Source organism: Burkholderia stabilis, from assembly GCF_001742165.1.
GTDB lineage: Bacteria > Pseudomonadota > Gammaproteobacteria > Burkholderiales > Burkholderiaceae > Burkholderia > Burkholderia stabilis.
Genome location: NZ_CP016442.1, coordinates 1,188,459 through 1,243,608, shown reverse-complemented (window position 1 = coordinate 1,243,608; position 55,150 = coordinate 1,188,459). Strand labels below are relative to the sequence as shown.

The 55,150-nt window shown below is 66.8% G+C and carries 56 protein-coding genes and 1 tRNA gene (1 of these 57 running past the window's edge); 39 read left to right on the top strand and 18 right to left on the bottom strand.

Features of this window, described 5'->3' with window-relative positions; translation table 11 throughout:
* Window positions 1-219: 219 nt before the first annotated feature.
* Window positions 220-1,665 carry a DUF2242 domain-containing protein gene (locus BBJ41_RS38570; RefSeq protein WP_083281807.1) on the bottom strand — a complete coding sequence of 482 codons (1,446 nt, stop codon included), beginning with the start codon at window positions 1,663-1,665 and terminating at the stop codon, window positions 220-222.
* 249 nt (window positions 1,666-1,914) lie between these two features.
* The gene (locus tag BBJ41_RS05805; RefSeq protein WP_069745707.1) at window positions 1,915-2,808 is read right to left on the bottom strand and encodes a LysR family transcriptional regulator; all 894 of its coding nucleotides are present in this window, start codon (window positions 2,806-2,808) and stop codon (window positions 1,915-1,917) included.
* 108 nt (window positions 2,809-2,916) lie between these two features.
* On the opposite strand from BBJ41_RS05805, the gene BBJ41_RS05800 reads away from it, so the two are divergent.
* Both BBJ41_RS05800 and BBJ41_RS05795 read left to right on the top strand, forming a co-directional pair.
* Window positions 2,917-3,672, top strand: coding sequence for a TerC family protein (locus BBJ41_RS05800; RefSeq protein ID WP_069745706.1), 756 nt, complete (start codon window positions 2,917-2,919; stop codon window positions 3,670-3,672).
* 78 nt (window positions 3,673-3,750) lie between these two features.
* The gene (locus tag BBJ41_RS05795; protein WP_069745705.1) at window positions 3,751-4,056 is read left to right on the top strand and encodes a TFIIB-type zinc ribbon-containing protein; all 306 of its coding nucleotides are present in this window, start codon (window positions 3,751-3,753) and stop codon (window positions 4,054-4,056) included.
* 127 nt (window positions 4,057-4,183) lie between these two features.
* Here BBJ41_RS05795 and BBJ41_RS05790 read toward each other — a convergent pair whose 3' ends face one another.
* Entirely contained in the window at window positions 4,184-4,594 is a 411-nt protein-coding gene (locus BBJ41_RS05790) for an Hsp20/alpha crystallin family protein (protein ID WP_069745704.1), read from the bottom strand.
* A gap of 16 nt (window positions 4,595-4,610) precedes the next feature.
* Window positions 4,611-5,051 (bottom strand): Hsp20/alpha crystallin family protein, encoded by a 441-nt coding sequence (locus BBJ41_RS05785; protein ID WP_069745703.1) that lies wholly within the window; start codon window positions 5,049-5,051, stop codon window positions 4,611-4,613.
* A gap of 245 nt (window positions 5,052-5,296) precedes the next feature.
* Here BBJ41_RS05785 and BBJ41_RS05780 point away from each other — a divergent pair, with 245 nt between their 5' ends.
* Complete coding sequence (locus BBJ41_RS05780; RefSeq protein ID WP_069745702.1) at window positions 5,297-6,214, top strand: 3-hydroxyacyl-CoA dehydrogenase NAD-binding domain-containing protein; 918 nt, start codon at window positions 5,297-5,299, stop codon at window positions 6,212-6,214.
* A 37-nt stretch (window positions 6,215-6,251) separates the two neighbouring features.
* On the opposite strand, the gene BBJ41_RS05775 is transcribed toward BBJ41_RS05780, so the two are convergent.
* On the bottom strand, window positions 6,252-6,530 hold the full coding sequence (locus BBJ41_RS05775) for a DUF4148 domain-containing protein (RefSeq protein WP_069745701.1): 279 nt from the start codon (window positions 6,528-6,530) through the stop codon (window positions 6,252-6,254).
* 159 nt (window positions 6,531-6,689) lie between these two features.
* Window positions 6,690-7,538: a LysR substrate-binding domain-containing protein gene (locus BBJ41_RS05770; protein ID WP_069745700.1), complete on the bottom strand. Its 849-nt coding sequence runs from the start codon at window positions 7,536-7,538 to the stop codon at window positions 6,690-6,692.
* Between the two features lie 327 nt (window positions 7,539-7,865).
* On the opposite strand from BBJ41_RS05770, the gene madL reads away from it, so the two are divergent.
* The 11 genes from madL (at window position 7,866) to BBJ41_RS05715 (ending at window position 16,617) form a co-directional block, all read left to right on the top strand.
* Window positions 7,866-8,261, top strand: coding sequence for a malonate transporter subunit MadL (gene madL, locus BBJ41_RS05765; RefSeq protein WP_034186756.1), 396 nt, complete (start codon window positions 7,866-7,868; stop codon window positions 8,259-8,261).
* An 11-nt stretch (window positions 8,262-8,272) separates the two neighbouring features.
* Window positions 8,273-9,040 (top strand): malonate transporter subunit MadM, encoded by a 768-nt coding sequence (madM, locus tag BBJ41_RS05760; protein WP_069745699.1) that lies wholly within the window; start codon window positions 8,273-8,275, stop codon window positions 9,038-9,040.
* A 132-nt stretch (window positions 9,041-9,172) separates the two neighbouring features.
* Window positions 9,173-10,819, top strand: a complete 1,647-nt coding sequence (mdcA, locus tag BBJ41_RS05755; RefSeq protein WP_069745698.1) for a malonate decarboxylase subunit alpha — start codon at window positions 9,173-9,175, stop codon at window positions 10,817-10,819.
* Window positions 10,820-10,829: 10 nt separating this feature from the next.
* Window positions 10,830-11,144, top strand: coding sequence for a malonate decarboxylase acyl carrier protein (gene mdcC / locus BBJ41_RS05750; RefSeq protein ID WP_006485317.1), 315 nt, complete (start codon window positions 10,830-10,832; stop codon window positions 11,142-11,144).
* On the top strand, window positions 11,141-12,076 hold the full coding sequence (locus BBJ41_RS05745) for a biotin-independent malonate decarboxylase subunit beta (RefSeq protein WP_069745697.1): 936 nt from the start codon (window positions 11,141-11,143) through the stop codon (window positions 12,074-12,076). The genes mdcC and BBJ41_RS05745 overlap by 4 nt, the downstream gene beginning before the upstream one ends.
* Window positions 12,063-12,770 carry a biotin-independent malonate decarboxylase subunit gamma gene (gene mdcE / locus BBJ41_RS05740; RefSeq protein ID WP_069745696.1) on the top strand — a complete coding sequence of 236 codons (708 nt, stop codon included), beginning with the start codon at window positions 12,063-12,065 and terminating at the stop codon, window positions 12,768-12,770. The genes BBJ41_RS05745 and mdcE overlap by 14 nt, the downstream gene beginning before the upstream one ends.
* Window positions 12,757-13,428 carry a malonate decarboxylase holo-[acyl-carrier-protein] synthase gene (mdcG, locus tag BBJ41_RS05735; protein WP_069747602.1) on the top strand — a complete coding sequence of 224 codons (672 nt, stop codon included), beginning with the start codon at window positions 12,757-12,759 and terminating at the stop codon, window positions 13,426-13,428. The genes mdcE and mdcG overlap by 14 nt, the downstream gene beginning before the upstream one ends.
* Entirely contained in the window at window positions 13,425-14,291 is an 867-nt protein-coding gene (gene mdcB, locus BBJ41_RS05730; RefSeq protein WP_069745695.1) for a triphosphoribosyl-dephospho-CoA synthase MdcB, read from the top strand. The genes mdcG and mdcB overlap by 4 nt, the downstream gene beginning before the upstream one ends.
* Entirely contained in the window at window positions 14,288-15,220 is a 933-nt protein-coding gene (locus BBJ41_RS05725) for an acyltransferase domain-containing protein (RefSeq protein ID WP_069745694.1), read from the top strand. The genes mdcB and BBJ41_RS05725 overlap by 4 nt, the downstream gene beginning before the upstream one ends.
* 105 nt (window positions 15,221-15,325) lie before the next feature.
* Window positions 15,326-15,847, top strand: a complete 522-nt coding sequence (locus BBJ41_RS05720) for a phospholipase D-like domain-containing protein (RefSeq protein WP_069745693.1) — start codon at window positions 15,326-15,328, stop codon at window positions 15,845-15,847.
* A 125-nt stretch (window positions 15,848-15,972) separates the two neighbouring features.
* Complete coding sequence (locus tag BBJ41_RS05715; protein ID WP_069745692.1) at window positions 15,973-16,617, top strand: phosphoribosyltransferase; 645 nt, start codon at window positions 15,973-15,975, stop codon at window positions 16,615-16,617.
* A gap of 7 nt (window positions 16,618-16,624) precedes the next feature.
* Here the strand turns inward: BBJ41_RS05715 and BBJ41_RS05710 are convergent, their stop codons facing one another.
* Window positions 16,625-17,836 carry a polyhydroxyalkanoate depolymerase gene (locus BBJ41_RS05710; RefSeq protein ID WP_069745691.1) on the bottom strand — a complete coding sequence of 404 codons (1,212 nt, stop codon included), beginning with the start codon at window positions 17,834-17,836 and terminating at the stop codon, window positions 16,625-16,627.
* A gap of 263 nt (window positions 17,837-18,099) precedes the next feature.
* Between BBJ41_RS05710 and BBJ41_RS05705 the strand changes: the two genes are divergently transcribed.
* Entirely contained in the window at window positions 18,100-18,306 is a 207-nt protein-coding gene (locus BBJ41_RS05705) for a hypothetical protein (RefSeq protein ID WP_083281806.1), read from the top strand.
* Between the two features lie 109 nt (window positions 18,307-18,415).
* On the opposite strand, the gene proP is transcribed toward BBJ41_RS05705, so the two are convergent.
* On the bottom strand, window positions 18,416-19,903 hold the full coding sequence (proP, locus tag BBJ41_RS05700) for a glycine betaine/L-proline transporter ProP (protein ID WP_069745690.1): 1,488 nt from the start codon (window positions 19,901-19,903) through the stop codon (window positions 18,416-18,418).
* A 538-nt stretch (window positions 19,904-20,441) separates the two neighbouring features.
* On the opposite strand from proP, the gene BBJ41_RS05695 reads away from it, so the two are divergent.
* Window positions 20,442-20,774: a YnfA family protein gene (locus BBJ41_RS05695; protein WP_069745689.1), complete on the top strand. Its 333-nt coding sequence runs from the start codon at window positions 20,442-20,444 to the stop codon at window positions 20,772-20,774.
* Between the two features lie 27 nt (window positions 20,775-20,801).
* Here BBJ41_RS05695 and dnaQ read toward each other — a convergent pair whose 3' ends face one another.
* From dnaQ to BBJ41_RS05680, 3 genes are read right to left on the bottom strand one after another with little or no spacing between them, the layout of a single operon-like run.
* Window positions 20,802-21,536, bottom strand: a complete 735-nt coding sequence (dnaQ, locus tag BBJ41_RS05690; RefSeq protein WP_069745688.1) for a DNA polymerase III subunit epsilon — start codon at window positions 21,534-21,536, stop codon at window positions 20,802-20,804.
* Between the two features lie 38 nt (window positions 21,537-21,574).
* Window positions 21,575-22,018: a ribonuclease HI gene (gene rnhA, locus BBJ41_RS05685; protein ID WP_069745687.1), complete on the bottom strand. Its 444-nt coding sequence runs from the start codon at window positions 22,016-22,018 to the stop codon at window positions 21,575-21,577.
* Window positions 22,015-22,827: a class I SAM-dependent methyltransferase gene (locus tag BBJ41_RS05680; RefSeq protein WP_069745686.1), complete on the bottom strand. Its 813-nt coding sequence runs from the start codon at window positions 22,825-22,827 to the stop codon at window positions 22,015-22,017. Before BBJ41_RS05680 ends, rnhA begins: the two co-directional genes overlap by 4 nt.
* 18 nt (window positions 22,828-22,845) lie before the next feature.
* Between BBJ41_RS05680 and gloB the strand changes: the two genes are divergently transcribed.
* The 8 genes from gloB (at window position 22,846) to BBJ41_RS05640 (ending at window position 33,341) form a co-directional block, all read left to right on the top strand.
* Entirely contained in the window at window positions 22,846-23,652 is an 807-nt protein-coding gene (gene gloB, locus BBJ41_RS05675; RefSeq protein ID WP_069745685.1) for a hydroxyacylglutathione hydrolase, read from the top strand.
* Window positions 23,653-23,803: 151 nt separating this feature from the next.
* A complete protein-coding gene (locus BBJ41_RS05670; RefSeq protein WP_069745684.1) occupies window positions 23,804-25,384 on the top strand; it encodes a transglycosylase SLT domain-containing protein in 1,581 nt (526 codons plus the stop codon).
* 155 nt (window positions 25,385-25,539) lie between these two features.
* Window positions 25,540-26,760 carry an MFS transporter gene (locus tag BBJ41_RS05665; RefSeq protein ID WP_069745683.1) on the top strand — a complete coding sequence of 407 codons (1,221 nt, stop codon included), beginning with the start codon at window positions 25,540-25,542 and terminating at the stop codon, window positions 26,758-26,760.
* Between the two features lie 375 nt (window positions 26,761-27,135).
* On the top strand, window positions 27,136-28,281 hold the full coding sequence (gene carA / locus BBJ41_RS05660) for a glutamine-hydrolyzing carbamoyl-phosphate synthase small subunit (RefSeq protein WP_069745682.1): 1,146 nt from the start codon (window positions 27,136-27,138) through the stop codon (window positions 28,279-28,281).
* 28 nt (window positions 28,282-28,309) lie between these two features.
* Window positions 28,310-28,969, top strand: coding sequence for a leucine efflux protein LeuE (gene leuE / locus BBJ41_RS05655; RefSeq protein WP_069745681.1), 660 nt, complete (start codon window positions 28,310-28,312; stop codon window positions 28,967-28,969).
* Between the two features lie 49 nt (window positions 28,970-29,018).
* The gene (gene carB, locus BBJ41_RS05650; RefSeq protein ID WP_069745680.1) at window positions 29,019-32,273 is read left to right on the top strand and encodes a carbamoyl-phosphate synthase large subunit; all 3,255 of its coding nucleotides are present in this window, start codon (window positions 29,019-29,021) and stop codon (window positions 32,271-32,273) included.
* A 118-nt stretch (window positions 32,274-32,391) separates the two neighbouring features.
* The gene (gene greA, locus BBJ41_RS05645; protein WP_069745679.1) at window positions 32,392-32,868 is read left to right on the top strand and encodes a transcription elongation factor GreA; all 477 of its coding nucleotides are present in this window, start codon (window positions 32,392-32,394) and stop codon (window positions 32,866-32,868) included.
* Window positions 32,869-32,882: 14 nt separating this feature from the next.
* Window positions 32,883-33,341 carry a DUF4149 domain-containing protein gene (locus BBJ41_RS05640; protein WP_069745678.1) on the top strand — a complete coding sequence of 153 codons (459 nt, stop codon included), beginning with the start codon at window positions 32,883-32,885 and terminating at the stop codon, window positions 33,339-33,341.
* 48 nt (window positions 33,342-33,389) lie between these two features.
* On the opposite strand, the gene BBJ41_RS05635 is transcribed toward BBJ41_RS05640, so the two are convergent.
* Complete coding sequence (locus tag BBJ41_RS05635; protein ID WP_069745677.1) at window positions 33,390-33,917, bottom strand: YhbY family RNA-binding protein; 528 nt, start codon at window positions 33,915-33,917, stop codon at window positions 33,390-33,392.
* Between the two features lie 193 nt (window positions 33,918-34,110).
* Between BBJ41_RS05635 and BBJ41_RS05630 the strand changes: the two genes are divergently transcribed.
* From BBJ41_RS05630 to phoR, 11 genes are all read left to right on the top strand, one after another.
* Window positions 34,111-34,773 (top strand): RlmE family RNA methyltransferase, encoded by a 663-nt coding sequence (locus BBJ41_RS05630; RefSeq protein ID WP_069745676.1) that lies wholly within the window; start codon window positions 34,111-34,113, stop codon window positions 34,771-34,773.
* 166 nt (window positions 34,774-34,939) lie between these two features.
* Window positions 34,940-36,838: an ATP-dependent zinc metalloprotease FtsH gene (gene ftsH, locus BBJ41_RS05625; RefSeq protein ID WP_069745675.1), complete on the top strand. Its 1,899-nt coding sequence runs from the start codon at window positions 34,940-34,942 to the stop codon at window positions 36,836-36,838.
* A 75-nt stretch (window positions 36,839-36,913) separates the two neighbouring features.
* Window positions 36,914-37,807, top strand: coding sequence for a dihydropteroate synthase (gene folP, locus BBJ41_RS05620; protein ID WP_156814747.1), 894 nt, complete (start codon window positions 36,914-36,916; stop codon window positions 37,805-37,807).
* Between the two features lie 27 nt (window positions 37,808-37,834).
* Window positions 37,835-39,190 (top strand): phosphoglucosamine mutase, encoded by a 1,356-nt coding sequence (glmM, locus tag BBJ41_RS05615; protein WP_069745673.1) that lies wholly within the window; start codon window positions 37,835-37,837, stop codon window positions 39,188-39,190.
* Between the two features lie 441 nt (window positions 39,191-39,631).
* The gene (gene pstS / locus BBJ41_RS05610; protein WP_069745672.1) at window positions 39,632-40,666 is read left to right on the top strand and encodes a phosphate ABC transporter substrate-binding protein PstS; all 1,035 of its coding nucleotides are present in this window, start codon (window positions 39,632-39,634) and stop codon (window positions 40,664-40,666) included.
* Window positions 40,667-40,760: 94 nt separating this feature from the next.
* A complete protein-coding gene (pstC, locus tag BBJ41_RS05605; protein ID WP_069745671.1) occupies window positions 40,761-41,747 on the top strand; it encodes a phosphate ABC transporter permease PstC in 987 nt (328 codons plus the stop codon).
* Window positions 41,744-42,637: a phosphate ABC transporter permease PstA gene (gene pstA, locus BBJ41_RS05600; RefSeq protein ID WP_069745670.1), complete on the top strand. Its 894-nt coding sequence runs from the start codon at window positions 41,744-41,746 to the stop codon at window positions 42,635-42,637. The genes pstC and pstA overlap by 4 nt, the downstream gene beginning before the upstream one ends.
* 15 nt (window positions 42,638-42,652) lie before the next feature.
* A complete protein-coding gene (pstB, locus tag BBJ41_RS05595) occupies window positions 42,653-43,501 on the top strand; it encodes a phosphate ABC transporter ATP-binding protein PstB (protein WP_069745669.1) in 849 nt (282 codons plus the stop codon).
* An 18-nt stretch (window positions 43,502-43,519) separates the two neighbouring features.
* Window positions 43,520-44,224: a phosphate signaling complex protein PhoU gene (gene phoU, locus BBJ41_RS05590; protein WP_069745668.1), complete on the top strand. Its 705-nt coding sequence runs from the start codon at window positions 43,520-43,522 to the stop codon at window positions 44,222-44,224.
* Window positions 44,225-44,255: 31 nt separating this feature from the next.
* On the top strand, window positions 44,256-44,957 hold the full coding sequence (gene phoB, locus BBJ41_RS05585; RefSeq protein ID WP_027787869.1) for a phosphate regulon transcriptional regulator PhoB: 702 nt from the start codon (window positions 44,256-44,258) through the stop codon (window positions 44,955-44,957).
* A gap of 57 nt (window positions 44,958-45,014) precedes the next feature.
* Window positions 45,015-46,334: a phosphate regulon sensor histidine kinase PhoR gene (gene phoR / locus BBJ41_RS05580; RefSeq protein WP_069745667.1), complete on the top strand. Its 1,320-nt coding sequence runs from the start codon at window positions 45,015-45,017 to the stop codon at window positions 46,332-46,334.
* 83 nt (window positions 46,335-46,417) lie between these two features.
* Here phoR and BBJ41_RS40225 read toward each other — a convergent pair.
* Together BBJ41_RS40225 and ppk1 are read right to left on the bottom strand one after the other, a co-directional pair.
* A protein-coding gene (locus tag BBJ41_RS40225; protein WP_156814746.1) for an IS3 family transposase occupies window positions 46,418-47,799 on the bottom strand; the annotation gives its coding sequence in 2 pieces (ribosomal slippage) (window positions 46,418-47,319 and window positions 47,319-47,799; 1,383 coding nt in all).
* Between the two features lie 115 nt (window positions 47,800-47,914).
* Window positions 47,915-49,978: a polyphosphate kinase 1 gene (gene ppk1 / locus BBJ41_RS05565; protein WP_069745665.1), complete on the bottom strand. Its 2,064-nt coding sequence runs from the start codon at window positions 49,976-49,978 to the stop codon at window positions 47,915-47,917.
* A gap of 279 nt (window positions 49,979-50,257) precedes the next feature.
* Between ppk1 and ppx the strand changes: the two genes are divergently transcribed.
* A complete protein-coding gene (gene ppx / locus BBJ41_RS05560; RefSeq protein ID WP_069745664.1) occupies window positions 50,258-51,772 on the top strand; it encodes an exopolyphosphatase in 1,515 nt (504 codons plus the stop codon).
* A 66-nt stretch (window positions 51,773-51,838) separates the two neighbouring features.
* Here the strand turns inward: ppx and BBJ41_RS05555 are convergent, their stop codons facing one another.
* Window positions 51,839-52,273 carry a hypothetical protein gene (locus BBJ41_RS05555; protein WP_069747599.1) on the bottom strand — a complete coding sequence of 145 codons (435 nt, stop codon included), beginning with the start codon at window positions 52,271-52,273 and terminating at the stop codon, window positions 51,839-51,841.
* 253 nt (window positions 52,274-52,526) lie between these two features.
* Window positions 52,527-52,603, bottom strand: a tRNA-Pro gene (locus BBJ41_RS05550).
* A 160-nt stretch (window positions 52,604-52,763) separates the two neighbouring features.
* Here BBJ41_RS05550 and sixA point away from each other — a divergent pair.
* Together sixA and BBJ41_RS05540 are read left to right on the top strand one after the other, a co-directional pair.
* Window positions 52,764-53,225 carry a phosphohistidine phosphatase SixA gene (gene sixA / locus BBJ41_RS05545; protein ID WP_069747598.1) on the top strand — a complete coding sequence of 154 codons (462 nt, stop codon included), beginning with the start codon at window positions 52,764-52,766 and terminating at the stop codon, window positions 53,223-53,225.
* A gap of 170 nt (window positions 53,226-53,395) precedes the next feature.
* Entirely contained in the window at window positions 53,396-54,202 is an 807-nt protein-coding gene (locus BBJ41_RS05540) for a GNAT family N-acetyltransferase (RefSeq protein WP_011351620.1), read from the top strand.
* Window positions 54,203-54,417: 215 nt separating this feature from the next.
* On the opposite strand, the gene BBJ41_RS40220 is transcribed toward BBJ41_RS05540, so the two are convergent.
* Window positions 54,418-54,588 carry a hypothetical protein gene (locus BBJ41_RS40220; RefSeq protein ID WP_006476323.1) on the bottom strand — a complete coding sequence of 57 codons (171 nt, stop codon included), beginning with the start codon at window positions 54,586-54,588 and terminating at the stop codon, window positions 54,418-54,420.
* 136 nt (window positions 54,589-54,724) lie between these two features.
* Between BBJ41_RS40220 and BBJ41_RS41090 the strand changes: the two genes are divergently transcribed.
* Window positions 54,725-54,901, top strand: a complete 177-nt coding sequence (locus BBJ41_RS41090) for a hypothetical protein (protein ID WP_163012818.1) — start codon at window positions 54,725-54,727, stop codon at window positions 54,899-54,901.
* A gap of 19 nt (window positions 54,902-54,920) precedes the next feature.
* Here the strand turns inward: BBJ41_RS41090 and BBJ41_RS05535 are convergent, their stop codons facing one another.
* Window positions 54,921-55,150 carry the final stretch of an MATE family efflux transporter gene (locus BBJ41_RS05535; RefSeq protein WP_069745663.1) on the bottom strand. Its footprint extends 1,135 nt past the window's final position, so the window shows 230 of its 1,365 coding nt (coding positions 1,136-1,365); its start codon lies beyond the right edge, outside the window; its stop codon occupies window positions 54,921-54,923.

Below are 55,150 nucleotides of genomic sequence, written 5' to 3'. Positions count from 1 at the left end.
GCGGGCATTGGCTGTGCGCAATTCTTCGCGATGCGTCGACGCCGCATTTCGGTCAGCGCAATGATGGTTACGCAAGCGGCAAGCGGCAAGCGGCAAGCGGCAAGCGGCAAGCGACAGGCGACAGGCGACAGGCCGCGAGGAAATGCTTGCAGAGAATGACGGGGAAGGGTGCGTATCGTCGCGCCGGATATGGGCAGGCGCGACGACGCGACGGGCCGATCAGTTTGCGGCCGGTGCGCTCGCGCCGGACGGCGCGGACGATGCGATGGAGTTGGGGGCGGCAGGTGCGGCTGATGTGTCAGCCTGCGCTGGCGATGGGTTCGTCGGAACGGATGCAGATGCCGGTGCGGACATTGCGGGTGCCAGCGATGCCGGTGTGGCCGCGACCGGTACTGAAACGGCGGGCGTCGATGCTGCAGCGGCAGGCAACGCCGCGACGCTGGAAGCCGGTGCGGATGCAGAGACCAGCATCGGGGTTGCAGCCGGTGCGGACGCAGAGACCGGCACCGGGGTTGCAGCCGGTGCGGATGCAGAAACCGGCACCGGGGTTGCAGCCAGTGCGGACGCAGAGACCGGCATCGGGGTTGCAGCCGGTGCGGATGCAGAGACCAGCATCGGGGCCGAAGCTGGTGCGGATGCAGAAACCGGCATCGGGGCCGAAGCTGGTGCGGATGCAGGGGCCGGCGTCGGGGCCGAAGCTGGTGCGGATGCGGAAGCCGGCATTGGAGCCGAAGCAGGGGCGGGGGCGGCAGTCGGTGCGGGAGCCGAAGTCGGCGCATGTGTGGAGGCAGGCGCCGGAGCCGGAGCCGAAGGTGTCGCAGGCGTGGACGCCGGCGAGGGAGCCGAAGTTGCCGCAGGCGCTGAAGCCGGCGCAGGCGCCGACACCGAACCACCCGCCGAACCCGAAGCCGCTCCCGGCGCAGCGGCACGCATCGCAGCCGGCACCGCGTTCGCCCCCGACCCGGGCGCGACGCCCGGCACCGACAGCGGCACCGGTGCCGCGGGGGGCGTCGGCACGACCGGCGTCGTCATCTTCATCGGTTCGCCTTGCGGCGTTGGCGCGGGTTCGGGCAGCGGCGTGACGGCTTCCTTCTCGGCTGCCTTCACGCTCGCGCGGTCGCGGCGGGCCGGGTCGATCTTCAGGAAATGGTCGACGAGATTGAAGAATCGCTCGTAGAACACACCGGCGGGAATCGTCTCGCTCGCGGTCTTGACGAGCGCGTCGTCGCTCGACCCGATCGGCAGCGACAGCGAGCCGAACACGCTGAGGCCGACGCTCGCCGACGTATTCGACTTCTTCAGCGTGTAGCGATCCTGCACCGCGTTCACGTACGCGATGCTCGACGAGCCGTCCGCGTTCGCGTCCGCACACACGACGTGAAACTCGATCACGACGTGCATGTCGTTGTTCGGCTGGAAATTCTTGCTGCCGTCGACCGCGTCGTTGCGCGACGACGACACCACATACCCCTGGCTCAGCAGCGCGCGCCGCGCGGCTTCGCAGGTCGCGTCGGATTTCGAATGGAACGTATGCGCATACGGGCTGCTCGTCGCGTCGAACTGTTCCTGCTGGTAGATCGGCTTGGGCGGCGACGAGCACGCCGCCAGCACGGTCGCGGCCGCGAGCGCGCACGAAACGGAAAACAGGCGAAATCGGTTGTGCATGGCGTCTTTCAGAAGGCTCGGCGAGATGCCGCGCCGGGTTGCGCGCGTCGCGCGGCAACCGGGTGGCGGCCGTCGCGAAAGGGCGGGGCCGGTAGCGGGTGCGTGGCAATCTCGGATGGCCGGGGCGTCATTATAGTTTCGTTTGATGTCGCGCTCGCTTCGGCGGCTGTTTCCACCTGTGACGGCTTTTGCCGGCCGGCGCACGACCGCTGCCGGCGAGAACGGGGCGCGAACGGGTGTGAGCGGGCGCTAGCCGGCCGGCGACGGCCGCGCGGAAGCCAGCAATTGCGCGGTCAGCGGATGATGTTCGCCGCGCCGCGAGCGGATCGCGTGGATCTCTTCGGTTACGCCTTCCGCGCGCCCGAGCCGCCTGAGGCCGCGCAGCAGCGACGCATCGTTCGCGCCGAGTTCGCTGAGCGGAAACACGCCGAGGCCGCGCGCCGCGAACACGGCCATCAGCGCGCTGTCCTCGAATTCCCCGGCCACGCGCGGCACGATCCGTTCTTCTTCCAGCCACAGGTCGAGGCGCGCGCGCAGCGCCGAGTGGGCGGTCGGCAGCAGCACCGGCAACTCGGCCAGGCATTGCGGAAAGCGTTGCCGCGCGGCCGGCGTGACGAGCGCGGCGGGCCCGTACCAGTCGACCGGCGACGCGACGAGCCGCTCGCTCGTCACGCGCAGGTTCGACCCCGATGGCGCGCCCTGGCCGGCCAGCACGAGATCGAGATGATGCAGCGCGAGTTCCGCGAGCAGCGCATCGTGCTCGCCCTCGTGGCACAGCAGGCGCAGCGTGGGCGTGTCGAGCACCGGCGCGAGGATCGCGTGCGCAGCGAGCTTCGAGATGCCGTCGGCGAGGCCGACCGCGAGCCGCACGGTCGGCTGGCTGGCTGCCGCGCGCACTTCGTCGGGAATCAGCCGCCCCATCTCGAAGATGGCCTCCGCGCGCGCGAACGCGGCCTGGCCTGCGTCGGTCATCGTGACGCCGCGCCCGGCCGGGCGCAGCAACTGGTGCCCGAGCGATTTCTCGAGCTCGCGCACCTGCGCGCTGATCGTCTGCACGGCCATGTCGAGCCGTTCGGCCGCGCGTGCGAAGCCGCCTTCCTTCACGACGACCCAGAAATAGTACAGATGGCGGAAATTCAGCATCGGATCGTTACTTCGTAAAAACCGAACTTAAAATCAGATTCTCTCTGATTTTTCCGAAGTCCGGGGCGGAATATCATCTGGCTTTCCACTTTCGTATCGGCCCATTTCATGGACTACCTGATGACGCTTGCCGCCGACCCCGCCGTCTGGGCCGCGCTCCTGACGCTCGTCGTGATGGAAGTCGTGCTCGGCATCGACAACCTGATCTTCATCTCGATCCTCAGCAACAAGCTGCCCGAAGCGCAGCGCGCCCGCACGCAGCGCCTGGGCATCGCGCTCGCGCTCGTGATGCGCCTCGCGCTGCTCGGCAGCGTCGCGTGGATCGCGAGTCTCACCGAGCCGGTGTTCACGCTCTTCGATCATGCGTTCTCGTGGCGCGACGTGATCCTGCTGTCGGGCGGCCTGTTCCTCGTGTGGAAGGCGACCACCGAGATCCATCACCACGTGTCGCACGACGGCGAAGGCGCGGGCGGCTCGGGCGGCGCGGCCGGCCTGACGGTGTGGGCCGCGATCGGCCAGATCGTGATGCTCGACATCGTGTTCTCGATCGACAGCATCGTGACCGCGATCGGCATGACCGAGCACGTTCCGATCATGTTCGTCGCGGTGATCGTCGCGGTGGCCGTGATGCTGTTCGCCGCGCAGCCGCTCGCGCGCTTCATCGACCGCAACCCGACCATCGTGATGCTCGCGCTGTCGTTCCTCGTCGTGATCGGCATGACGCTGATCGCCGAAGGTTTCGGGTCGCACGTGCCGAAGGGTTACATCTACGCGGCGATGGCGTTCTCCGCGTTCGTCGAAGGCATGAACATGCTGGCGCGGCGCGCGAAGGCGAAGCGCGCGGCACGAGTGGAAGAGCACTGAGCCACCGCGTGCGGGCCGCTGCTGCGGCAGCCGGCTCGCACGCCTTCAAGCGGAATTCGCACGGAAAGGAGAAGCACGATGAAATGCCCAGTCTGCAAGACGCCCGACCTGCTGATGGCCGAGCGCCAGTCGATCGAGATCGACTACTGCCCGACGTGCCGCGGCGTGTGGCTCGATCGCGGCGAACTCGACAAGCTGATCGCCCGCGAGAGCAGCGACGCGCCGGCACGCCGCGACGACGCGCCTGCCACGCGCGATACCCAGGCCAACGCGCCGCGCGAACGCGACAACTGGGGGCGCGACGGCCGTTCGCACGACGACCGCCACCGGCACGACGGCCAGCGTCGCAAGAAGTCGGTGTTCGACCTGTTCGACTTCGATTGAATCCGGATACGGCGTGCGCGCATGCGCGTCGTTCGTTGTTCGTCGTAAAAAAAGCCCCGCCCGGCATCGCGCCCGGCGGGGCTTTTTCATGCGCGTTGCAACACGTCGCGCGTCGGCGTTGCTGCGCTTACGCGTTGCCGGCCGTCACGTCGATGCGGCGCGGACGCGTTTCTTCGCGGCGCGGAATCGTCAGCGTCAGCACGCCGTCGCGCAGGTTCGCGTCGATCTTCGACGTATCGAGATCGGGACTCAGCACGAACGTGCGCGCATAGCGCGGCGCGCGGGCTTCGGCGTGCCGCACGCGCAGGTCGGCCGGCGTGTCGATGCGCGTGTCGGCTTCGATCGTCAGCGTGTTGTCGTGCACCTTCACGTCGAGATTCTCGCGCGGCACGCCGGGCAGGTCGGCCTGCAGCGTGACGCCGCGAGCGTCTTCGACGATGTCGACGGCCGGCGTGGCGACGGGCCGGCGCGCGGCTTCTGCGGCAGCAGGGTGAACGGCGCTCGTGTGGCGCTCGGCAAGGGTCGGGTTCGTGTACATGTCGGTATCCTGAAGATTACTGAACGGTGATGGCGCGCGGCTTCGATGCTTCGCGACGGCCGACCCGAATCAGCAGGCAGCCGTTTTCGTAGCGGGCGCTGACCTGGTCGGCATCCGCATCCCTCGGCAATTCGACGACGCGGCGGAATGGGCCGTGAAAGCGCTCCTGCGCATAGGTGCGCACGTCGTCGCCTTCGCCGCGCGGCGCGGGCTTGCGCTCGCCGCTGATCGTCAGCAGATCCTTGTCGATCGACACGTCGAAATCGGCCGCGGCCATGCCGGGCGCGAACGCGACGATCTCGATCGCGTCGTCGGTCGCGCCGACGTCGAGCGCGGGAAAGGTACCCGGCCGCACCGCGCGGATGCCGGACGGGCGTTCGCCGAACAGGTTCGCCACGTGCCGCTGCACGCGGGCGAAATCGTCGAACAGATCGTTGCCGAAATGAATACCGCTCATGATGGTCCTCCGGGACGGGAAACGCGGGAGACGTGACGGCGCGACGCCTGCGGCGGGCGCGACGGGTGGCTCCACTGGGTTCGAAACGGGGGCAGTGCGTTGCATGGAGCACTGCCCGGCAACGCGTAATTAGTGGCCGCCGCAGCGCATTTCAAGAGGGAGCCTGCAACTTGCGTCAACGCGTGTCCGTGCGATTCGATGCGACAATCGTTGCGAATTCAACAGACCAACGAGACGGGACAACCATGGACATTCGACGTATCGCGATCGTCGGCGCCGGCGTGATCGGCGCGAGCTGGGCGGCTTTCTATCTGGCGCAGGGCTTCGACGTCGTCGCGACCGATCCGGCGCCGCAAGCCGAGGCGCGGCTGCGCGACACGCTTGTCGCGTTTCTCGGCGAACGGGCGGCCGAACTTTCCGCGCGGCTGTCGTTCGACGCTGATCTTTCCCGCGCGCTCGACGGTGTCGATTTCGTGCAGGAAAACGGCCCCGAACGGCTCGACCTGAAGCGCGCGCTGTACCAGCAAATGGACGACGTGCTGCCCGCGCATGTGCCGATCGCGTCGAGTTCGTCGGGACTGAAGATGTCGGACATCCAGACCGCGTGCGCGAAACATCCGGAGCGCTGCCTGATCGCGCATCCGTTCAACCCGCCGCACCTGATTCCGCTCGTCGAGCTGGTCGGCGGCGATGCGACCGGCAAGGACGTGATCGCGCGCGTGAAGGCTTTCTACGATGCACTCGGCAAGCAGACGATCGTCCTGAACAAGGAGATGACCGGCCACGTCGCGAACCGGCTCGCGGCCGCGCTGTTCCGCGAGGTGTATCACCTCGTCGGCGAAGGCGTCGTGAGCGTGGCCGATGCGGACAAGGCCGTTGCATGGGGCCCGGGCCTGCGCTGGGGGCTGATGGGGCAGTGCCTGACCTATCACCTCGGCGGTGGCGCGGGCGGGATCGCGCACTTCCTCGAACACCTGTCGGGGCCGATCACGAGCTGGTGGGACGACCTCGGCACGCCGTCGTTCGATCCGGAAGTCGATCGCAAGCTGAACGAAGCATTACGCGAGATCCAGGGCGAGCGTTCGATGCAGGAGCTGGCGGCCGAGCGCGACCGGCTGCTCGTCGAGTTGATCGACGCGCGGCGCCGCAGCTTCCTGCCCTGATTGCGCGTCGGCGCAGCGTATCGGCCGGGCCGCGCGGTTACTGCTGCGCCGCCGTTTGCGGTGCCTGCGGCGTCTGGGCAAGCCATGCGGGGTTCGCGGCCTGCACGAGTTCGCGGTTGCGTGCGCGCGTTTCGGCGCTCGGCGGATAGTTGCCGTCGTTCGTCGGCAGTTGGCCGTCGAGATAGGCCTGCTTGAGCTGGGCGATGACTTCCGCGCGGGTCAGCCCCCGCTCGGGCGCCGTGGCGTCGGCCTGCGCAAAGGCGGGGGACAGCAGCGCGGCTGCAGCGGTGGCGACAGCGAATCGCAAGAAATTCATGGTGTGCTCCGATCAAGGGGACGGGACACCGGATGCGCGCGGCGGCATGCCGTGCGTTCCGATGGGCCCCATTGTCGCGAGCGGGTGCTGCGCGGACGATGACGCGTTCCGGGCAAAGCTGTCAGTTGGCAGGTGCGGCGGCGCGTGCGCGCCGCGGTGTTACAACTCGGCCGCCGCCGCGATCAGCGTGGCTTCGAGCGCGAGCGTCGAGCGCGACGCGGCCGCCGGCCGGTCGATCACGTATTCGAGTTCGCCGAGCTCGGGCAACCCGGCGTCGAGCCGCGCGAGCCCGGCCGGAATCACGTAGCCGGCGAACGCGCTGACGCCGAGCCCCGCGCTCGCGGCCGCGCGCAGTACCGCGACGCTGCTGCTCACGACCGCGATCCGGTACGGCCGCCCGACGGCCTCGAGCGATTCGAGCACGCGGCGGCGCGACACGCTCGGTTCTGGATGCATCGCGAGCGGCAGCACGGTTTCGTGGCCGGTGATGCGCGAATCGGGGCCGGTGCACCAGTACAGCGGCTCGCTGCGGATCACGCGGCCGCGCCGGCTGCCCGCGATGCGCTTCGCGAACACGAGATCGTGCCGGCCCTCGTCGAGCGCGTCGAACAGGTCGCCCGACAGCCCGGTCGAGATCGCGAGCTCGACTTCCGGATTGCGCTGTACGAAGCTCGCCAGGGCGGACGTCAGGTGCGCCGACGCGAAATCCTCCGACATCGCGAGCCGCACCTTGCCCGACAGCGGCGGCCCGCACACCGACGTGACGGCTTCGTCCATCAGTTCGAGGATGCGCACCGCGTAGCGGAACAGCGCGTCGCCGTGCTGCGACAGGTGCACGTTGCGCGTGTCGCGCTCGAAGAGCGGCCGGTCGAGCAGCTCCTCGAGGCGGCGGATGTGCTGGCTGACGGTCGATTGCGACAGGCTCACGCGCTCGGACGCGGCGGTGAAGCTGCCGGACTGGGCGACGGCGACGAAGCTGCGCAGCAGCTCGGGCGGTAACGGACGCATTGCTAAATCCACTGAATCGGTTTCGACAACTTCATAAATGGCCGGATTTTGCGGGGCTAGTATCGGATCACGCCCCGGTGCGGCCCGTGCAACGGGACGAACCGGACGCGTAGCCCGTGTCGTGCCGGCGGCCGCATCGGTCAGTCTACGGCATCCGGCGTCCGGCCCGAAACCGTATCATCCCATCGACCGCCCGAGAACGCGCCCGCACGACGGGCCGCCGGGTCGCGGCGCACCGCCGCAGGAGACAGCCCGCGCACGGGATCGGCGTGCAGGTTGTCTCCCGCGCGCGTCTGGCGCCCGTCACGAAGAGACTGGAGACGACTCATGATCATCTACGGAACCGCGCTGCTGGCGTTCTGCCACCTGGCCGGACTGTTCCTCGGCGACCTGCTGGGCAGCGCGATCGGCGTGAAGACCAACGTCGGCGGCGTCGGCATCGCGATGCTGCTGCTGATCTGCCTGCGCCTGTGGCTGCACCGCCGCGGCTGGCTGCCGAAGGAGACCGAGGCCGGCGTCGGTTTCTGGGGCGCGATGTACATCCCGGTCGTCGTCGCGATGGCCGCGAACCAGAACGTCGTCGCCGCGCTGAAGGGCGGGCCGGTCGCGCTGCTGGCCGCCGTCGGCGCGGTCGCGATCTGCGCATGCTGCATTGCGGTACTCGTGCGCACCGGGCGCGACGACACGGCCTTCGCGGGCGTGCCGCAATTCGAAGAACAGTAACGGAGGCCGCCATGCTGCAGATGCTCGAAAAAGTCGTCGCCCACAACGGGCTCGTCGCGTCGTTCGCGCTGGTCGGCCTGATCATGTGGCTGTCGTCGATCGCGTCGCGCAAGCTGACGTTCGGCCGCGTGCACGGCTCCGCGATCGCGATCGTGATCGGTCTGGCGCTCGCGTATGTCGGCGGCGCCTTCACCGGCGGCGAGAAGGGGATCGCCGACGTGCCGCTGTTCGCGGGCGTCGGCCTGATGGGCGGCGCGATGCTGCGCGATTTCGCGATCGTCGCGACCGCATTCGAAGTGCAGCCGACCGAGGCGCGCAAGGCCGGCCTCGTCGGCGTCGTGTCGCTGCTGCTCGGCACCGTGCTGCCGTTCATCGTCGGCGCGTGCATCGCGCGCGCGTTCGGCTATACCGACGCGGTCAGCATGACGACGATCGGCGCGGGCGCCGTCACCTATATCGTCGGGCCCGTCACGGGCGCCGCGATCGGTGCGAGTTCCGACGTGATCGCGCTCAGCATCGCGACGGGGCTCGTGAAGGCGATCATCGTGATGGTCGGCACGCCGATTGCCGCGAACTTCATGGGCCTGAAGACGCCGCGTTCCGCGATGATCTTCGGCGGCCTCGCGGGCACCGTCAGCGGTGTCAGCGCAGGGCTCGCCGCGACCGATCGCCGGCTCGTTCCGTACGGCGCGCTGGTCGCGACCTTCCATACGGGCGTCGGCTGCCTGCTCGGCCCGTCGGTGCTGTTCTTCACGACGCGCGCGCTGGTCGGCGCATAAACCGGTGCGACGCGGCCCGTGCGCGGGCCGTATCCATCGCGGCGTCCTCTGAGTTGCATTCGTCAACATCATCAATCGGCGGCGGCGCGAGGCTTAGAATGCCGCTGAACCATCGAAGCGGGAGAACTGTTCATGACGGGATGGAACCACGCGCGGCAGGCGCGCGACGCACGCCTCGCGGCCGGCGCGGTTTACGCGCAGGGCAAGCGGGTCGACGCGCGCGACACCGTGGCGTTGCTCGAAGCGGTGCTGCGGCCGGGTGACCGCGTTTGCCTCGAAGGCGACAACCAGAAGCAGGCCGACCTGCTCGCGACGGCGCTTGCCGACGTCGACAGCGCGAAGGTGCACGACCTGCACATGGTGCAGTCGGGCGTCGTGCTGCCCGAGCATCTCGACGTGTTCGAGCGCGGCATCGCGAAGCGCCTCGATTTCGCGTATTCGGGCCCGCAGTCGCAGCGGATCGCGAAACTGCTGTTCGGCGGCAAGATCGCGCTCGGCGCGGTGCACACCTATCTCGAACTGTTCGCGCGCTACTTCATCGACCTCACGCCGCACGTCGCGCTGATCGCCGCGGTCAGCGCCGATCGCGACGGCAACCTGTACACGGGCCCGAACACCGAGGACACGCCGACCGTCGTCGAAGCCACCGCGTTCAAGGACGGCGTCGTGATCGCGCAGGTCGACCGCATCGTCGACAAGGTGCCGCGCGTCGACATCCCTGGCGACCGCGTGCATTTCGTCGTCGAGGCCGGCCGGCCGTTCTACGTCGAGCCGCTGTTCACGCGCGACCCGGCCGCGATCACCGAAACGCAGATCCTCACCGCGATGCTCGCGATCAAGGGCATCTACGAGCCGTACGGCATCAAGCGCCTGAACCACGGGATCGGCTTCAACACCGCCGCGATCGAGCTGCTGCTGCCGACCTACGGCGAGAAGCTCGGGCTGAAGGGCAAGGTGTGCTCGCACTGGGCGCTCAATCCGCACCCGACGCTGATTCCCGCGATCGAATCGGGCTGGGTCGAGCAGATCCACTGCTTCGGCTCCGAGGTCGGGATGGACGACTACATCCGCGCGCGTTCCGACGTGTGGTTCACGGGCTCCGACGGCTCGCTGCGCTCGAACCGCGCGTTCTGCCAGACGGCCGGCCTCTACGCGTGCGACATGTTCATCGGCTCGACGCTGCAGATCGACCTGTCGGGTCATTCGTCGACGGTCACGGCCGAGCGCATCGCCGGCTTCGGCGGCGCGCCGAACATGGGCAGCGACGCGCGCGGCCGGCGCCATCCGAGCGAGCCGTGGCTGAAGGCCGGCGCGGAAGCCGACCCCGATACGCCGGCGGCGCTCAGGCGCGGCCGCAAGCTCGTCGTGCAGATCGGCGAGACGTTCGGCGACAAGAACGTGCCGATGTTCGTCGAGAAGCTCGACGCGCTGAAGCTCGCCGACAAGCTGCAGCTCGATCTCGCGCCGATCATGGTCTACGGCGACGACGTCACGCACATCGTCACCGAGGAAGGGATCGCGAACCTGCTGATGTGCCGCGACAAGGACGAGCGCGAACACGCGATCCGCGGCGTGGCCGGTTATACGGACATCGGCCGCGGCCGCGACCGGAAGATGGTCGAGCGGCTGCGCGAGCGCGGCGTGATCCGCCGCCCGGAGGATCTCGGCATCGATCCGCTCGACGCCGACCGCCGCTGGCTCGCCGCGCGCTCGATCAAGGATCTCGTGCACTGGTCGGGCGGGCTTTACGCGCCGCCGGCCCGGTTCCGCAACTGGTGAGGAAGAGGGCATGGAACAGTTGAACTATCGCTTCACCGCGCGCGAGCGCGCGAAGGGCGAGCAGGCCGCGGCGCTCGTCGGCGTGGTCGCGTCCGGCAATCTCGAAGTGCTCGTCGAGCGCGTGCTGCCGGGCAACGAATGCGAAATCGACATCCGCACCGCGGCGGTCGGTTTCGGCGCGGTGTGGCAGGCCGTCGTGTCGGATTTCGTCGAGCGGCGCACGCCGGGCGGCCTGAAGCTGTCGATCAACGACGGCGGCGCGCGGCCCGACATGGTGTCGCTGCGGCTCGCGCAGGCCGTGCGCGCGATCGAGGGGGACGCATGATGAACGACGTGATCCATGATGCACCCGCGTTCGTCGCGAACGGTGCGAGCTGGTACGAAGCGTCCGCGCGGCAGCGTATCGACGAGCTGCTCGACGCGGGCAGCTTCAGCGAATTCCTCGGGCCGGCCGAGCGCGTGACGAGCCCGCACCTGCCGCTGTTCGACCTGCCGCAGCAGTTCGACGACGGGATGGTGGTCGGCCATGGCCGGCTCGACGGCAAGCCGGTGTTCGTCGCCGCGCAGGAAGGCCGTTTCATGGGCGGCGCGTTCGGCGAAGTGCACGGCGCGAAGCTCACGGGGCTGCTGCGCGCCGCGCGCGAAGTCGGCAAGCCGGTGCTGATCCTGTTCGATACGGGCGGCGTGCGGCTACAGGAAGCGAACGCGGGCGAGCTCGCGATCGCCGAGATCATGCGCGCGCTCGTCGACGCGCGGGCGGCCGGCGTGCCGGTGATCGGGCTGATCGGCGGGCGTGCGGGCTGCTACGGCGGCGGCGGGTTGCTCGCCGCGTGCTGTTCGGCACTCGCGGTGTCGGAGCAGGGGCGCATCAGCGTGTCGGGCCCCGAAGTGATCGAGACCAATCGCGGCGTCGAGGAATTCGACGCGAAGGACCGCGCGCTGATCTGGCGCACGATGGGCGGCAAGCACCGGCGGCTGATCGGCGGCGCGGATCGGTATGTCGCCGATACGCCGGACGCATTCCGCGCGGCGGCGCTCGAATTGCTCGGCAATGCGCCGACGTTCGATGCGGCGATGCTGCGCGCGGAACAGGTACGCCTCGAAGCGCGGGTCGAGCGGTTCGGTGCGTGCGAGGACGCGCTCGACGTGTGGCGCGCGCTTGGTGCAGAGGCGCCCGAAGCGATTCCCGGAATGCCCGACGATGCGTTCGCCACGCTTGCCGACCAGTTACAGGAGCCGCAGCATGACGCTCGATGAAGTACTGAATTCGCTGTTCCCCGCAGGCCATTCGATCGCACGCACCGGCGGCCTGCTGACCGGCCACGCGGATCTGGCTGGCACGCGCGTCGACGTGATCGGTGTTGCGGACCGTTTGCCGTTCGGCATCGACGAAGCGCTGACGCTCGCGTCGCACGTGCTCGACACGATCGCGCGCGGCGGTGATACGTCGATCCTCGTGCTCGTCGACAGCGACAGCCAGCGGATGAGCAAGCGCGACGAACTGCTCGGCCTGAACGAAGGGCTGTCGCATCTCGCGAAATGCCTGATGCACGCGGATCTCGCCGGGCACCGGACGATCGGCGTGCTGTCCGGCCACACGGCCGCCGGCGCGTTCATCGCGACCGCGCTCGCGACGCGCACGCTGCTCGCGGTGCCGGGCGCCGAGCCGGAGGTGATGGATCTGCCGTCGATGTCGCGCGTGACCAAGCTGCCGATCGACCAACTGAAGGAGATGTCGCGCTCGACGCCGGTGTTCGCGCCGGGGCTCGACAACCTCGTGAAGATGGGCGCCGTCGACGCCGTGCTCGACCCGGCCCGCGCGCTCGACGCGCAGGTCGCGGAGTGGCTCGGCAAGCCGGCCGATCGCGTCGATCGCCGCGCGGCGCGCGGCCGGCCGGTGGCGGCCGATGTCGCGCGGCGCGTCGAGGCACTCGCGCGTGACGCACGCTGAAATGCCGCTGCGCCGCCACACGCTCGTCACGCTGACGGCGGCGGGGTGGGGCGCGGCGTTCGCGCGCGATCCCGCGCTCGCGGCCGATCCGCTCGTACGTGCGTGGGCCGCGCACGCGTGGCCGTTGATCGTGCGCCGCGCGTCGCCCGACGAGGCCGATGCCGGCCGCGTGCCGCTCGGCCTGCCGCTGCCGCCTTCGGCGGGCAAGCGGCGCATCGCGCTGAACGTCGCCGCCGACGCGCTTGCAACGGTCGGCCCGCTGCCCGCGCTGGCCGACGTGCTCGGCGCGGCGCCCGACGCATGGCACGCGCCGTTGCGCGAGCTCGATGCGCTCGGCGCGCGCTGCGGCGTCCAGGGCCGCGTGTTCGGCAGCCTCGCGTGGCAGGCGCTGACGGGCGAGCCATACCTCGGTCCGTCGTCCGATCTCGACATCGTGTTTCCGCTGCCGGACGCCGCGTCGCTCGCGCCGCTGCTCGACGGCCTCGCGGCGATCGACGCACGCGCGCCGATGCGTATCGACGGCGAACTGCTGCGCGACGACGGCGCGGGCGTCAACTGGCGCGAACTGCACGCGCGGTTGCCCGAAGTGGCGGTCAAGACCGCGATCGCCGTCGAATTGATGGCCGCCGACGCATTCACCGGAGGAGGCGCGCGATGAGCGCATGGGCTGTCTGCCGCACACCGGCGCCGTCCGAGGCGGAGCGCATCGCCGCGCTGGCCGAGCGCAGCCTCGTGCTCGAGATCGAGACTTATCCGAAACCGGGGCTCGTCAGCCACGTCGACACCGGCAGCCATTCCGACATGGACGCCGCGACGTTCGCGCGCAGCGCCGCCGTACTGCGGCCGTACTTTGCGGAACTCGCCGACGCGGGCGCGCGCGATGCGGACATGGCCGTGCTGCGCAAGATCGGCCTGCGCGCCGAGCACGCGATGCTCGCGGCGACCGGCGGCGTCAATACGCATCGCGGCGCGATCTTCGGGCTCGGGCTGCTGTGCGCGGCCGCGGGCCGGCGCGGGACGCCCGATCCGGCCGCACACGCGATGACGCTCGGCGCGTTCGTCGCGCATCGCTGGGGCGCCGACATCCTCGGCGGCCCGCGCTTGCCGGACAGCCACGGCGAGCGCGCGAGCCGGCGCTACGGCGTCGGCGGCGCGCGCCGTGAGGCGGCCGACGGCTTCGCAACCGTGTATGCGGTCGGGTTGCCCGCGCTGCGCCGCGCGAAGCGCGCTCTGCCGCACGACCCGGAAGCCGCCCGTGTCGACGCGTGCTTCGCGCTGATCGCCGCGCTCGACGACACGAACCTGCTGCACCGGGGCGGGCAAGCCGGCCTTGATTTCGCGCGGGCGACCGCACGCGCATTCGTCGCGCGCGGCGGCGTGCGCGCGCACGGCTGGCAACTGCGCGCGGCTGCCGCGCACCGGGCGTTCGTCGCGCGCCGGTTGAGCCCGGGCGGCGCAGCCGACCTGCTCGCGATGAGCGTCTTCGTCGACGCGCTCGAAGCCGACGAGGGCGCGCGATGACGCTGGCGATCCTCTGCTCCGGACAAGGCGCGCAGCGCGCCGACATGTTCGACCTGACGGGCGCGGCGCCGCAGGCCGATGCCGTGTTCGCGCACGCCGGCCGGCTCCTCGGCGACGATCCGCGCGCGTGGGTCCGGCAGGCCGGACCGGACGCGCTGCGTGAAAACCGCGCCGCGCAGATCCTTTGCACCGTCCAGGCGCTCGCGGCGACGGCGCTGCTCGACGCGGTGTGGCCGCGGCGGCGCTGCGTCGCGGGCTACAGCGTCGGCGAAGTGGCGTCATGGAGCGTCGCGGGGATGATCGATCCGCACGACGCGCTCGACCTGGCCGATGCGCGCGCACGCGCGATGGATGCGGCGAGCGGCGGCGACGAGCGGATGGTGTTCGTGCGCGGCCTGACGCGCGAGCGGCTCGCGCAGTTGTGCGATGGCCGCGACGCGGCGATCGCGATCGCGAACCCCGGCGACGCGTTCGTGGTTGCGGGGCGGCGCGTCGACGTCGATGCGGTGGCCGACGAAGCGGCACGCGACGGCGCACTGCGCGTCGCGCCCGTGTGCGTGCGGATCGCGTCGCACACGGGCCGGCTCGTGGCGGCCGTGCCGGTGTTTCGCGCGTCGCTCGCCGCAGCGAGCGTGCGACGGCCGCTGTCCGGCACGCGGCTGTTTTCGGGAATCGACGGCGCATCGGTGCTCGACGTCGACGCGGGCCTCGACAAGCTCGCGCGGCAGGTCGCGGAGCCGGTCGAATGGGCGGCGTGCCTCGCCGCCTGCGTGGAGGCCGGCGCGACCGCATTTCTCGAACTCGGCCCCGGGCGCGCACTGGCCGAGATGGCCGGTGGCGCGTATCCGGCGCTGCCGGCGCGCAGCCTCGCGGATTTCCGTTCCGTCGACGGCGTGACGAGCTGGCTCGCGCGCGTCGCGGCGGGCTGACCGGCGGCCTGAAAAACGCTCGCCGGGCGCGCATGGCGCACTGTGTGTTGCGCCGGCGCAGCAGCGTCGCAGCCGGCACTTGCCACGCGAATTGGCATCGCTAAAATGGCGCCCGCCATGAGACCAGCCGCTTTCCTCCTCGTCGCGCTCGGCTGCGCGGCGAGCGCCCACGCCAGCCCGATTCCGTCCGACGCCGCATCGGTCGGCGCGTACTTTTCGTATGACAATGCAGCAGCCGACGCGACCGTCGACCTGATCGAGCAGGCGCAGCGCCGTGTGCTGCTGGCCGGCTATACGCATGTACCGCCGGCCGTCGCGAGCGCGTTGCGCGCGGCCCGCGCGCGAGGCGTCGAGGTACGCGTCGTGCTCGTGCGCTCGCCGCGCGCGGGCAGGTACAGCGGCGCGGGTTATCTGAAATCCGCGGGCATCGACGTCGCGATCGATTCGCGGCATGGCGATCCGGCGCCGCGCTTCGTGATCGTCGACGACAGCGTCGCGCTGACGACGCTGTCCGAAGGCGCGGCCGCCCACGCGGAAACGGTGAACGTGTTCCAGCGCGCGCCCGAGCTCGCGCAATCCTACGCGCAGTCGTTCTGGCGGCTGTACCGGCAGGCCGCCGGCCTCTGACCCCTTCCTTCGGCGTCGTGCACGCCGGTGTGACCCTGCTTGCATCGGCACGACCGATGAACCATGCTCGTTGACAGGCGCCAGCGCGGCTTTCGCGCATCCGGCACAAAAGCAGGGGGCCGATCGTGTTCGAGTGTTTTGCCGATCGCGCCGATGCGGGCCGTCAACTGGCCGTCGCATTGGGTGACTACGCGGGGCGTAGCGACGTCGTCGTGCTCGCGTTGCCGCGCGGTGGCGTGCCCGTCGCATATCCGGTCGCCTGCGCGCTGGGCGCGCCGCTCGACGTGCTGGTCGTGCGCAAGCTCGGCGTGCCGCGCGATCCCGAACTCGCGATGGGCGCGATCGCGACAGGCGGCGCGATTCACTTGCAGCGCTCGGTGATCCGCTCGATGGGCGTGTCCGACTCGCAGCTTGCCGACGTGATCGTGAGCGAGACGGCCGAACTGCATCGCCGCGAAGCGCTTTATCGCGGCGCCGTGCCGCCGCTGCCCGTGGACGGGCGCATCGCGATCGTCGTCGACGACGGCGTCGCGACCGGCGCGTCGATGCGCGCCGCGCTGCAGGCACTGCGCGAGCGCCATCCCGCGCGCATCGTGGCCGCTGCGCCGGTCGCGCCGGCGGGCACGCGGCACGCATTCGACGACCTGGCCGACGCGTTCGTCACGGTGTCGCAGCCGCTGCCGTTCTTCGGGATCAGCCAGTTCTACGCGCGTTTCGAGCAGACGAGCGACGACGAGGTGCGCGCGTTGCTCGACGCGGCCCGTGCCTGACGCGCCGTTACGCCCGCCCGATGCCGGGCGGATGAGCGGCTTCGGCCAGCGCGAACACGCGCTGCAGTGCCGGATGGACGCTGCCGTGCCAGCGCGCGCCCGTAAACAGCCCGTAGTGATCGCAATCGTCGATGTCGACGCGGTAGCGCTCGCCGGCCGAGAGGCCGCTGCACATGTCCAGCGCCGCATGCGTCTGGCCGGCGCCCGTGACCGCGTCGCACGCGCCTTCGACGGTCAGCAGCGTGACGCCGCGCAGCGCGGCAGGCTCGACGCGCCGGCCGCCGACGTCCCACGTGCCGTTCGCGAGGCTCATGCGCTGGAACACGATGTCGACCGTATCGAGGAAGTATTCGGCCGGCATGTCGAGCAGCGCCGTGTATTCGCGCAGCGCGCGCCGTGCGCCGGCGAGCCCGGCCAGGTCGAAGCGCGACGCAGCCAGCGCGTAGGCCTCGATCAGCGACAGGAAGCGCTGCGGGTACATGAGCGCGATCTCGCCCTGCTGGAGATAGGTCGGGAACACGTGGCGGCCGTGCCCCGCGAAGCCGGGCGGCACGATGTCGATCAGGTGGCGGCGGCACCATGCGAGCGAATGGGTCGTTGCGGCCGTGCCGAGCGCGCTCGGGTTCAGGCGCGCGTCGAGCGGGCCGCCGATCAGCGTGATGCTCGCGGGCGGCGGGAGGCCGCGTGCGGCGCGCAGGGCGAGCGCACCGAGCGCGGGCACGGTTGCCTGGCACACGGCGACGACGTGCAGCGGCCGATCGTCGGCTGCGAGCCCGTCGACGAAGCCGTCGAGCGTCGCGACGTACTCGTCGAGGCCGAAGCGGCCCGACTCGGGCGGCACGTCGCGCGCATTGCGCCAGTCGGTTACGCAGACGTCGCCGTCGGCGAGCAGCGTCTCGACGGTTTCCCGCATCATCACGGCCGCGTGCCCGGCAAGCGGCGCGCACAGCAGCACCGTGCGCCGTGTATCGGCGTGCGTGAAGCGCCGCAGGTTGCAGAACGGCGTGCGCGCGACGATCCGCTCGTCGACGGCCGGCCACGCGATGTCGAAGCGCGGCGGCCCGGCCGGCGGCCCGAGCAGCGGCTCGAACAGGTCGTCATAGCATGACGACGCGGCGTGCGGCAGCGTTGCCGCCGGCCACGCGTCGAACGCGTGCCGCGTCGTCTCGCGCCAGACGCGCATCCATTCCCGCTGTTGCTCGACGAGGGCGTACCACATGGGGAACCTCGGGACGGAAGGGGCGTGAATCTGCATTATGGTCATTGTGGCCGGGCAGCGGGCGCTTCATGCGCGGTCGGATGACGCTTCTCGAGCGCGCCGGGCGCGACGCGGCCCCGCGCCGTTGCCGGCCGCCCGCTCGGCCCCGGCTGGCAAGCCGCCGTCGATTGTTCTCGATGGCTGACAAGTGACTTCGCATTCGCGCTGTTTATCCGGGCGCGGCCGGTCCCTAGAATCCACTCCATCGAATCACGCATTGCCTGATGGAGCCGATGATGAAGACCTTGATCGAATCGAGCCTGTACCACCCGTCCGTCCTGTTGCCGCTTGCCGCGCTGACGCAGTTGATGGTCGAGCGCGATTTCAATCTCGGCCAGGTCGGGCTGATCGTCGCGGCGCGTGGCGCCCAGGCGGCGGTGTCGCGCTCGCGCGCGCTGATCTTTTGCCGTCACTGCGAAGCGCACGCGTAATGGCGTTCGTATTGAACAGATGAAAAAAAGCCCGCGCGGCGCAAGCCGGGCGGGCGGATCGGGTTCGATCGGGCCCCGGCTTCGGCCGGGGCTTTTTCATGGGCGACGCTTATGCGCGCGCCGGGGAGGCGACGGTGTACATATCCGACGCGTCGTCCTCGCGCAACTGGCGCACGAGTTGGTGGGCTTCGCGGCGCGTCGCGACGGCGGGCGGCGAGCCCTTCAGCGGCTGGCGCGCGGTTTCGGCGAGCGCGACGACCGACACGATGCCGATCACGGCGGCGCCCATCATGTAGTACGCGGGCATCATCAGGTTGTGCGTCACGTCGACGAGCCACGCGGTGACGAGCGGCGTCGTGCCACCGAACAGCGACACCGACACGTTGAAGCCGATCGCGAGCGCGCCGTAGCGGATCTCGGTCGGGAACAGCGCCGGCAGCGCCGACGGCATCACGCCGGTGAAGCACGACAGCAGCACGCCGAGGATCAGCAGGCCGCCGAACACCGATGCCGTGGTGCCCGCATGGATCAGCATCATCGACGGAATCGACAGCGCGAGCAGGCCGACGCAGCCGGCGAGCATCACGGGCTTGCGGCCGATCCGGTCGGACAGGCGGCCCGCGGCGAGCGTCAGCGGCATCATCAGCACCATCACGAGCAGCACGAGCACGAGGCTGTGCGATTCGTCGAAGTGCAGCGTCGACGACATGAAGCTCGGCAGGTACGACAGCACCATGTAATCGGTCACGTTGAAGATCAGCACGAGGCCGACGCACAGCAGCAGCGCACGCCAGTTGCGCATCAGCGTTTCGCGGAAGCGCGTCTTCGGCACGGCCTTGTCCTGCGCTTCGCGCTCCTCGGCCTGGCGCTTGAACGCGGGCGTTTCCTCGAGCTTCATCCGGATGTAGAGGCCGATCAGGCCGAGCGGGCCGGCGATCAGGAACGGCACGCGCCAGCCCCACGACAGCAGCGCTTCCTGCGACAGCGACGCGGTAAGCAGCGCGACGACGCCGGCGCCCATCACATAACCGATCAGCGTGCCGAACTCGAGGAAGCTGCCCATGAAGCCGCGGCGCTTGTCGGTCGAGAATTCGGCGATGAAGGTGGCTGCGCCGCCGTATTCGCCGCCGGTCGAGAAACCCTGCACGAGGCGGGCGACGAGCAGCAGCACGGGCGCCATGATGCCGATCGACGCGTAGCTGGGGATCAGGCCGATCGCGAAGGTGCCGGCGGCCATCATGATCATCGTGGCGGCGAGCACGCGCTGGCGGCCGATGCGGTCGCCGAGCGGGCCGAACACCATGCCGCCGAGCGGGCGCACGAGGAACGCGGCCGCGAACGTGCCGAAGGTCGCGAGCAGCTGCGCGGACGGGCTGCTGGACGGGAAGAACACCTTGCCGAGCGTGACGGCGATGTAGCTGTAGACGCCGAAGTCGAACCATTCCATCGCGTTGCCGATGGCCATTGCGCTGACGGCGCGCTTGAGCAGGCTCTGGTCGACGACGGTAATGTCGTCCGCGGCGAGCGGGGCCTCGCCGGACGACGAGGGGGATGAAGAAGCAGCGGTCGGGCTGACGTGTGTTGCGGTCAAGGTCATGCACTCCTTTGACTGCGCCGAACGGATGGGCCGTCCGACACGGTTTGCCGGCGAGCGCGGTATCGCAAGCGGCGCGTCGGGGCAGGCCATTAAGCACTTACTGCACAAAAGGCGGTAAAGGGCCGTAAGAGGCTGCTTCGACGCGGGCCCGATGGGCCGTCGCGACAGTGCGCTCATGAAGAATGGGCCGCGTGATGCAGGCGGCAGATGCCGGTGCGGACGATGTCCTGCGTTCCGGCAGCGCCCCGAAGGGGCAATGAAACGAGAAAAGCGGGCCTGTCGGGCGGACTTTCCTGTGGGTGCAATTTCGGTCGAAGGGCCGGCCCGCAACGCGCGGACGGACTTCTCTCGAAATCGAATAGGCAGAGATTGAATGTTGAAACAGGCGACATGATAGCACGATGACGGACGATCGCGCAAATTGCCGGGAAACGCCCGTCTGGCGGGGCGCTCGGGCAGGCCTGCTCGGGTATGATCGGCGGCGCGCGGCGGGGCCGTGCTGCCCTCCGTGACGGAGGCCGAATTCACGAGGAACCGGATGACCGAATTGTTCAGGATCGCGGCGCTGTTTGCCGCTACCGCGCTGGCCGAAATCGTCGGCTGTTACCTGCCGTGGCTCGTGCTGAAGGATGGGCGCCCGCTCTGGCTGCTGGTGCCGGCCGCACTGTCGCTCGCGCTGTTCGCGTGGTTGCTGACGCTGCATCCGAGCGCGGCGGGGCGCACCTACGCCGCGTACGGCGGCGTGTATATCGCGGTTGCGCTGGTCTGGCTGCGGGTGGTCGACGGCGTCGCGCTGACCCGCTGGGACGTGGCCGGCGCGGTGCTCGCGCTCGGCGGAATGGCGGTCATCGCACTGCAGCCGCGCGCGTGAGCACGGCTGCAGTGCGTGCGGCGTGCGTCAGGCCGTTTCGGCGGCGCCCGCGTCGGCGGACTTGCGCCACACGCATTCGCCCTTGACCGACTTGTCGAGCTCGTCGAGCTGCGCCTGGTGCGCGGCGAGCTCGTCGTCGCTCGCGGCCACCACGGGCAGGTCGAGCGACGCAAGCGACACGCGCTGGCCGTTCGCCGAGCCGCCATCGGCGCCCGCGTCGTCGAGCATGTCGATCACGAGGCTGTCCTGGCCGCGCGTCATCGCGAGATACACCTCGGCGAGCAGTTCCGAGTCGAGCAGTGCGCCGTGCAGCGTACGGTGCGCGTTGCTGATGCCGAAGCGGTCGCACAGCGCGTCGAGCGAGTTGCGCTTGCCGGGGAACATCTGCTTGGCCTGCACGAGCGTGTCGATCACGCCGCCGCACTGTTCAGTGAACGGCGGCAGGTCGAGCCGCGCGAATTCGGCGTCGAGGAACCCGAGGTCGAACGGCGCGTTGTGGATGATCAGCTCGGCGTCCTTCACGAAGTCGCGGATCTGATTGGCGACTTCCGCGAATTTCGGTTTGTCGCTGAGGAATTCGGTCGTGAGGCCGTGCACCGCCAGTGCGCCCGGATCGCTGTCGCGTTCGGGGTTCACGTAGAAGTGCAGGTTGTTGCCGGTGAGCCGCCGGTTCAGCAGCTCGACGCAGCCGATTTCGATGAGGCGGTCGCCCGTGCGGGCGTTCAGGCCGGTGGTTTCGGTATCGAGAATGATCTGGCGCATGTCGGGAAAAACGAAGGAAACAGGGGAGCGGCCGGGGTTCAGGCCGTCAGGGATTCGACGCCGCGATTCGCGAGCGCGTCCGCGCGCTCGTTTTCGGGGTGGCCCGCGTGACCCTTCACCCAGCGCCATTCGACTTCATGCTGCGCGACGAGCGCGTCGAGCCGTTTCCACAGGTCGGCGTTCTTCACGGGCGTTTTCGCCGCGGTGATCCAGCCTTTTTTCTTCCAGCCGTGGATCCACTCGCTGATGCCTTTCTGCACGTACTGCGAATCGGTGTGCACGATCACCTGGCACGGCCGCTTCAGCACTTCGAGCGCGGCGATCACGCCCATCAGCTCCATGCGGTTGTTGGTCGTGTTGGGCTCGCCGCCGAACAGCTCCTTTTCGCGGTCGCCGTAGCGCAGCAGCGCGCCCCAGCCGCCGGGGCCGGGGTTGCCCTTGCAGGCGCCGTCGGTATAGATGTCGATGGTATCGGTTGTCATGAATGTTCTTGATGGGTGGTCGGGGAGGCCGCCGGCGTCAGGCCCGGCGCGAGCACGGGCTTCTTCATTTTGATCTGGCCGACGAGGCGCATGCCGCGCACGCGCTTGACGGCCGTCACCATGTAGACGGCGCCGAAGATCGGCCACCAGCGGTCGCCGGCGGCTTCCATGAAGCCGTAGCGGGCCAGCCACTTGTCGGTGACGAGCGGCGGCCGGTAGCAGCCGAAGCGGCCGCGCTCGAGGTCGAAGCCGAGCAGCTTGATCCAGTCCTTGAGCCGGATGAATGCGATCTGGTCGCGCGTGGCCGGCACGAACGGGTGGTTTGCCATGCGCCCGAACGATTGCCGCATGCCCCACAGGCTGAGCGAATTGAAGCCGGTGATCACGAGCTGGCCTTCCGGCATCAGCACGCGCTCGGCTTCGCGCAGCAGGCGGTGCGGGTCGGACGTGAATTCGAGCGTGTGCGGCATCACGATCAGGTCGACGCTCTGCGACTCGAACGGCAGGTCGAGCAGGTCGCACCAGGTCGTGCTGCGATCGTCGGGCGCGTGCACCGGCGCGTGGGCTTCGCGTGCCCACGGATACTGGTACGGCGCGCTCGCGCCGCTTGCCGGATCGAGCACGAGGCCGCGATACGGCATGCGGTTCTCGCGCAGCGCGTCGAGCTGCGGCAGGCCGAGTTGCAGCGCGTGGAACCCGAAGACGTCGGACACGATCCGGTCGAGCTGCGCCTGCTCCCAGCCCAGCACGTAGCGGCCGGGAGGCGAGTCGGTCCAGGCGGGCCAGTCTATAATTTGTCGGTCAGACATAACGATGATTGCGCGCCCATGAACGAGCTGGAATACGTGCCGGTACCGGCATTCGAAGACAACTATATCTGGCTCGTCTCGGACGGCTGCGATGCAATCGCCGTCGATCCGGGTGAAGCCGCACCCGTACGCCGCGTTCTTGCCGAACGAGGCTGGCGGTTGACCGCTATTTTACTCACGCACCATCACGCCGACCATGTCGGCGGTGTCGCGGCACTGCGCGATAGCCAACCGGACGATGTTCCGCTCGTCGTCTACGGCCCTGCAGCCGAGGAGATCGGTGTGGTTACGCGGCCGCTCGCGGGCGGCGATCGCGTGACGCTCGACGCGCCGGCCGTCGCGTTCGACGTGCTCGACGTGCCGGGTCACACGCGCGGCCACATCGCCTATTTCCAGGCGGCCGGGCAGGGCGCCGTGACGCCGCACGTGTTTTGCGGCGACACGTTGTTCTCGTGCGGCTGCGGTCGCCTGTTCGAAGGTACACCCGCGCAGATGCTCGCCTCGCTCGACGCGCTCGCGGCGCTGCCGGGCGACACGCGCGTGCATTGCGCACACGAATACACGCTGTCGAACATCCGCTTCGCGCTCGCGTGCGAGCCGGACAATGCGGCGCTCGCCGCGTGGCGCGACGATGCGCAGGCACTGCGCGCACGCGGCGTGCCGACGCTGCCCACTACGATCGCGCACGAGCGTGCCGTTAACCCGTTCATGCGGGCCGACAGCGATGCGATTCGTGCGACGCTCGAGGCCGAGCTTCACGAAACGGTGCCGGATCGTCTGGCGGCTTTCACACTGATGCGCGAGTGGAAAAACCGGTTCCGATGAGTATTTCCGGAGGACTCCAAAGCTCAAGCGTTGTCTGTAAAAATTGCTCCAAATGTAGGATTTCGCTGAGTTTTCGGTGTTTTTATTGACGTGAAGCACGCACTTCCGTAGTATCGCCTGCAATTTCCAGCCGTCGGAAGCCGAGATTTTCATGCGACTTATATTGAGTGCGATGGTGGTTCTGCTACTCGCCGCTTGTGCGAGCCAGGCCCCTGTCGCCAACAACGCCGCCGATTCGCAGGCGACGTCCAACTACCTCCGTAAATCAGCCACCGCCAAAGAAACTGTCGACGTCGACAAGCAATCGGTCGGCGATCTGACCAGTGCAGACCCCGATCTCTGGGGGCGCATCCGTCGCGGTTTCCAGATGCCCGACCTGCAGAGCGACCTCGTCGACATGCAGACGACGTGGTACACGCAGCGTCCTGATTACGTGCAGCGCATGACCGAGCGCTCGCAGAAGTACCTGTACCACATCGTCGAGGAGCTCGAGGCGCGTCACATGCCGACCGAGCTCGCGCTGCTGCCGTTCATCGAATCCGCGTACAACCCGCAGGCGCTGTCGGTCGCGAAGGCGGCCGGCATGTGGCAGTTCATGCCCGGCACGGGCCGCACGTACAACCTGAAGCGCAACATGTGGCAGGACGAGCGGCGCGACGTGCTCGCGTCGACGAGCGCCGCGCTCGACTACCTGTCGCGTCTGCATGACATGTTCGGCGACTGGTATCTCGCGCTTGCCGCGTACAACTGGGGCGAGGGCAACGTGCAGCGCGCGATTGCGCGTAACCAGGCGGCCGGCCTGCCGACCGACTACCAGAGCCTGCGGATGCCGAACGAGACGCGCAACTACGTGCCGAAGCTGCAGGCGGTGAAGAACATCATCGCGAGCCCGCAGCAGTACGGCCTGACGCTGCCGGATATCCCGAACCACCCGTATTTCGTGACGGTCACCACCTCGCGCGATATCGACGTGGCGGTTGCCTCGAAGCTCGCGAACCTGCCGCTCGACGAGTTCCGTTCGCTGAACCCGTCGTTCTCGAAGCCGGTGATCCTCGGTGCGACCGAGCCGCAGATCCTGCTGCCGTTCGACAACGCGTCGGCGTTCGAGAAGAACCTGAAGGCATACAACGGCCAGCTTTCGTCGTGGACCACCTATACGGTCAGCGAACGTGCGCGGCCGGCCGCGATCGCCGAGAAGATCGGCGTGGACGCCGATACGCTGATGTCGGTCAACAAGATTCCGGCCGGCATGCGCCTGAAGCCGGGCTCGACGATCGTCGTGCCGCGCGGCGATGACGACGACGAGGACATCAGCGCCGACGTCGCCGAAAACGGCGCGCTCGCGATGGAGCCGGACGTACCCGACACGCGCAAGATGCTGATTCGCGTGCGCCGCAAGCAATCGATGGCGGCGATCGCCGGCCGCTACGGCGTGTCGGTGGGTCAGCTGAAGGCGTGGAACCGCACGCACCGCGATCTCGCGATGCCGGGTCAGGCGCTCGTGCTGCACGTGCCGGTCGGCCGCGCGGTGCCGGCCGAGCCGGGGCCGGAGCGGATCGCCACGTCGGCCGGCGGCGCGCACATCGAGCGCGCGAGCCTCGCGGTGGGCGGCAAGTCCGCGCGCGGCGCGAAGCGCGGTGCCGCGAAGCCGGCGGCCAAGGCGACGAAGGCTGCCGCGCCTGCAAAGGCCGCGCCGAAGGCAGCCGCGCCGCACAAGACCAAGAAGAAGTAACGCGGCTGCGTGCGCATCGGGTGGCCGACCGAGGCCGCGAGATTGCGCTATCATCCGACGAAATGCGAAAACGCCGTCACCGAGGTGACGGCGTTTTCGTTTGTGCGCGGCGCGGGGGCGCCGTTTCGAGAGTCTTCATATAACAAGGGGAAGCGATGTCGTCGGTGCAGGTGAGGGTGCTCGCGCTGTTTTCGATCGGGTATTTCGTGTCGTACGTGTTTCGCGGCGTCAATCTGGGTTTCGCGCCGTTCGTCACGCATGAGCTCGGGCTGTCGGCCACCGATCTCGGCCTGCTCACCAGTCTCTATTTCCTCGGTTTCGCGGGCGCGCAGATCCCGGCCGGCGTGATGCTCGATCACTTCGGGCCGCGTCGCGTGACGGCCGGCATGCTGTTGTTCGCGGCCGCCGGCGCGGCCGTGTTCGGGGCCGCGCACGGCATCGGCACGATGATGGTCGGCCGGCTGCTGATCGGCATCGGCGTGTCGGTATGTCTCGGTGCGGCGTTCAAGGCGCTCGCGCAGCATTTCCCGGTCGGCCGGCTGCCGCTCGTCAACGGCCTCGTGATGGCGGTGGGCGGCCTCGGCGGTGTCGTGGTCGGGTCGCCGCTGACCTGGCTGCTCGGCTGGACGAGCTGGCGCGCGATCTGTTTCGGCCTCGTGGTGCTGACGGTGATCGTCGCGGCGTCGATCGGCTTCGGCGCACCCGAAGCGAAGCAGGTGCGCCATCAGGGCGGGCTCGTCAGCCAGTTCAAGGGCACGTGGCACATCCTGAGCAGCCGCGCGTTCTGGAAGATCGGTTCGTTCTCCGTCGTCACGCAAGGGGTGTTCTACGCGATGCAGTCGCTGTGGGTCGGGCCGTACCTGCGCGACGTCGCGGGCTTCGATGCGCAGCATGCCGCAGGCCTCGTGTCGGTGCTCGGCTTCGCGATGATGGCCGGCTGCGTCGGCTTCGGCGCAGCGGCGCGCGTGCTCGAGCGGCGCGGCGTGTCGGTCTATGCCTTCTGCGGCGTCGGCATGGCGCTGTTCGTCGCGACGCAGGTTGCGATCATGGCGCGCGTGCCGCTGCCGCCGGCCGTGCTGTGGGCGGCTTACGGGATGTTCGGCGGCGTCGGCATCCTGACCTACGCGGTGATGGCCGGGCACTTTCCCGCCCATCTGATCGGCCGCGCGAACACGACGCTCACGCTCGTGATCTTCCTGCTGATCTTTGCGTTCCAGATCGGTGTCGGGGCGGTGCTGTCGCACTGGCCCGCGGTCGGCGGCCATTACCCGGCCGCCGCGCACTTCGCCGCGTGGGGTGTGCTGCTCGCGCTGCAACTCGCGAGCGCGATCTGGTACGTGTGGCCCGCACGCGGCAGCGCTGGCCAAGCACACTGATCCGGCGGTACGCTGACGGGTAGGGCGGCCGCGGAAACGGGGCCGCAGCACATTGCGCTCGCGTCATGCCGCGATGGCGGGGTGGCGCACGCATGATCGGACGGCCATATCGATTGAAGATAGGGCCATTTTCAGGCTATAATTTGAAAGTTTGTGCTGATCAACCTCGCACCCTAGCGCCTACCTCATTCATCCCGTTCATCCGCCGCACGCCGCCTGCCGGGCGATGCCGCGAAGCCTCGTGCGCCACGCGCCGGCTTCGCGTCTCGATAGCGCAGGCCGCGTCCAGCAAGCGACCACGCGCGCCCACGCAGCGCGGCGCTCGCGCGGCAGGGTAAACAGGTCGGCAACAGGGTGTTCCCCAAGGAGCCTCCCGTGTTGCCGTCTTTTTCTCCCGCCTTGCTTGCACTCGCCGACGGCACGGTCTTTCGTGGTTATTCGATCGGGGCCGAAGGCCACACGATCGGCGAAGTCGTGTTCAATACCGCGATCACCGGCTATCAGGAAATCCTGACCGATCCGAGCTACTCGCGCCAGATCGTGACGCTCACCTACCCGCATATCGGCAACGTCGGCGTCAATGCCGAAGACGTCGAAGCCACGAAAGTCCATGCCGCCGGCCTGATCATCCGTGATCTGCCGACGCTCGCGTCGAACTTCCGCATGGACCGCACGCTCGGCGATTACCTGCGCGACGAAGGCGTCGTCGCGATCGCCGGCATCGACACCCGCAAGCTGACCCGCATTCTGCGCGACAAGGGCGCGCAGGGCGGCTGCATCCTGGCCGGTTCGGACGACGAGGCGAAGGCGATCGAGCTCGCGCGCTCGTTCCCGGGCCTGTCGGGCATGGATCTCGCGAAGGTCGTGTCGACCACGAAACCGTTCGAGTGGAAGCAGACGGAATGGCGCCTCGAAGGCGGCTACGGCATGCAGGAAGCGCCGAAGTACCGCGTCGTCGCTTACGATTTCGGCGTCAAGTACAACATCCTGCGCATGCTCGCGGAGCGCGGCTGCCACGTGACGGTGCTGCCGGCCCAGGCGAGCGCGGCCGATGCGCTCGCGCTGAATCCGGACGGCATCTTCCTGTCGAACGGCCCCGGCGATCCGGAGCCGTGCGATTACGCGATCGCGGCCACGAAGGAATTCATCGAGCGCGGCGTGCCGACCTTCGGCATCTGCCTCGGCCACCAGATCATGGGCCTCGCGGTCGGTGCGAAGACGCTGAAGATGAAGACGGGCCACCACGGCGCGAACCACCCGGTGAAGGATCTCGGCGACGGCCGCGTCGTCATCACGTCGCAGAACCACGGCTTCGCGGTCGACGCGGATTCGCTGCCGGCCAACGCGCGCGTGACGCACGTGTCGCTGTTCGACGGCACGCTGCAGGGTTTCGAGCTGACCGACAAGCCGGCGTTCTGCTTCCAGGGCCACCCGGAAGCGTCGCCGGGCCCGCACGACATCGGCTATCTGTTCGACCGTTTCACCGCGCTGATGGACGCGGCGAAGCAGCGCAACGCCTGACGTACCTGAAGAACGGGAGATTCGCATCATGTTCGGCCACGCACTCGGCATCACGGATATCTGGACCTACGTGTTCGGCGTGATCTTCATCATCCTGCTGCCGGGGCCGAACTCGATGTACGTGCTGTCGCTCGCGGCGCAGCGCGGCGTGAAGACCGGCTATCGCGCGGCCTGCGGCGTGTTCGTCGGGGATACGGTGCTGATGGTGCTGTCCGCCGCGGGCGTCGCGTCGCTGTTGAAGGCCAATCCGCTGCTGTTCTCGGTCGTCAAGTACGGCGGCGCCGCGTACCTGCTCTACATCGGTACCGGCATGCTGCGCAGCGCGTGGCAAAAGCTGCGCGCGCCGGCCAATGCGCCGACCGACGCACCGCAGGCGGTCGACGGCGAGCGGCCGTTCCGCAAGGCGCTGATCGTGAGCCTGCTGAATCCGAAGGCGATCCTGTTCTTCATCTCGTTCTTCATCCAGTTCGTCGACCCGGCATTCCCGCATCCCGCGCTGTCGTTCGTCGTGCTCGGGGCGATCGCGCAATGCGCGAGCTTCCTGTACCTGAGCACGCTGATTTTCGCGGGCGCGCGGCTCGCCGAGCACTTCCGCCGCCGCCGCAAGCTTGCGGCAGGCGCGGCGAGCAGCGTGGGCGGCCTGTTCATCGGTTTCTCGGTGAAGCTTGCGCTCGCGACCATGAGCTGAGCGCTGCCGGCCGACCCACGACAACGATTACTTATTGAATTCACAAGCCATGCCAAAACGCACAGACATCAAGAGCATCCTCATCATCGGCGCCGGCCCGATCATCATCGGCCAGGCGTGCGAGTTCGACTACTCGGGCGCGCAGGCATGCAAGGCGCTGCGTGAGGAGGGCTACAAGGTCGTCCTCGTGAACAGCAACCCGGCGACGATCATGACGGACCCGAACACGGCCGACGTGACCTACATCGAGCCGATCACGTGGGAAGTCGTCGCGCGCATCATCGAGAAGGAGCGCCCGGACGCGATCCTGCCGACGATGGGTGGCCAGACCGCGCTGAACTGCGCGCTCGACCTGCACCACCACGGCGTGCTCGAGAAGTTCGGCGTCGAGCTGATCGGCGCATCGCCGGAAGCGATCGACAAGGCGGAAGACCGCCAGAAGTTCAAGGAAGCGATGACCAAGATCGGTCTCGGTTCCGCGAAGTCGGGCATCGCGCACTCGATGGAAGAAGCGACCAAGGTGCACGGCGAGATCATGGCGGAGACGGGCGGCAGCGGCTACCCGGTCGTGATCCGTCCGTCGTTCACGCTCGGCGGCTCGGGCGGCGGCATCGCGTACAACCGCGAAGAGTTCGAAGAGATCTGCAAGCGCGGTCTCGATCTCTCCCCCACGCGCGAGCTGCTGATCGAAGAGTCGCTGCTCGGCTGGAAGGAATACGAGATGGAAGTCGTGCGCGACCGCGCCGACAACTGCATCATCGTCTGTTCGATCGAGAACCTCGACCCGATGGGTGTGCACACCGGCGACTCGATCACGGTCGCGCCGGCGCAGACGCTCACCGACAAGGAATACCAGATCCTGCGTAACGCATCGCTCGCGGTGCTGCGCGAGATCGGCGTCGACACGGGCGGCTCGAACGTGCAGTTCTCGATCAACCCGAAGGACGGCCGCATGGTCGTCATCGAAATGAACCCGCGCGTGTCGCGTTCGTCGGCGCTCGCCTCGAAGGCGACGGGCTTCCCGATCGCGAAGGTCGCCGCGAAGCTGGCGGTCGGCTACACGCTCGACGAGCTGAAGAACGAAATCACCGGCGGCCAGACACCCGCATCGTTCGAGCCGACGATCGACTACGTCGTCACCAAGATCCCGCGCTTCGCGTTCGAGAAGTTCCGCGAAGCCGATTCGCGCCTGACCACGCAGATGAAGTCGGTCGGCGAAGTGATGGCGATCGGCCGCACGTTCCAGGAATCGTTCCAGAAGGCGCTGCGCGGCCTCGAAGTCGGTGTCGACGGTCTCGACGAGAAGTCGACCAACCGCGACGAGATCGCGATCGAGATCCACGAGCCGGGCCCGGACCGCATCTGGTACGTCGGCGATGCGTTCCGCATCGGCATGACGGCCGAGGAAATCTTCGCGGAAACCGCGATCGACCCGTGGTTCCTCGAGCAGATCGAGCAGATCATCCTGAAGGAAAAGGCGCTCGCGGGCCGCACGCTCGCGTCGCTGTCGTTCGACGAGCTGCGCTACCTGAAGCAGAGCGGTTTCTCCGACCGCCGCCTCGCGAAGCTGCTCGGCGCGACGCCGGAAGACGTGCGCCGCCGCCGCGTCGAACTGAACGTGCGCCCGGTCTACAAGCGTGTCGACACCTGCGCAGCCGAGTTCGCGACGAAAACCGCCTACATGTACTCGACCTACGAGGAAGAGTGCGAGGCGCAGCCGACCACGAACAAGAAGATCATGGTGCTGGGCGGCGGCCCGAACCGGATCGGCCAGGGCATCGAGTTCGACTACTGCTGCGTGCACGCGGCGCTCGCGATGCGCGAGGACGGTTACGAAACGATCATGGTCAACTGCAACCCGGAAACGGTGTCGACCGACTATGACACGTCCGACCGCCTGTACTTCGAGCCGCTGACGCTCGAAGACGTGCTCGAGATCGTCGACAAGGAAAAGCCGGTCGGCGTGATCGTCCAGTACGGCGGCCAGACGCCGCTGAAGCTCGCGCTCGACCTCGAGGCGCACGGTGTGCCGATCGTCGGCACGTCGCCGGACATGATCGACGCGGCCGAAGACCGCGAACGCTTCCAGAAGCTGCTGCAGGACCTCGGCCTGCGCCAGCCGCCGAACCGCACCGCACGCGCCGAAGACGAAGCGCTCAAGCTCGCCGAGGAAATCGGCTATCCGCTGGTCGTGCGCCCGTCGTACGTGCTGGGCGGCCGCGCGATGGAAATCGTCCACGAGCCGCGCGACCTCGAGCGTTACATGCGCGAGGCCGTGAAGGTGTCGAACGATTCGCCGGTGCTGCTCGACCGCTTCCTGAACGACGCGATCGAGTGCGACGTCGACTGCATCTGCGACGGCGAAGCCGTGTTCATCGGCGGCGTGATGGAGCACATCGAGCAGGCGGGCGTTCACTCGGGCGACTCGGCATGCTCGCTGCCGCCGTACTCGCTGTCGAAGGAAACCGTGGCCGAGCTGAAGCGCCAGACGGGCGCGATGGCGAAGGCGCTGAACGTGGTCGGCCTGATGAACGTGCAGTTCGCGATCCAGCAGGTGCCGCAGGCGGACGGTTCGAAGCAGGACATCATCTACGTGCTGGAAGTGAACCCGCGCGCCTCGCGCACGGTGCCGTACGTGTCGAAGGCGACCAGCCTGCCGCTCGCGAAGATCGCGGCGCGCGCGATGGTCGGCCAGAAGCTCGCGCAGCAGGGCGTGACGAAGGAAGTCGAGCCGCCGTACTTCAGCGTGAAGGAAGCCGTGTTCCCGTTCGTCAAGTTCCCGACCGTCGATCCGGTCCTCGGGCCTGAAATGCGTTCGACCGGCGAAGTGATGGGTGTCGGCCAGACGTTCGGCGAAGCGCTGTTCAAGTCGCAGCTCGCGGCCGGTTCGCGCCTGCCGGAGTCGGGCACGGTGCTGCTGACCGTGATGGACGCCGACAAGCCGAAGGCGGTCGAAGTCGCGCGCATGCTGCACGACCTCGGCTACCCGATCGTCGCGACGAAGGGCACGGCTGCCGCGATCGAAGCGGCCGGCGTGCCGGTGAAGGTCGTGAACAAGGTGAAGGACGGCCGTCCGCACATCGTCGACATGATCAAGAACGGCGAGATCGCACTCGTGTTCACGACGGTCGACGAGACGCGCCAGGCGATCGCCGATTCGCGTTCGATCCGCATGAGCGCGCAGGCGCACAAGGTCACGTACTACACGACGATGTCGGGCGCGCGCGCGGCAGTCGAAGGTTTGCGCTACCTGAAGGATCTGGAAGTCTATGATTTACAAGGTCTTCACGCTCGCCTAAACTAAGCAGTCAGTTACCTGTCGAAGCAACACGTGCCGCGATTAGGCGGTGTTTCCAGTTCATCGGAAGCGCGCTTAATCGCGGTGATTTTTTTTATAGCCGTTTTTAGCTATTGAGCCGTTTATGAGCACCATTCCGTTGACAAAGCGTGGCGCGGGGCAACTGCGCGATGAATTGCAGCGCCTCAAGTCCATCGAGCGGCCGGCCGTGATCAACGCGATCGCGGAGGCCCGCGCCCAGGGCGACCTGTCCGAAAACGCCGAATACGACGCCGCGAAGGAAAAGCAGGGCTTCATCGAGGGTCGCATCGCGGAACTCGAATCGAAGCTGTCCGCCGCGCAAATCATCGATCCGACGGTACTCGACGCCGATGGCCGCGTGGTGTTTGCCGCGACGGTCGAGCTCGAGGATCTCGAGTCGGGCGACACCGTCAAGTATCAGATCGTCGGCGACGACGAAGCCGATATCGATCACGGCCTGATCTCGGTCAGCTCGCCGATCGCACGCGCACTGATCGGCAAGTCCGAAGGTGATGTCGCTGCCGTGCAGGCGCCGAGCGGCGTGCGCGAGTACGAAATCATCTCGGTCAGCTACGTCTGAAGCGGGGCGACGTGATGCCGCATCGCGTGTTCCGTCTGCTGTCGGCCGTGTGGGTCGGCAGCCTGCTGACGATCGGGTATGCGGTCGCGCCCGTGTTGTTCAAGACGCTGGAGCGGATGACGGCCGGGTCGGTCGCCGCCCAGTTGTTCCGTATCGAGGCGATCCTCGGTGTCGTGTGCGGCGTGCTGCTGCTCGCATTGTCGAACCAGCAGGTGCGGCGCGGCCGCAGCGAATATCGCCGCGTGCGCTGGGTCGTCGCGGCGATGGTCGTGTGTGTGCTCGTCGGGTATTTCGCGCTGCAGCCGTTCATGAACGCACTGCGCGTGGCCGCGATGGATGCGGGCACCGATATCGCGAACTCGCCTTACGCGAGCCGCTTCGGGATGCTGCACGGCGTCTCGAGCCTGTTCTACCTCGTCGAGAGCGTGCTGGGCCTGATGCTGATCTGGCGCCTGCCGGCGCGCGACGCCTGAGCGTCACGCGGGCAGGGCGGCACGGCATGCTCCGTGCCGCGCAAGGGATTACTTGTCCTGGAACGGCCGCTTCGTGCTTGCCTGGCGCTTTTTCGCGCGCTTCACGTTGCCGCCCGCCGTCACGCGCTCGTTGCCGCGCACGACGACCTTCGTCGGCTTCGGACGACGCACCGGGCTCGCGTTCGGCGATACCTTGACGACCTTCACGGTGCGCGGTGCGCGGCCTTTCCGGTCGTCGGCGGCTTCGGCCGCGCTCGGCAGCGTGCCGGCCCGACGGCCGCGAGCCGGGGCCGCTGCGGCGGCTTCGGGCTTCCAGATCACCAGCAGCTTGCCGATGTGCTGGATCGGCGCCGCGCTCAGGCGGTCGCAGATCTCGTCGTAGATCGCAACGCGTTCGTCGCGTTCGTCACCGAACACGCGGATCTTGATCAACTGGTGCGCGGCAAGGTGCACCTTGATTTCCTTGAGCACGGCGTCGGTCAGCCCTTCGGCGCCGATCAGCACGACGGGCTTGAGCGCATGGGCCTGGGAGCGCAGCGCGGAGCGCTCGGCGGGAGAAAGCGAAAGGGCGGGCATGGAAATGTCGAAATCTATTTAAGGGCGCGCGGCCTGAACAGCGATCGCGGGAAGTTACCGCATCAGCCGTGCGCCGAAACCACGTAAAATCGCGGCTTGGGCCCGGAAAGGGGCCGTAGCCGCGCGAAGAAGACGCGTATTATCCGCTAAAAGCTCGGCTTCACGAAGCAAATGGCAGCAATCTCTCTCTCGAATGGCAAAAAATCGCTTTAACCAGCACTGGCTGCACGACCACATCAACGACCCGTACGTCAAAATGGCGCAGCGGGAGGGCTATCGCGCGCGTGCCGCGTACAAGCTGAAGGAAATCGACGAGCAGGACAAGCTGATCCGTCCCGGCCAGGTGATCGTCGACCTCGGCGCGACGCCGGGCAGCTGGAGCCAGTATGCCCGCAACAAGCTCTCTCAGGGCAAGAAGCGCGATGCGGCGCGCGAAGGCGGCATCGACGGCACGATCATTGCGCTCGACTTGCTGCCGATGGAGCCGGTCGCCGACGTGCACTTCATCCAGGGCGACTTCCGTGAGGACGAAGTGCTTCACCAGCTCGAAGAAGTGCTCGAAGGTCGCCCGGTGGACCTTGTTATTTCGGACATGGCCCCCAACCTCTCCGGCGTGGCCTCGGCGGACGCGGCGCGCATCGAGCATCTGTGCGATCTGGCGCTCGAATTCGCGCAGAATCATCTGAAACCGGATGGTGCGCTGCTCGTGAAGTGTTTTCATGGCAGCGGCTACAGCCAGATCGTCGAGAAATTCAAACAGCAGTTTAAGACTGTCGCGCCGCGCAAGCCGAAGGCGTCCCGCGACAAATCGTCCGAAACGTTCATTTTGGGCCGGCATCTGAAGCATCCGCGCTGACGCGGAGCGGAGTGCCGGAAACGGGCTCCGGCCCTTGCCAGACAAGCGAATCGCTATCGCAGCGGTTGTCAATGCTTATGGCGGGGGTGGTCGGACTGGATTAGAATGACCGAGGGGCGCCGCAAGGTAAATGTAGGCGCTCGTCTACGAGTGAAGGAGTGGTGCTTTGAACAACAATATGTTTTCGAAGGCAGCGGTGTGGCTGGTGATCGCACTGGTGCTGTTTACGGTGTTCAAGCAGTTCGACAAGCCCCGCGTCCAGGAAGGCGTGTCCTATTCGCAGTTCATGGACGACGCCAAGAACGGCAAGGTCAAGAACGTCATCGTTCAGGGGCGCAACCTCACCGTCACTCCGGCTGATGGCCAGAAATACCAGATCGTGTCGCCCGGCGACATCTGGATGGTCGGCGATCTGATGAAGTACGGCGTGCAGGTCAGCGGCAAGGCCGATGACGAGCCGAACGCGCTGATGTCCGCGCTGTACTACCTCGGGCCGACGATCCTGATCATCGTGTTCTGGTTCTACATGATGAGGCAGATGCAGGGGGGCGGCAAAGGCGGCGCATTCTCGTTCGGGAAATCGCGCGCGCGGCTGATCGACGAGAACAACAACGCGGTGAACTTCTCCGACGTCGCGGGCTGCGACGAAGCGAAGGAAGAAGTGTCCGAACTCGTCGACTTCCTGCGTGATCCGCAGAAATTCCAGAAGCTGGGCGGTCGCATTCCGCGCGGCGTGCTGCTCGTCGGCCCGCCGGGTACCGGCAAGACGCTGCTCGCTCGCGCGATCGCCGGTGAAGCGAAGGTGCCGTTCTTCAGCATCTCGGGTTCGGACTTCGTCGAAATGTTCGTCGGTGTCGGCGCGGCTCGTGTGCGCGACATGTTCGAGCAGGCGAAGAAGCATGCACCGTGCATCGTGTTCATCGACGAAATCGACGCGGTCGGCCGTCATCGCGGCGCCGGCATGGGCGGCGGCAACGACGAACGCGAACAGACGCTGAACCAGATGCTCGTCGAGATGGACGGCTTCGAAGCGAACTCGGGCGTGATCGTGATCGCCGCGACCAACCGTTCCGACGTGCTCGACAAGGCGCTGCTGCGTCCGGGCCGTTTCGACCGCCAGGTCTATGTCGGCCTGCCGGACATCCGCGGCCGCGAGCAGATCATGCGTGTGCACCTGCGCAAGGTACCGATCTCGAACGACGTCGATGCGGCAGTCATCGCGCGCGGCACGCCGGGCTTCTCGGGCGCCGATCTCGCGAACCTCGTGAACGAGGCTGCGCTGTTCGCCGCACGTCGCGGCAAGCGTATCGTCGAGATGCAGGATTTCGAGGACGCGAAGGACAAGATCTTCATGGGTCCGGAGCGCAAGTCGGCCGTGATCCGCGAAGAAGCGAAGCGCGCAACGGCTTACCACGAGTCGGGCCACGCGGTGATCGCGAAGCTGCTGCCGAAGGCCGACCCGGTGCACAAGGTCACGATCATCCCGCGCGGTCGTGCGCTGGGTGTCACGTGGCAGTTGCCGGAGCATGACAACGAGACGTACTCGAAGGACTACCTGATGGACCGCCTCGCGATCCTGTTCGGTGGTCGGGTGGCCGAAGAATTGTTCATGAACCTCGTCAGCACGGGCGCATCGGACGACTTCAACAAGGCGACCCAGACGGCGCGCGCGATGGTTGCACGCTTCGGCATGACCGATGCGCTCGGGCCGATGGTCTACGTCGACGACGAGAACGATGCGTCGCCGTTCGGCCGGGGCTTCACGCGCACGATCTCGGAAGCGACGCAGCAGAAGGTCGACTCGGAAATCCGCCGTGTGCTCGACGAGCAGTACAACCTTGCGCGTCGCCTGCTCGACGAGAACCGCGACAAGGTCGAAGCGATGACGGCCGCGCTGATGGAGTGGGAGACGATCGACGCCGATCAGATCAACGACATCATGGAAGGCCGTCCGCCGCGCTCGCCGAAGAGCTCGCCGGCTGTCGGCGGCGATTCGTCGGGTGGCGGCAGCAGTGCAGAGGTCAAGCCCGGCAGCGCGCCGGCGCCTGCTTCGCCGGCGGCATAATCTCCGCTTAGCACCGTTCACGGGCTGGTGTGGCTTCACACCGGCCCGTTTTGCATTCATCCACGCCAGTTGCTCGTGTCCGATTCCGCTGTTTCCCCGCTCATTCCCGCTCCGCTCCAGTGCGGCCGCTTCGTGCTGACGTTCGAGCGCCCGCTGGTGATGGGCATTCTCAATGCCACGCCCGATTCGTTCTCCGATGGCGGCCGCTTCCTCGCGCGCGACGATGCATTGCGCCAGGCCGAGCGGATGATCGCCGAAGGCGCCGATCTCCTCGATATCGGCGGTGAGTCGACGCGCCCCGGTGCGCCGCCCGTGCCGCTCGACGAGGAACTCGCGCGCGTGATTCCGCTCGTCGAGGCGCTGCGGCCGCTGAACGTGCCGTTGTCGATCGACACCTACAAGCCGGCCGTGATGCGCGCGGCGCTGGCCGCCGGCGCGGACCTGATCAACGATATCTGGGGGTTCCGCCAGCCGGGCGCGATCGACGCGGTGCGCGACGGCAACAGCGGGCTGTGCGCGATGCACATGCTCGGCGAACCGCAGACGATGCAGGTCGGCGAGCCCGATTACGGCGACGTCGTGGCCGACGTGCGCGATTTTCTCGCCGCGCGCGCACAGGCGCTGCGCAACGCGGGTGTTGCGCCGGAGCGAATCTGTGTCGATCCCGGCTTCGGGTTCGGCAAGGCGGTCGTCGACGACAACTATGCGCTGCTGGCCGCGTTGCCGGACACGGCGCCCGCGCGGCCCGACGGGCGCGCATATCCGATACTCGCGGGCATGTCGCGCAAGTCGATGCTCGGCGCGGTGATCGGCGGCAAGCCGCCGATGGAGCGCGTCGCGGCGAGCGTGGCGGCCGCGTTGTGCGCGGTCGAGCGCGGCGCCGCGATCGTGCGCGTGCACGACGTCGCGGCGACGGTCGATGCACTGAAAGTCTGGAATGCCGTGCGCGAAGCCGCGCGGCAACGATAAGTCAGAAGACGAAGGAGGAAGGACCTTATGGGACGTCGATATTTCGGCACGGACGGCATTCGCGGCACGGTGGGTGAGGCGCCGATCACGCCCGATTTCGTGTTGCGTCTCGGCTATGCGGCCGGCAAGGTACTGGCCGGCTCGGCCGACGTCGCGACAGGCTCGCGTCCGACCGTGCTGATCGGCAAGGACACGCGCGTCTCGGGCTATATGCTCGAAGCCGCGCTCGAGGCAGGGTTCTCGGCGGCCGGCGTCGACGTGATGCTGGCCGGCCCGATGCCGACGCCGGGTGTCGCGTACCTGACGCGCGCGCTGCGCCTGTCGGCCGGCGTCGTGATCAGCGCGTCGCACAACCCGTATCACGACAACGGGATCAAGTTTTTCTCCGCCGACGGCAACAAGCTGCCTGACGACACCGAAGCCGCGATCGAAGCGTGGCTCGACAAGCCGCTCGAATGCGCATCGTCCGACGGCCTCGGCAAGGCGCGCCGTCTCGACGACGCGGCCGGCCGCTACATCGAGTTCTGCAAGAGCACGTTCCCGGCGGCGTTCGACCTGCGCGGCCTGAAGCTCGTGATCGATTGCGCGCACGGCGCCGCGTACCAGATCGCGCCGCACGTGTTCCACGAGCTCGGCGCGGATGTGATCCCGATCGGCGTCGCGCCGAACGGCTTCAACATCAACGACGGCGTCGGTGCGACCGCGCCGGATGCGCTGGTGCGCGCGGTGCGCGCGAACCACGCCGATCTCGGCATTGCGCTCGACGGCGACGCGGATCGCCTGCAGGTCGTCGACGCAGCCGGGCGCCTGTACAACGGCGACGAGCTGCTCTACGTGCTTGTAAAGGACCGGATCGCGACCGACGGCAAGGTCGACGGCGCGGTCGGCACGCTGATGACGAACCTCGCCGTCGAAGTCGCGCTGCAACGCGAGGGCGTGAAGTTCGTCCGCGCGGCGGTCGGTGACCGCTACGTGCTCGAACAGTTGCGCGAGCACGGCTGGCAGCTCGGCGCGGAAGGCTCGGGCCACATCCTGTCGCTCGACCGGCATTCGACCGGCGACGGCATCGTGTCGGCGCTGCTCGTGCTGGCCGCGCTGAAGCGCAGCGGTCAAACGCTCGGGCAGATGCTCGATGGCGTCACGCTGTTCCCGCAGAAGCTGATCAACGTGCGGATGAAGCCGGGCGCCGACTGGAAGGGCAGCACATCGATTCGCGCCGCGATCGACGCAGCCGAAGCCGCGCTCGCCGGCAGCGGCCGCGTGCTGATCCGCGCATCGGGCACGGAGCCCGTGCTGCGCGTGATGGTCGAAGCGCAGCAGGCGGCCGACGCGGTCCGCCACGCGGAGACGATTGCCGACGCGGTGCGCGCGGCGACGACCTGACATCCGGCATCGGCGCGGGGCGGCCTTGCCGCCTGCGCACCGGCTTTCCGGTGAACCTGCATGCGGCGCCTTCGGGCGCCGCAATTTCGTCAGACGCAAAGGTTTGCGATACCTAATAGTGGGGTGTCGGCAACCGGATGGCCTGACCGTCGCTATCTTCCGACCCCGAATATCGAAACTGCCGCGGGCAGGGGCTTCCCGCGCCGCAGACGCTGCGCTACGATTCGCCCGCACACCCGAAAACGGGTACCCGCCTCTTCCTTGCCAGGGCGGCAATTCTTGCCTTCATCGCCGCTCGGCCGCCACCTGTGCGGTGTCCGCTACTCCCTTTCAACCAGTCATGTTACTGTCACGCCAGTTTCATCGATTGTCACATTACCGTCATGAGGAGCCCCTAACCTTCGCGGTGCCGTAGTCATCCGCTCACACACTGGAGGTCTCATGAAATTGATGCAAACCGCGATTGCCGGCCTGGCTGGCGCGCTTTTCGCCGTTGCTGCGCAAGCTGCCGACATCACGGGCGCAGGCAGCACGTTCGCGATGCCGATCTATACGAAATGGGCTGCCGACTACCAGCAGTCCGGTGGTTCGAAGGTCAACTACCAAGGTATCGGTTCGTCGGGCGGCCTGAAGCAGATCGTCGCGAAGACGGTCGATTTTGCCGGTTCGGACGCTCCGCTGAAGGATGACGAGCTCGCGAAGGAAGGCCTGTTCCAGTTCCCGACGGTGGTCGGCGGCGTGGTGCCGGTCGTCAACGTGCCGGGCGTGAAGTCCGGCGAACTGACGCTGTCGGGCCCGGTGCTCGGCGACATCTACCTCGGCAAGATCAAGAAGTGGAACGACCCGGCGATCGCCGCGCTGAACCCGAAGGTCAAGCTGCCGGATACGGACATCGCCGTGGTTCGCCGCGCTGACGGTTCGGGCACGAGCTTCATCTGGACGAACTACCTGTCGAAGGTCAACGACGAGTGGAAGTCGAAGATCGGCGAAGGCACGACGGTCAACTGGCCGACGGGCACGGGCGGCAAGGGCAACGACGGCGTCGCAGCCTTCGTGCAGCGTCTGCCGGGCGCGATCGGCTACGTCGAGTGGGCGTACGCGAAGAAGAACAACATGGTCTACACGGCCCTGAAGAACTCGACGGGCACGGTGGTCGAGCCGAAGACGGAAACGTTCAAGGCCGCTGCTGCCGGCGCGAACTGGTCGAAGTCGTTCTACCAGATCCTGACGAACCAGCCGGGCAAGGAAGCATGGCCGGTCGTCGGCGCGACGTTCGTGCTGCTGCACGCGAAGCAGGACAAGCCGGAACAGGGCGCGGAAACGCTGAAGTTCTTCAGCTGGGCGTTCAAGAACGGCGAGAAGGCCGCTGACAGCCTCGACTACATCTCGCTGCCGCCGGCGGTCGAGACGGAAATCCGCAAGCAGTGGAAGGCGAAGGTGACGGACGCATCGGGCAAGTCGGTCGCCGCCGAGTAAGCAATGCAGCGGTTCGCTGCCCGGCCGTGCCGGTCGGGCAGTGTGTGCGGTAAAGCCGGGCGTTACGGCGCCCGGCATTCAAAAGCAGGCACCCATGTCTGATATTTCCTATACGTCCTCACGGTCCGCCGACGTTGCGCAGCAACACGCGCCGAGCCGTCTCGGGGACGTTGTATTCGGCGGCCTCGCACGGCTCGCCGCGATCGTGACCCTGCTGCTGCTGGGCGGGATCATCGTTTCCCTGATCATTGCGTCGATGCCGACCATCCAGAAGTTCGGCCTCGGCTTCCTGTGGCAATCCGAGTGGGATCCCAACTCGGACATCTATGGCGCTCTCGTGCCGATCTACGGCACGATCGTGACGTCGGTCATTGCGCTCGTCATCGCGGTGCCCGTCAGTTTCGGCATCGCCTTGTTCCTCACCGAATTGTCGCCCGTGTGGCTGCGCCGTCCGCTCGGTATCGCGATCGAGCTGCTCGCCGCGATTCCGTCGATCGTGTACGGCATGTGGGGGCTGCTCGTGTTCGCGCCGATCTTCGCCGAATACTTCCAGAAGCCGCTCGGCCGTCTGCTCAAGGACGTGTGGGTGCTCGGGCCGCTGACGTCCGGCCCGCCGATCGGCATCGGCATCCTCGCGGCCGGTGTGATCCTCGCGATCATGATCATCCCGTACATCGCGTCGGTGATGCGCGACGTGTTCGAAGTCACGCCCGTGCTGCTGAAGGAATCGGCCTACGGGATCGGCTGCACGACCTGGGAAGTGATGTGGAAGGTCGTGCTGCCCTATACGAAGACCGGCGTGATCGGCGGCGTGATGCTCGGCCTCGGCCGCGCGCTCGGCGAAACGATGGCCGTGACGTTCGTGATCGGCAACACCAACCTGCTCGACAGCGTGTCGCTGTTCGCGCCGGGCAACAGCATCACGTCGGCGCTCGCGAACGAATTCGCGGAAGCGCAACCGGGCCTGCATACGTCCGCGCTGATGGAACTGGGCCTGATCCTGTTCGTGATCACGTTCATCGTGCTGTCCATCTCCAAACTGCTGCTGCTTCGTCTCGAGAAGGGAGAGGGCAAGAAATGAGCGAGCCCATCATGAATTTCCCGGGGCCGAGCGGCGCCGCGCTCGACGCGATGCGCAACCGCCTGCAGCGCCGCCGCAAGGCCGTCAACGCGGTCGCGCTCGCCGCATCGCTCGGCGCGATGGCATTCGGCCTGCTGTGGCTCGTGTGGATTCTCTACACGACGCTGCATCTCGGCATCGGCGGCCTGTCGCTTCAGCTATTCACCGAATCGACGCCGCCGCCGAACACCGAAGGCGGCGGTCTCGCGAACGCGATCGTCGGCAGCTTGCTGCTGTGCGGTTTCGGCACGCTGATCGGCACGCCGATCGGCATCCTCGCAGGCGTCTATCTCGCCGAGTACGGCCAGAAGAACCTGCTCGCCGGCACGATCCGCTTCATCAACGACATCCTGCTGTCCGCGCCGTCGATCGTCGTCGGCCTGTTCGTGTACGCGATCGTCGTCGCGAAGTCGGGGCGCTTTTCGGGCTGGGCCGGCGTCATTGCGCTGGCGCTGCTGCAGATTCCGATCGTGATCCGCACGACCGAGAACATGCTGAAGCTCGTGCCGAACGCGCTGCGCGAAGCAGCGTTCGCGCTCGGTACGCCGAAGTGGCGGATGGTGCTGAAGATCACGCTGCGCGCATCGCTCGGCGGGATTACGACCGGCGTGCTGCTCGCGGTTGCGCGCATCGCCGGCGAAACGGCGCCGCTCCTCTTCACGGCACTGTCGAACCAGTTCTTCTCGTTCGACATGAGCCAGCCGATGGCGAACCTGCCCGTCACGATCTTCAAGTTCGCGATGAGCCCGTTCGCGGAGTGGCAGTCGCTCGCATGGGCAGGCGTGTTCCTGATTACGCTCGGGGTGCTCGGACTCAACATCCTGGCGCGCTCGATCTTCTCGAAAAAGTAACGGCGGAGCGATCCGATGAATATGGCAGAAAGCCACCTGAACCCTGTCGAGCGCACCGCTGCGCCCGCCGGCGCGCACGATGCGGCGAACGACCGCCCGCTCGAGCCGCTGAACGCGAAGATCGAGGTCAACAACCTCAACTTCTTCTACAACAAGTTCCACGCGCTGAAGAACATCAACCTGCGCATTCCCGAAGGGAAGGTGACGGCGTTCATCGGCCCGTCGGGTTGCGGCAAGTCGACGCTGCTGCGCACGTTCAACAAGATGTTCGCGCTCTATCCGGAGCAGCGCGCCGAAGGCGAAATCCTGATGGACGGCGAGAACCTGCTGACGACGAAGCGCGATATCTCGCTGCTGCGCGCGCGCATCGGCATGGTGTTCCAGAAGCCGACCCCGTTCCCGATGTCGATCTACGACAACATCGCGTTCGGCGTGAAGATGTTCGAAAAGCTCACGCGTTCGGAAATGGACGACCGCGTCGAGTGGGCGCTCACGAAGGCCGCGCTGTGGAACGAAGTGAAGGACAAGCTGGGCCAGAGCGGCTACGGCCTGTCGGGCGGCCAGCAGCAGCGTCTGTGCATTGCGCGCGGCATCGCGATCCGTCCGGAAGTGCTGCTGCTCGACGAACCGTGCTCGGCGCTCGACCCGATTTCGACGGGCCGCATCGAGGAGCTGATCGCGGAGCTGAAGAGCGACTACACGGTCGTGATCGTCACGCACAACATGCAGCAGGCCGCACGCTGCTCGGATTACACGGCCTACATGTACCTGGGCGAGCTGATCGAGTTCGGCGAAACCGAAAAGATCTTCATCAAGCCCGTGCGCAAGGAAACGGAAGACTACATCACCGGCCGCTTCGGCTGATGACGGAGAACAACAGCCATGTCGGATAAACATCTGTCGAGCCAGTTCGACGCGGACCTCAATGCCGTGTCGTCGAAAGTGCTGGAAATGGGCGGGCTCGTCGAGTCGCAGATCGTCGGCGCGATGTACGCGCTGAACGAGTTCGATCGCGACGCGGCGGAGAAGGTGATCACCGCCGAGGAAACGCTGAACGCGATGGAAGTCGACATCGACCAGGAGTGCGGCAACATCATCGCGCGGAGGCAGCCTGCTGCGCGCGACCTGCGTCTTTTGATGTCGATTTCGAAAACGATTACGAACCTCGAACGCGCCGGCGACGAAGCCGAGAAGATCGCGAAGCGCGTGCGCCGCCTGGTCGACGAACCGGCCGCGCGCGCGGTCAACATCGCCGAGATCAAGGTGTCGGGCGAGATGGCCGTGTCGATCCTGCGTCGCGCGCTCGACGCGTTTGCGCGCCTCGATACGGTGGCCGCCGCGCAGATCGTCAAGGACGACAAGGAAATCGACCTGGAATTCCGCGCGTTCGTGCGCAAGCTCGTGTCGTACATGCAGGAAGATCCGCGCACGATCTCGGTCGGCCTCGAATACCTGTTCATCGCGAAGGCGATCGAACGGATCGGCGACCACGCGAAGAACATCGCCGAATTCATCATCTACATCGTGAAGGGCACGGACGTGCGGCACCAGCCGCGCGACACGCTCGACCGCGAAGCCAACAGTTAACGCGACCCGCACAGGAAAACAAGAGGTGCCGATGCCCAGCAACATTCTCGTCGTTGAAGATGAGCCCGCGATTTCCGAACTGATCTCGGTGAATCTCCAGCACGCCGGTCACTGCCCGATCCGTGCGTACAACGCCGAACAGGCGCAGAACCTGATCAGCGACGTGCTGCCCGATCTCGTGCTGCTCGACTGGATGCTGCCGGGCAAGTCCGGTATCGCGTTCGCGCGCGACCTGCGCAACAACGAACGGACCAAACACATCCCGATCATCATGCTCACCGCGCGCGGCGACGAGCAGGACAAGGTGCTCGGCCTCGAGATCGGCGCGGACGACTACGTGACGAAGCCGTTCTCGCCGAAGGAGCTGATGGCGCGCATCAAGGCCGTGCTGCGCCGTCGCGCGCCGCAGCTGACCGAGGACGTGGTGTCGATCAACGGGCTGCGCCTCGACCCGGCCACGCATCGCGTCGCCGCACATGCGGAAGGCAGCGAGATCAAGCTCGATCTCGGCCCGACCGAATTCCGCCTGCTGCATTTCTTCATGACGCATCCGGAGCGCGTGCACAGCCGCACGCAACTGCTCGACCAGGTGTGGGGCGACCACGTGTTCGTCGAGGAGCGCACCGTCGACGTGCACATCAAACGATTGCGCGCGGCCTTGAAACCGGCCGGTTGCGATGCGATGATCGAGACCGTGCGCGGCAGCGGCTACCGGCTCGCGAAGCACGCGTAACGTATCCGGGCATGCCGTGTGCCACGGCATGCCGTTCATTCTTTCGGACGCTGAATCATGAACATCATCTGGGCGCGCTTTCTGGTGTCGCTCGTGCTGCTCGTGCTGATCGGCGTGTTGGTCGGCGTCTTCGCCGGCCCGACCGCGGGCCTCGTGTTCGTGGCCGTGATGCTGGTCGCACAGGGCTTTTTCAGCACCTTCCACACGCAGCGTCTGTGGCGTCTGCTCGACGCGCCGGTCTACGGCGAAGTGCCGAGCGCGCCGGGCATCTGGGGCGAGATCTACTATCGTCTGCACAAGCTCGCGAAGCAGTGGCATGCGCAGGTACGGCAGGTCGAACAGCAGCACTCGCGCTTCATCCAGGCGATCCAGGCATCGCCGAACGGCGTCGCGATGCTCGACGACCACGACCAGATCGAGTGGTGCAACGAGATCGCCGAGGTCCATTTCGGCCTCGACGCGAAGCGCGACCTGCGCCAGCACATCACCAATCTCGTGCGGCATCCCGATTTCGTCCGCTACCTGAATGCGCAGCATTACGACGAGACGCTCGTGATGCGCGGCATGGGCGGCTCGCGGCAGAACGTGCTGGCCGTGCAGGTGTTTCCGTACGGCGAGAACCGCAAGCTGCTGCTGACGCAGGACATCACCGAGCTCGAGCGCACCGACGCGATGCGGCGCGACTTCGTCGCGAACGTGTCGCACGAACTGAAGACGCCGCTCACCGTGCTGTCGGGCTTCCTCGAGACGATGCGCGAACTGCCGCTGAACGAGGAAGACCGCGCACGCTATCTCGAGATGATGGAGCAGCAGGCATCGCGGATGCGGCACATCGTCACCGATCTGCTGGTGCTCGCGAAGCTCGAAGGCGAGAGCAAGCCGCCGCTCGATCGCGCGATCGACATGCGTGCGGTGTTCGACCATCTGAAGGAGGACGCGCAGACACTGTCGAACGGGCATCACGACATCGCGTTCACGATCGACGAGACACTCGGCGTCACGGGCTCGCAAACGGAGCTGTTCAGTGCATTCGCGAATCTCGTCACGAACGCGATCCGCTATACGCCGGACGGCGGCAAGATCGCCGTGTCGTGGCGGCGCGAAGGCGCGCAAGGCGTGTTTTCCGTCACGGACAGCGGCTTCGGCATTCCGGCCGCCGATTTGCCGCGGCTGACCGAACGCTTCTATCGCGTCGATCGCAGCCGCTCGCGCGATACGGGCGGCACGGGGCTCGGGCTTGCGATCGTCAAGCACGTGCTGCAGCGGCACGACGCGCACCTGTACGTGCAGAGCGAGGAAGGGCGCGGCAGCACGTTCACCGCGCGGTTCCCGGGCTCGCGCATCATCGCGATCCGGCCGGCGGCGTACGAGGCGTGATCGTGTAACGGCATCGTCTGGTCAGGAGAAAAAAAACGCAGCCCTCGTGAACTGACCCCACAAAGTTGGACAGTTTAAGAAGGCTAGGCGCCCAAGGGCTGAGTTCTGTATTGAACGGGACTCAGCCCTTTTAGTTTGAGCTTGATGCGATCGTGGTTGTAGTAATGGATGTAGCGATCCAACGCATCGCGTAACTGTTCGACGCTAGCAAAGCGTTGCAGCCTGTAGCACTCTGACTTGAGCGTACCGAAGAAGCTCTCCATCGCGGCGTTGTCCAAGCAGTTGCCTTTGCGTGACATGCTCTGCGTCAACGCGTGCTGGCCAAGCAGCCGACGATACGCTGGCATCTGATACTGCCAGCCCTGATCCGAATGCAGCAGCGGTCGATCCTTGCGTCCAAGCTTGGTCAGCGCCTTCTTCAGCATACGGCTGACCATCTCGAAGCTTGGCCGTCGATCCATCTGATAGGCGACGATCTCCCCGTTGTACAGATCCATCACTGGCGACAGGTACAGCTTCTGGCCACCGACGTTGAACTCAGTCACGTCGGTTACCCATTTCTGATTCGGGCGCTCGACATCGAACTTGCGCTGCAGCAGATTAGGCGCGACACGACCAACTTCGCCTCGCCAGGAGCGGTATTTCTTTGGGCGCACCAAGGACTTCAGTCGCAATTGTCCCATCAGTCGTTGCACGGTCTTATGGTTGATCGCGTGTCCTGCCTGCCGGATTGTGGCGGTGATTCGCCGATAGCCGTAACGACCTTGGTGATGCTCGTACACGGTCCGGATCCTGGCTTTGAGATCGGCATGTCGATCACCGGCATCCAGCACCTTCAACTGATAGTAGAACGTGCTGCGCGCCAGATCTGCTGCTTTCAGAAGGGCTGCTATCGGATGGCATTGCCTGAGCTCGCGCACTATTTGCGCTTTTTCTTTGGCGCTGCTTGCTCCTTTGATCGCAGCAGCGCATCGAGCTTTTTTAGGTACGCCACCTCCGCACGCAGATATTCGTTCTCTTTGAGCAGGTCGTCGCGTGAGAGCGTGTCCGGCGTGCGTGCCTCATCGGGCTGCAGCGGGAACTCCGGTTTCATGTCTGGTTCAGGCTTCATGCTGGGCGGGCGTCCTCGTCGGCGAGGCTTCAGAGCATCTATACCGCCGTCATGATACAAGCGCACCCAAGTTGCCACGGTTCGGTCACCACGAATGTTGAATAGTGTCGCGACCTCGCGATACGAAAGCTCATCGCGCCACATACGCTGTAAAACCGAAAGCTTGAACTGCTCATCATAGTGGCTGTATTTCTTACTCAGTCCGGCAACGCCGTGCTCACGATACCGGGCGACCCACCGGTGCACTAGCGTATAGCTCAGGCCGTATCGCTTGCCCAACGCCTTCACTCCAGCGTTGCCGGCAAGGTACTCGTCTACGATTTGCCGCTTGAACTGCTCGTTGTACTTCGTCATGAAAAAACACCCCAAAGGTTGGATCGATGTCCAACTTTTGGGGTGCAGTTCACTCGGGCTGCGTTTTTTATTGGCGGCGACGCGGTGCGCAATCGGCGCCGCACTGCCGGCCCACTCACGAACAGAACTTCGCGAGCAGCCCGAGTTGCGCGTTGCGGATCGTCTTGCCCGCGCGGCGCCGGCGGTAGTGGCCGTCGCTGTGCATCTGCCATGCCGACTGGTTGTCGCCGAGGCACACCGACAGACCTTCGGCGATCACGCGCCGCTTGAGCTTGCGCTCGCGGATCGGGAACGCGACTTCGACACGGCGGAACAGGTTGCGGTCCATCCAGTCGGCGCTCGACAGATAGACATCCTCGGCGCCGCCCGCGTGGAAATAGTAGATCCGGTGATGCTCGAGGAAGCGGCCGACGATCGAGCGCACCGTGATGTTCTCCGACAGCCCGGGTACGCCGGGCTTCAGCGCGCAGACGCCGCGCACGATCAGGTCGACCTTCACGCCGGCCTGCGACGCTTCGTACAACGCGGCGATCACCGACGGCTCCAGCAGCGCGTTCATTTTCGCGACGACGCGCGCACGCTTGCCGGCTCGCGCGTTGTCGATCTCCGCACGGATCGATTCGATGATGCGCGGATGCAGCGTGAACGGCGACTGCCACAGCTCGTGCAGCGTGAGTTCGCCGCCGATCCCGGTCAGTTGCTGGAACACATGGTGGACGTCCTCGCAGATCTTCTGGTCGGCCGTCATCAGCCCGAAGTCGGTATAGAGGCGTGCCGTGCGCGGATGGTAGTTGCCGGTGCCGAGGTGCACGTAGCGGCGCAGCGACGCCTTGCCGGCCCGCACGACGCGCCGCACGATCAGCATCATCTTCGCGTGGCACTTGTGGCCGACCACGCCGTACACGACGTGCGCGCCGACAGCTTCGAGCTGCGAGGCCCAGTTGATGTTGGTTTCCTCGTCGAAGCGCGCGAGCAGCTCCACGACGACGGTCACTTCCTTGCCGTTGCGCGCGGCTTCCATCAGCGCGTCCATCAGCGGCGAATCGGTGCCGGTGCGGTAGATCGTCTGCTTGATCGCGACGACGCTTGGATCTTTCGCGGCCTGCTGCAGCAGTTCGAGCACGGGCTGGAAGCTCTCGTACGGGTGGTGCAGCAGGATGTCGCCATTGTCGATCGCGTCGAACATCGTCGGCGCGTTCGTGATCGCGGCCGGGGTGGACGCGGTGAACGGCGTGAACTTCAGGTCGGGGCGGTCGACGAGATCGGGAATCTGCATCAGGCGCACGAGGTTCACGGAGCCGGCGACGCGATAGCAATCCTTCTCGCCGAGTTCGCTTTCCTCGAGCAGGCGCCGCACGATGTGTGCCGGCGTGTCGGCCGACACCTCGAGGCGCACCGCGTTGCCGAGGTGGCGCGCGGGGAGTTCGCCTTGCAGCGCGACGCGCAGGTTCGTGATTTCGTCCTCGTCGACGAACAGTTCGCTGTTGCGCGTGATGCGGAACTGGTTGCAGCTCTTCACGACGAGTTGCGGAAAGAGTTCGCCGACGAAGCGCTGCATGAACGAGCTCAACAGCACGAAGCCGTGCTCGAAGCCTGACAGCGCGTGCGGCATGCGCACGACGCGCGGCAGCGCGCGCGGCGCCTGCACGATCCCCATTACGGCCTGGCGGCCGAATGCGTCGCGGCCTTCGAGCTCGACGACGAAGTTCAGGCTCTTGTTCAGTACGCGCGGGAACGGGTGGGCGGGGTCGAGGCCGATCGGCGTCAGCACGGGCAGCAGCTCGTCGAGGAAGTAGCGCCGTGCCCATTCGAGCTGCTCGTCGTTCCACGTGTCGCTTGCGTGGAAGTAAATGCCTTCCTGTTCGAGCGCGGGCAGCACGGTTTCGTGCAGCATCGTGTACTGTCGATGGACGAGCCGTTGCGCGCGTTCGACGACGAGATCGTAAGCGTGCTGTAACGACATGCCGTCGGGCGTCAGCGCGCCGGGGTTGTCGCGGATCTGCTCCTGAAGGCCGGCCATCCGGACTTCGAAGAATTCGTCGAGGTTGCTGCTGGTGATGCAGATGAAGCGAAGGCGTTCGAGCAACGGGACTTGCGGGTCGGCCGCTTGGGCCAGCACGCGCTCGTTGAAACCGAGGATGCCGAGTTCACGATTGAGAAGCGGGTAACGGACGGACATCGGCAGAGTAGGGGGAAATTCAGGCGATGATTCGAAAGGACGCTCGGAAACTCTCACGGTACGATGACGTGCTGATGACAATAATGTAGTTATATCGGGAAATTCTACGCTGTAACCGATTCGTCTCATAAAAGTTTCGGCTATATACAATCGAGCAGTGTGCATGCCCGTGAAGCGTGGCAATGGCAAGCGTTCCACGCTTAAAATGTCGCCTTTGATTGATCGCCCCGTGTTGCAGGAACGGCTGCTGCGGGTGAACGCGCACGGAGCCCCATTCTGATGGTTACAACCCCCCACTTGCTGGCTGCCGTGGATCTCGGCTCGAACAGCTTCCGGCTGATCGTCGGTCGCGTCGAGGAAACGCCGGCGGGCAGCCAGATTTATCCCGTCGATGCGTTGCGCGAGCCCGTCCGGCTGGCTGCCGGCCTGTCGAGCGACAAGATGCTCGATCGCGCGTCGCAGGAGCGCGGCTGGGAAGCGCTCAAGCGGTTCGGCGAGCGCCTGCGCGATTTCCATCCCGATCACGTGCGCGCGGTAGCGACCAACACGCTGCGCGTCGCGAAGAACGCCGGCGAATTTCTCGGCGAGGCCGAAGCGGCGCTCGGTTTCCCGATCGAAGTGATCGCGGGTCGCGAAGAGGCACGGCTGATTTATGCGGGCGCCGCGCACTCGGTGCCGGCGAGCGCCGGCAAGCGGCTCGTCGTCGACATCGGCGGCGGCTCGACCGAATTCATCATCGGCTCGCACTACACGCCGATCGTGATGGAGAGCCTCTATATCGGCTGCGTGAGCCATAGCCGCACCTTCTTCCCGGCCGGCAACGTCGACGAATACACGATGCGGCAGGCCGAACTCGCGGCCAAGCGCGAGATCCAGATCATTTCGAGCGAGTACAAGAAGGCCGGGTGGGACCAGGCGATCGGGTCGTCGGGCACCGCACGCGCGCTCGCGGAACTCGTCGAGGCGAACGGCTTCAACGATCCGGGCATCACGCACGGCATTTCGCGCGGCGGCCTCGAGCGCCTGAAGCGGGCGCTGATCAAGTCGGAGAACGTCAACCGGCTGAAGCTGATCGCGCTGAAACCCGACCGCGTGCCCGTGCTTGCGGGCGGCCTGGCGATCATGCTCGCGGTGTTCGAGGAGCTCGGGGTCGACTATGTCGACACGACCGACGGCGCGCTGCGTCTCGGCGTGCTGTACGACCTGCTCGGCCGGACTCAGCACGAGGACATGCGCGCGGTGACCGTCGAGGGCTTCACGCGGCGCTACGGCGTCGATCGCGCGCAGGCCGAGCGGATCGGCGCGCTCGCCGCGCGTTTCTACGACGAACTCGATGAAGCCGACGACGAGGCGCGCGAGGAAGCGCGGATGTTCCTCGGCTGGGCGGCCGCGTTGCACGAGATCGGCCTGTCGATCTCGCACAGCTCGTATCACAAGCATTCGGCGTATATCGCGAGCAACGCGGACATGCCGGGTTTTTCGCGCACGGACCAGGCGCGGCTCGCCGCGCTCGTGCTCGGTCACGCGGGCAAGCTCGGCAAGCTGTCGCAGGCGCGTGAGGTCGAGTGGCCGCTGCTGTTCTGCCTGCGGCTCGCGGCGCTGCTGTGCCGGCGCCGGACCGATGCCGGGCTGCCGGACATTTCCGTTTCGCAGATGAAGAAGGGCGGGTATGAAGTGCGCCTGCCGAGCGCCTGGGTCGAACAGAACCCGTTGACCGACTACAGCCTCAGCCAGGAGGCTGCCGAGTGGGAGAAGGTCGGTATTCCGTATCGCGTGGTCTATACGGGCGCGTAACCGCGCGTCGGCGGGCGGTGTGGCGCGTACCTGCGGGCGCGCTGCGCGATCGCTTTTTCAGGCCGTTCAGTCCGACGAGCAGACGATCGCCGTCAGGAACGGGAACGCCTGCTTGACGGTCGCGTCGCTGCCGGCTTTGCGCACGGCTTCCTCCACCGCGCTCTTCGTTCCGCGTACCACGACGCCGTAGGCCCAGTCGCCGATCGGCGTGCCGTCGCCCGGACGGAAGATCGGGTCGTTCGCCTGGTAACCGAGCACGACATAGACGCCGAAGCCATACGCCGTCAGCGAGCGGGCCGTGCGGAATGCGTTGACCGAATTCGATTCGACGTGCATCGGCTCCGACTGGATGTCGCCGGCGGCGAGCAGCGGCGCGACGAACTTGTGGCCGGTCGAGTGGCAGTCGAGCGCGTCGTCGAGCGCCTTGGCCGACGCGGTGCCGGTAGTCGCGAGCGCGAGCAGCGAGGCGCAGAGGATGGTCTTGAGAATGTTGTTTTTCATGCGCGGATGCGGGTTGTTCACGCGCATTATCGCGTGTTCCCGGAAGGGGCGTGCGCGGGCTTGGTGCGGCGTGACAGGCAGCGCGTGTCGTCGGCAGTCGGGCTTTCGCCGACGCGTGCGACATCGATGCCCTGATGATCCCTGCAGCCTACAATTGACTGGATTGCTGCAAATTGCGAATCCGGATGGGCGAGACGCGGGCCCGGAAATGGAAAAGGGGCTACGGTGTTTAACCGTAACCCCTTGATTCCTTTGGTCGGAGCGATAGGATTCGAACCTACGACCCTCTGATCCCAAATCAGATGCGCTACCAGGCTGCGCTACGCTCCGACGAGCCAAAGATTCTATCGTCTAATTACTGATTTGGTCAATCACGATATGCGGGTAAATGCCGCGGCGGTGAACCGGCCGCGTTTGCGACAATTCGCATGGTGATCGGTCGGCCCGGATGCATGTGCGCGGAGCCGGGCGCCGAAGCAAGGAGAAAATCATGATGAACCTGATCCTGTGGCGCCATGCCGAAGCCGAAGACTATGCGGCGAGCGATTTCGCGCGGCAGTTGACCGTCCGCGGCCGCAAGGATGCCCAGGCAATGGCCAAATGGCTGCGCGGCCGGCTCGAAACGAACGCGGTGATTCTCGCGAGCCCGGCGGCCCGCACGGTGCAGACCGTCGAGGCGCTGACCGACCAGTACCGGACCGTCGACGCGCTCGCGCCGGGCGGCAGCGTCGACGACGTGCTGACGGCGGCCGGCTGGCCGGAGGGCATCGCGCCGACGGTCGTGATCGTCGGGCACCAGCCGACGCTCGGCAGCGTCGCTGCACAACTGATCGCCGGCAGCGATGACAGCTGGAGCGTCAAGAAGGGGGGAATCGTGTGGCTGGCGAGCCGCACGCGTGACGGCAGCCGGCAGGCCGTGCTGAAGGCGGTATTGACGCCCGAACTGGTGTGAAGCCCGCCTGAAGCGGGTTGAAGGCTTTCGTCATACGGTTCTGCAAGCTTTCTGCTAAAGTCAATTCGGCGACACGTCATTGAAAGGACACGGTCGTGCCACATAACGGTCACGGCCGATTACTACATTGGCGGGCATGTCGTCTTATTCCTTACGACCAGGAAAGCCTAATGCGAGAACTGCCGACGCCTACGCTCCCCTTTGCCTCGCTTCCCCTCGACACGTCGCGGCGTCACCTGCCGCGCGCTGCTGAAACCGTCACATCGGAGTATCGCCTGCGCGCTGCGTGGGCACGTACGGAAGACGAACTGCGCGAAGCGCAGCGTCTGCGTTACAGCGTGTTCGCCGAAGAAATGGGCGCGCAGGTCAGCGGCCCCTCCGGTCTCGACGTCGATCCGTTCGATGCGTACTGCGATCACCTGCTGGTGCGCGATCTCGATACGCTGAAGGTCGTCGGCACGTATCGCGTGCTGCCGCCGCATCAGGCGGCGCGTGTCGGCCGCCTGTACGCCGAAGGCGAATTCGACTTGTCGCGCCTCACGCACCTGCGCGGCAAGATGGTCGAAGTCGGCCGCTCGTGCGTGCACAGCGACTACCGCAGCGGCGCCGTCATCATGGCGCTGTGGGGCGGTCTTGGCGCGTACATGATGCAGAACGGCTATGAGACGATGCTCGGCTGCGCGAGCGTGTCGATGGCCGATGGCGGCCACTATGCGGCGAACCTGTACCAGTCGCTGTCGGCGGGCTCGCTGACGGCGCCCGAGTACCGCGCGTTCCCGCACACGGCGCTGCCGGTCGACGAATTGCAGACGGGCACCGTCGTGGCGCCGCCGCCGCTGATCAAGGGCTACCTGCGTCTCGGTGCGAAGATCTGCGGCGCGCCGGCCTGGGATCCCGACTTCAACTGCGCGGATTTCCTGACGCTGTTTCGCCTGTCCGATATCAACGCGCGCTACGCCCGTCACTTCCTGGGCTGAGCCGTCTGAACCGCGTAGCGCCCGTTCTCGGCGGGCGCGCGCCAAACGAACGCCGTCGCGCGGCAGCCTGCCATGCGACGGCGTTCGTGCATTCGGTCAATGCGCGTGTGTCTGGCCCTGTTAATTTGATCGGTGTGCGCGTCCCGGCGTGCCACGGGGTGGCACGTTCACGAACGGCCCGGTTGCGAGACGGGCCGGACGGCAGGGCGGCTCGCTCAGTGCTTGCGCCGCCAGTCGAGCAGGTGGTGTTCCGCCATCCAGTGGTGGATCATCCCTTCGCCTTCGTGGCTGCGCTTGTATTCGCGCGACTCGAAGTACGACAGCGCGACCAGCACCATCAGACCAATGAACAAGCCGATCAGGCCCGCAATTTCTTCAGACGACATGGCAGCCTCCTTTCCTCGGCAAAGCGCCATGCGTACATAGTAGGACATGCGCGGCGCGACTCCGAAGCCGGAATTCCGCTAGACTCGGCGCGGTTCTGGCGCGCGATGGGCGCGCCGTTTTCCGGAGCGATACCCGATGACCCGTTTCATGCTGGCCGTGCTGGCCGCGTCCATTCTCGCCGGCTGCACCAGCGATCCTCATCAGGCCCGCCGCGGCCATCCGCCGGAAGATCCGGCCGACTATCACGGCGTGCCGACCGACATGACGCCGCCGTCGATGCTCGACGCGCCGCCGCCGAAACCCGTGCAGTAACGCTCGGCCTGGCTAGCCTTCAGGCGTGTTGTGCGTCGGTGCCGATGCGCCGCAACAGCCCCGGCAGGTAGCGTGCGAGCGTCGCGCCGCGCGCGGCCATGAACAGCAGCAGCGCGAACCAGAGCCCGTGATTGCCGAACGTCCCGACGGCCGCGAGCGTGGCCGCGATGAAGATCGAGAACGACACGACCATCGCGCGCATCAGCGATTGCGTCTGCGTGGCGCCGATGAATACGCCGTCGAGCAGGA

Excerpts from the sequence above, each read along its gene's own strand:
- pstB (WP_069745669.1), top strand. The coding sequence starts at position 42,653 with ATGAATATGGCAGAAAGCCACCTGAACCCTGTCGAGCGCACCGCTGCG.
- BBJ41_RS05665 (WP_069745683.1), top strand. The coding sequence starts at position 25,540 with ATGTCGTCGGTGCAGGTGAGGGTGCTCGCGCTGTTTTCGATCGGGTAT.
- rnhA (WP_069745687.1), bottom strand. The coding sequence starts at position 22,018 with ATGACAACCGATACCATCGACATCTATACCGACGGCGCCTGCAAGGGC.
- pstS (WP_069745672.1), top strand. The coding sequence starts at position 39,632 with ATGAAATTGATGCAAACCGCGATTGCCGGCCTGGCTGGCGCGCTTTTC.
- phoR (WP_069745667.1), top strand. The coding sequence starts at position 45,015 with ATGAACATCATCTGGGCGCGCTTTCTGGTGTCGCTCGTGCTGCTCGTG.
- BBJ41_RS41090 (WP_163012818.1), top strand. The coding sequence starts at position 54,725 with ATGACCCGTTTCATGCTGGCCGTGCTGGCCGCGTCCATTCTCGCCGGC.
- BBJ41_RS05640 (WP_069745678.1), top strand. The coding sequence starts at position 32,883 with ATGCCGCATCGCGTGTTCCGTCTGCTGTCGGCCGTGTGGGTCGGCAGC.
- BBJ41_RS05720 (WP_069745693.1), top strand. The coding sequence starts at position 15,326 with ATGGCGCCCGCCATGAGACCAGCCGCTTTCCTCCTCGTCGCGCTCGGC.
- pstA (WP_069745670.1), top strand. The coding sequence starts at position 41,744 with ATGAGCGAGCCCATCATGAATTTCCCGGGGCCGAGCGGCGCCGCGCTC.
- phoB (WP_027787869.1), top strand. The coding sequence starts at position 44,256 with ATGCCCAGCAACATTCTCGTCGTTGAAGATGAGCCCGCGATTTCCGAA.
- mdcB (WP_069745695.1), top strand. The coding sequence starts at position 13,425 with ATGAGCGCATGGGCTGTCTGCCGCACACCGGCGCCGTCCGAGGCGGAG.
- gloB (WP_069745685.1), top strand. The coding sequence starts at position 22,846 with ATGAACGAGCTGGAATACGTGCCGGTACCGGCATTCGAAGACAACTAT.
- BBJ41_RS05795 (WP_069745705.1), top strand. The coding sequence starts at position 3,751 with ATGAAATGCCCAGTCTGCAAGACGCCCGACCTGCTGATGGCCGAGCGC.
- BBJ41_RS05705 (WP_083281806.1), top strand. The coding sequence starts at position 18,100 with ATGGAGCCGATGATGAAGACCTTGATCGAATCGAGCCTGTACCACCCG.
- madL (WP_034186756.1), top strand. The coding sequence starts at position 7,866 with ATGATCATCTACGGAACCGCGCTGCTGGCGTTCTGCCACCTGGCCGGA.
- BBJ41_RS05555 (WP_069747599.1), bottom strand. The coding sequence starts at position 52,273 with ATGAAAAACAACATTCTCAAGACCATCCTCTGCGCCTCGCTGCTCGCG.
- BBJ41_RS05635 (WP_069745677.1), bottom strand. The coding sequence starts at position 33,917 with ATGCCCGCCCTTTCGCTTTCTCCCGCCGAGCGCTCCGCGCTGCGCTCC.
- ppk1 (WP_069745665.1), bottom strand. The coding sequence starts at position 49,978 with ATGTCCGTCCGTTACCCGCTTCTCAATCGTGAACTCGGCATCCTCGGT.
- BBJ41_RS05805 (WP_069745707.1), bottom strand. The coding sequence starts at position 2,808 with ATGCTGAATTTCCGCCATCTGTACTATTTCTGGGTCGTCGTGAAGGAA.
- BBJ41_RS05710 (WP_069745691.1), bottom strand. The coding sequence starts at position 17,836 with ATGTGGTACGCCCTCGTCGAGCAACAGCGGGAATGGATGCGCGTCTGG.
- ppx (WP_069745664.1), top strand. The coding sequence starts at position 50,258 with ATGGTTACAACCCCCCACTTGCTGGCTGCCGTGGATCTCGGCTCGAAC.
- BBJ41_RS40220 (WP_006476323.1), bottom strand. The coding sequence starts at position 54,588 with ATGTCGTCTGAAGAAATTGCGGGCCTGATCGGCTTGTTCATTGGTCTG.
- mdcC (WP_006485317.1), top strand. The coding sequence starts at position 10,830 with ATGGAACAGTTGAACTATCGCTTCACCGCGCGCGAGCGCGCGAAGGGC.
- BBJ41_RS05695 (WP_069745689.1), top strand. The coding sequence starts at position 20,442 with ATGACCGAATTGTTCAGGATCGCGGCGCTGTTTGCCGCTACCGCGCTG.
- glmM (WP_069745673.1), top strand. The coding sequence starts at position 37,835 with ATGGGACGTCGATATTTCGGCACGGACGGCATTCGCGGCACGGTGGGT.
- BBJ41_RS05785 (WP_069745703.1), bottom strand. The coding sequence starts at position 5,051 with ATGAGCGGTATTCATTTCGGCAACGATCTGTTCGACGATTTCGCCCGC.
- BBJ41_RS05725 (WP_069745694.1), top strand. The coding sequence starts at position 14,288 with ATGACGCTGGCGATCCTCTGCTCCGGACAAGGCGCGCAGCGCGCCGAC.
- dnaQ (WP_069745688.1), bottom strand. The coding sequence starts at position 21,536 with ATGCGCCAGATCATTCTCGATACCGAAACCACCGGCCTGAACGCCCGC.
- carB (WP_069745680.1), top strand. The coding sequence starts at position 29,019 with ATGCCAAAACGCACAGACATCAAGAGCATCCTCATCATCGGCGCCGGC.
- mdcA (WP_069745698.1), top strand. The coding sequence starts at position 9,173 with ATGACGGGATGGAACCACGCGCGGCAGGCGCGCGACGCACGCCTCGCG.
- madM (WP_069745699.1), top strand. The coding sequence starts at position 8,273 with ATGCTGCAGATGCTCGAAAAAGTCGTCGCCCACAACGGGCTCGTCGCG.
- BBJ41_RS05745 (WP_069745697.1), top strand. The coding sequence starts at position 11,141 with ATGATGAACGACGTGATCCATGATGCACCCGCGTTCGTCGCGAACGGT.
- BBJ41_RS05680 (WP_069745686.1), bottom strand. The coding sequence starts at position 22,827 with ATGTCTGACCGACAAATTATAGACTGGCCCGCCTGGACCGACTCGCCT.
- BBJ41_RS05770 (WP_069745700.1), bottom strand. The coding sequence starts at position 7,538 with ATGCGTCCGTTACCGCCCGAGCTGCTGCGCAGCTTCGTCGCCGTCGCC.
- mdcE (WP_069745696.1), top strand. The coding sequence starts at position 12,063 with ATGACGCTCGATGAAGTACTGAATTCGCTGTTCCCCGCAGGCCATTCG.
- BBJ41_RS05780 (WP_069745702.1), top strand. The coding sequence starts at position 5,297 with ATGGACATTCGACGTATCGCGATCGTCGGCGCCGGCGTGATCGGCGCG.
- pstC (WP_069745671.1), top strand. The coding sequence starts at position 40,761 with ATGTCTGATATTTCCTATACGTCCTCACGGTCCGCCGACGTTGCGCAG.
- BBJ41_RS38570 (WP_083281807.1), bottom strand. The coding sequence starts at position 1,665 with ATGCACAACCGATTTCGCCTGTTTTCCGTTTCGTGCGCGCTCGCGGCC.
- phoU (WP_069745668.1), top strand. The coding sequence starts at position 43,520 with ATGTCGGATAAACATCTGTCGAGCCAGTTCGACGCGGACCTCAATGCC.
- BBJ41_RS05790 (WP_069745704.1), bottom strand. The coding sequence starts at position 4,594 with ATGTACACGAACCCGACCCTTGCCGAGCGCCACACGAGCGCCGTTCAC.
- BBJ41_RS05540 (WP_011351620.1), top strand. The coding sequence starts at position 53,396 with ATGCGAGAACTGCCGACGCCTACGCTCCCCTTTGCCTCGCTTCCCCTC.
- proP (WP_069745690.1), bottom strand. The coding sequence starts at position 19,903 with ATGACCTTGACCGCAACACACGTCAGCCCGACCGCTGCTTCTTCATCC.
- BBJ41_RS05630 (WP_069745676.1), top strand. The coding sequence starts at position 34,111 with ATGGCAAAAAATCGCTTTAACCAGCACTGGCTGCACGACCACATCAAC.
- greA (WP_069745679.1), top strand. The coding sequence starts at position 32,392 with ATGAGCACCATTCCGTTGACAAAGCGTGGCGCGGGGCAACTGCGCGAT.
- BBJ41_RS05670 (WP_069745684.1), top strand. The coding sequence starts at position 23,804 with ATGCGACTTATATTGAGTGCGATGGTGGTTCTGCTACTCGCCGCTTGT.
- BBJ41_RS05775 (WP_069745701.1), bottom strand. The coding sequence starts at position 6,530 with ATGAATTTCTTGCGATTCGCTGTCGCCACCGCTGCAGCCGCGCTGCTG.
- leuE (WP_069745681.1), top strand. The coding sequence starts at position 28,310 with ATGTTCGGCCACGCACTCGGCATCACGGATATCTGGACCTACGTGTTC.
- BBJ41_RS05800 (WP_069745706.1), top strand. The coding sequence starts at position 2,917 with ATGGACTACCTGATGACGCTTGCCGCCGACCCCGCCGTCTGGGCCGCG.
- sixA (WP_069747598.1), top strand. The coding sequence starts at position 52,764 with ATGATGAACCTGATCCTGTGGCGCCATGCCGAAGCCGAAGACTATGCG.